Below are 55,703 nucleotides of genomic sequence, written 5' to 3' on the forward strand. Positions count from 1 at the left end.
ACGCCCGGTCTCATTCCGAACCCGGAAGCTAAGCCTTTCAGCGCCGATGGTACTGCCCGGGGGACCGGGTGGGAGAGTAGGACGCCGCCGGACACAACTCCCAGGAACGGGGTCACAGCTACGGCTGCGACCCCGTTCCTGCATTCCTGGACCTGTTGGTCCAGCCGTCGGGGCGCCGCGGTCACGGCTGGGTCCTCAGGTGGTGCGCCTCCGCGCGATGGCCACGAGGGACCGGCTGGACGTCGCTGAGCGGGTCCGCCCATGGTCCGCGGCCTCTCCCCGGTCCTGCGATCTCGGCGGTGGCGCCTCGATGCTTTTCGGGTCAGCGGTCAGGTTCGGCTGGCGCCGTTGCCTGCGGCCCGGCTTCCCCGGATGGGCCCGACCGTCACCGGTAGGCAAGCTAGAGGCCCTTCGAGCTGCGTTGCGTCACCGACACAACGCCGGGCAGCCGAACGGCCGGCGCGCGGGTGCGGCCGGCCGTCGGGTCGTGCAGGTGCAGGTGCCGGTGCAGCGCTCACGGGACAGCGCGGCGCAGGCCCAGGTAGGTGAGCGCAGCGAGCGCGACAGCGAGGACGGCCGGCAGACCGAGGGTCATGGACTCCACCGACCTCTCGGTCAGCCAGGTCCACAGATCGGTCCACTGCCGCTGCCACGTCACCAGGACCGCTGACCCCCCGGCGAGGAGGAGGACACCGATGCCGAGCGTGTACAGGCCCATGGCGCCCCACCGCTTGAACACCACGCCGATGCCCGCCCCGAGGAAGCAGGCGGCGAGCATCGGGAGGGTGAAGACGGCCACCTGCAGGACGGGGTTGCCGACGTCGACCGCACCCGGCGCCCAGAAGTCGAGGCCCACGCCCCAGCCGTTCGTTGCGTTCTCGATCGCGGTCAGCACGGTGAGCGCGACGGCGAAGACCAACGACTGGACCAGTGCCGCCAGCGCCGTCCCGAGGTAGTAGGTGCGGCGGCTCAGGCTGAGCCCGAGGGCGAAGGGGAACACCTGGGTGACCAGCTGAGCGGAGACGACCACGACGGTGATGTAGAGCGAGGCGATGCCGCCGGTGTTCGCGTCGGCGTCGGGCTGGGCGTCCAGGTCGGCCAGGCCCCAGATCGCCACGTTGATGGCGAAGGAGATGCTGACGACCATCCACGGCACGCCGAGCGAGACGAGGGGGTTCGCAGCCTGCAGACGTGCTGCGCTGACGACGCGGTTCATCGGGGAGCTCCCTGCAGGGCGTGGTGGTCGGTGGGGGCGGCCGCGCTCGGACCGGCGGACAGGCTCATCCCCACCACGAGCTGCTGGAGGGACGTGCGCTCCACGCTCAACCCGAGGTCGCCGGCATCCCGGGATGCGGTCGCCGTCCGGGTGCGGACGATCGCGCGGGACTGCCCCGCCAGCGACTCCGTGGTGAGCAGGTGGTGGGCGGACGCGAAGGTGGCGACCTGTCGGGCCGGGCCGGTCACCGTCACGGCGGAGGCGCGCAGGGTCTCCGCGTCTGCGTCGAGCAGCACGCGGCCGTGGTCGATCAGGAGCACGTGCTCGAGGAGGTCGCTGATCTCCTCGATCAGGTGCGTGGACAGCACGATCGTGCGGGGGTGCTCCGCGTAGTCGGCCAGCAGGCGGTCGTAGAACTGCTGGCGGGCGACGGCGTCGAGCCCCAGGTAGGGCTCGTCGAACAGGGTGACCGGCGCGCGGGAGGCGAGGCCCAGGACGATGCCGACGGCCGAGTTCATCCCGCGGGACAGCTTCTTGACCTGGCGCTTGCGCGGGAGGTCGAAGTCGCGCACCAGCTCGTCGGCCAGGTCGGCGTCCCAGTCGGGGTACAGCATGGCGGCGGCGTCGAGTGCGTCGCAGACCCGGAAGTGGTCGGGGTAGCGCTGGCCCTCCTTGATGAAGCACAGCCGGCTCAGGACGGCGTCGTTCTCGAACGGCTCCTGGCCCAGCACCCGCACCTGGCCGGACGTGGGCACGCGGTGGCCGGTGAGCAGCTGCATCAGCGTGGTCTTGCCGGCGCCGTTGCGCCCCAGGAGGCCGGTGATCGTGTCGGCCTGGATCTCGGTGGAGACGTCGGTCAGCGCGGTGTGGCCACGGAAGCGCATGGTGACGCCCTCGAGGGTGGCGGCGGCGGTCACGGCCGGGCCCCCCGCTCGCGCAGCATCGCGGCGATCTCGGCGATGCTGATGCCCACCTTGTCGGCCTCGGCCAGCAAGGGGGTGAGGTACTGGTCGGCGAACTCGCTGCGGCGCCGCTTGAGCAGCTGCTCGCGAGCGCCGGTGGCCACGAACATCCCGACTCCTCGTCTCTTGTAGAGGACCCCGTCGCTCACCAGCTGGTTCAGGCCCTTGGCTGCGGTGGCGGGGTTGATGCGGTGGAAGGCGGCCAGCTCGTTGGACGAGGGGGCCTGGCTCTCCTCGGCGAGGGAGCCGTCGACGATCGCGTCCTCCAGCTGGGTCGCGATCTGCCGGAAGATCGGGCCGGCGTCCTCGTTCATGCCGGTCCGGCGCGAACGAGGCGTCCCCGGCTCGCTGGTTCATTACTCATGTAATGAACCATAGGACCACGCGCGCCCCGGGTGCAAGACCCGAGCGCTGGGATCGGGGCGAGGGTGGTCAGGCGTGCTGCCCCGGCCCAGGGAGGCGGCGCCTGGGGGCGACACGACAGCGCCCCCCTCGGCCGGCGGACCGGCTGAGGGGGGCGCTGGTGGTACGGGCCGGACGTCGTCCGGCGGACTGCTACTGGCTGCGCTGCTCGCCCTCTTCCCGGGCGGCCTGGTCGAGCACCTGCGGGTCGTCGTCCACGCCGCCGGCCGGGTCGGCGTTGCCGAGCGCCGTCTCCGCCGGGAGCTGCTCGACGTGCTGCCGGGCGCGGGCCTCGAGGTCGTCGGGCTCGGTCATGGGTCCTCCTGTGACTGGTGGGGGTGCCGTCGGGCCTGCCCTACCCTGCGGCCCGGTGGAGAACCGCCGACACGGGAGGCCGATCGCCCGGCGCCGCCGGGATCAGCGGGACAGCTGGCCGCGGACCACCGAGACGCCGGAGTGCGTCGGGTCGCCGTCCAGCGGCTCGACCGAGACGTCGACCACCGGGTAGGCCACCAGGTCCAGCCCCTCGGGGAGCGGCAGCACGGTGTCGCCGGCGCGCACCGCCCCGAGCGGCACCATCCGGACGGCGTCGGGCTCGAGCAGCCACACCTCGTAGTAGCCGTCGTCGAGGGGCGGTGCGTCCAGGTCGATCTGCAGCGACCGCAGCCCGTCGGACTCCCGGACCTCGGCGCGGCCGGAGGCGGTCTGCTCGTCCAGGGGGTCCAGCGCTGCCTGCGCGACCACCGACCCGCTCCCGTCCTCGCTCGTCAGCGCCACCACCGTGCCGCCGGCGACCGCGCCGACCAGCACCGCGGCGGCCGCGGTCAGCCAGCGGTTCCGCGACCAGCCGGCGGCCCGGGGACGCAGCGGCACCACGTCGGCCGCGGGCTGCTCACCCACCGGGGCGGCACCCACCGGGGCGGCACCCGCCGGGGCGGCCCGGGGCGGCTCGGCCGAGGGGGCACCCCCGGACGCTTCGGCCACCGGGGGCGTGGCGGGTCGTGGCCGGCTGGTCGCGCCGGTCGCGGCGGCGATCGCGTCCCACACCCGGGGCGGTGGGGCCACCTCCGGGCCGGTCGCCGAGAAGGCCGGGACGGCGAGGGCGTCGACCCCCCGCTGCAACGAGGCGACCTCGGCCTGGCAGGCACCGCAGCCGGCCAGGTGGGCGGCGTCCTCGGCGGGCAGCTCCTCGTGGAGGGCGGCGAGCGCGAGCTGCTCAGGACTGCAGTGCTGCACCGTCTGCCTCCAATCGGGTGCGCAGGCGCTCCAGGGTGCGCCGGATGTGGCTCTTGACCGTGCCCAGCGGGATGCCCGTGCGGGCGGCGATCTGGGTGTGGGTCAGGTCGTCGAAGAACGCCAGCTCGATGATGGTTCGTTGCGGTTGGCCGATCTGGTTCAACTCGCCGAGCAGCAGCACCCGGTCGGCGACCACGCCGTCCACCGCGTCGGGCCGGGTGCTCGCCGGGCGGGTGCGCGCGTCGGCCGCGGCGGCCTCGGTCTGCCGTCGCTGGCGATCCCGGCGCGCCCAGGCGTCGGCGATCTTGTGCCGGCACACGCCCACCAGCCACGCCGGCAGCGGGCCCTGGGCGGGTGAGTACCGCTCCCGGCCGGTCCAGGCGGAGATGAAGGTCTGCTGGGTGACGTCCTCGGCGTCCGGGCCCGGGCCGAAGGCGCGCACGGCCATGCCGTGCACCTGGCCGGCCCACCGCTCGTAGGCCCAGGCCAGTGCCCGCTCGTCGCCGGCGCAGAACAGCCGGGCGACCTCGGCGTCGTCGGGTTCGGGGGGCGTCCGCGTGGCTCCCGCTGGTCCTCCCTCCACAGGCCGACCGTAAGGGGTCACGGTCGGTGCGCCCAGGGTGGACGCGCTCATCACACGGGTTCGGCCACCACGACGACGTTGTCGCGGTAGCTGCGGTACTCGGGCAGGAACGGACCGCCGCAGGTGACCAGCACCAGCCGGGGCTCTCCCTCGCGGGCGAACAGCCGGTCCAGTGGCAGTCCCTGCTTGGTGATCAGCTCCCGGGACGTCACCCGCCAGCGGGACGTCGTCCCGGCCTCGTCGGTGACCAGCACCTCGTCGCCGACCGCGGCCGAGCGCAGCGGCGCCAGGGCGCCGAGCCCCTGCTCGCGGTCGTCGACGTGCCCGGCGAGCACGGCGGACCCTGCTGCGCCGGGAACCGGGCCGAAGCGGTACCAGCCGACCCGGTCGACGTCGTCGGGCAGCGCCATCTGGCCGTCGGGGGCCACGCCCATCGGGTCCAGCGGCGCGTCCACGCCCCAGGCCGGCACGGTCACCCGTCTCGGCGTCGGGAGCCGTGGCACCGCGGTGGGCGCGGCGTCGCGGGTCGCGACCGCCGGCGCCGGCACCGCCGTCCCGGGAGACGACGGCGCCGGCGGGGCGGACGACAGGGCCTGGGCGACGGGTGCGCCCGCCGTCGCCGGCGGCCGGGTCAGCTCCCAGCCGACGGGCACGCCGATGGCCAGGGCCAGGCCCACGGCCACGCCGGCGACGGCGGTGCGCACGGTCCGTCGTCCTCGGGGCTGCCGGGTCAGGCCCGGCTGGTGACCAGCCGGCGGCCGGCCACGGCCGCACCGGCCAGGCCCAGCGCCGACAGGCCGACCAGCGGGAGCGGCAGGCCGTCCTCGGCCAGGCCGGCGGAGCCGCCGGGCACGCCGGACGGGCTGGAGTGCAGCCCGGTCACCGTCTGGGTGGCCAGCTCGTAGCCGGCGTCGCCGGAGCCCCAGGCGTAGACGATGGTCGAGGTGCCCTCGGCCAGGTCCAGGTCGGCCGGGCCGATCGCCACCGTGTCGGTGCCGGCGAGCACCACGTCGGCGGAGATCGTGCCGGCCGGGACCGTCAGCGTCGCCTCGTTCGGGTTGGTCAGCCCCGGGGCGACGACCTGGCCACCGGCCCGGACGTCGACCGCGGGCGCTGCGGCGGTGTGCCGGACGGTGACCCGGGCCTGCCCGGCGGGGACCGCGGAGGTGTCGTTGACGAACGGGGTCAGCGCCGGCTGGCCGGCCTCGGTCAGGTGCGCGACCACGGTGGCGTTCGCGCCGGCCGGGACCGCCACGTCCATCGCCGACAGCAGGGCCTCCCCGGACGCGTCCGCGGCGTCGGCCGGGTAGAGCGCCAGGTCGTACTCACCGGCGGGCAGCTCGAGCGGCCCGGCGAGGGTGCCCGGTGCGAAGTCGTCGATCAACCGCTCGCCGTTGGCGTAGACGTCGACCGGGGTGTCCGGGATGCCGTGCAGCACCGAGACGGTTGCGGTGTGCGAGTCGGCGAGCGCCGGGGTGGCCGCGAAGAGCAGGGCGAACGCGCCGGCGGTACCGACGGTCAGGGCGATCGGGCGGGTCTTGTCCACGGTGACGTTCCTTCCGTTGGGGAGCCTGTCACCCACCTCTTCCGCCCTCCCCGCCCCACCGGATGCAGCCGGTCGGGAGTCAGCCGAGCAGGGCGGCGGTCAGGGTGTCGAGGTCCTCGACCGTGGCGTCCACGTGCGGGGACACCCGCAGCACCGGCCCGGTGAGCTCGCGGGGCGCCCGCTCGCGGCCCGCGGCCACGGTGAGCACGCCGTGGTCGGTGCGCAGCCGGGTGGCCACCTCGCGCACGTCGACGCCGTCCGGCGGGACGAGAGTGGTGATCGCCGTCGGCTCGTCCAGCGGCTCGGCGGCCCGCCAGCCGCGCTGCCCGTCCAGTCGCTCCCGGGTCGCCCGGCCGAGCGCGGCCAGCCGGGCCCGCACCCGGTCCGGTCCGGCGGCCAGGTGCTCGCCGATGGCCAGGGTGAGCCCGACCCGGCCGGCGACGTGCGCGTCGTGCGACTCGTACGCGCGGGCGTGGTCGACGCCGGCGCGCCGGTCGTCGTAGATCGCCGGCGGCAGCACCGGGGTCAGCCGCGCGGTGATCGAGGGCCGCACGACCAGGAAGCCGACGCCGCGCGGGCCGGTGAGCCACTTGCGGCCGGTGCCGTAGACGGCGTCGGCGCCCAGGTCGCAGTCGACGTGGCCGAGCGCCTGGGCGACGTCGAGCACCAGGGGCACCCCCGCCGCCCGGCAGAGGTCCGCGATCTCCCGACCCGGCTGGACGACACCGCGGTGGCTGGCGACCAGGGTGACGTGCACGAGCGCCGGCGGGTCGTCCCGCAGCACCCGCCGGAGGCCGTCCAGGTCGGCGCGGCCCACGCCGTCGGCGGGCAGCAGCGCCGGCGTCAGCCCCGCGTCGGCGAAGACCGCCGCGTTGTGCCAGTACTCACCGGGCAGCACGCCGATCCGGGTGCCCGGGGCGAGCCGCCACCGGGAGACGAGGGTGCGCACCGACGCCGACGCGCTCTCGGTGAAGGCGACGTCGGCGGCGGCCAGGCCCACCAGCCCGGCCAGCACCGACCGCCCCTGCTGCAGCAGGCCCTCGGCGGCGGCCTCGGCGACCGCGCCGCCGATCTCCGCCTCGTGCCGGGCGTGCCGCGCGACGGCGTCGAGCACCGCGGTGCTCTGCCGGCTGCACGAGGCGCTGTCCAGGTGGGTGCCGGCGAACGCGGGGCGGGCGGCCCGCCAGGAGGCGGCGAGGTCGTCGTGCGGGAGGGTGCTCACCCGGGCGACCGTAGGGGAGCGCCCGTCGGCCAGGATGAGCCCGCTCGTCCTGGCGCGGGCACATGCACCGGCCAGGTCACGCCTAGGTCGCCGTGCGACCGGGTAGGGAGTGCCTGGACACGGCTGCCAGCACGGCGGCTCCGCGACGGCAGGACGGGGACCAGCAGGCATGGACGGGGCAGCCGGGTCCGGTCGACACCGGGCGCTGATCGCGGCCTCGGACGAGGAGCTGGTCGACGGCACGGTGGCCTTCGTGTGCGCCGGGCTGGACGCCGGTGAGCCGGTGGTGGTCGTCTGCACCGACCAGACGCTCGAGCTGGTGCAGAAGGCGCTGGCCGACCGGCCGCAGGTCGTGTGGGCCGACTGGGGCGACGTGTACGGCAACGGCCCGGCTGCGGCGATCACCGCCGTCCGCCGGCTGGGGGAGCGGCACCGCTCCCCGGGGGGCGGCGCCGTCCGCGTCGTCCTCGAGCCGTTCGCCGGCCCCGACCCGGAGACGTGGCGGGAGTGGCAGCGCTACGACGCGGTGCTGGACCACCAGCTCGTCGAGGCCGACCTGCTCGGTGACGCCCCGCTGCTGGTGATGTGCCTGGTCGACACCCGGCGGGTGCCGGCGCCGCTGGTCGACGCCGCCCGGGCCACCCACCCACTGCTCCAGGTCGACGGTGCGGAGCGGGCCAACCCCGACCACGTCGACCCGGCGCAGTACCTCACCTCGCTGCCGGTGCCGCCCGAGCCGCTGGAGTCGACCGAGCCGCTGGTGCAGGCCGACTCGGTGCGCGACCTGCGGGGGCTGCGCCGCGACCTCGCGGCGCGCGCCGCCGACGCCGGCCTGCCGCCGGGCTCGGAGCCGGCGCTGGAGGACTTCCTGCTCGCCGTCGACGAGATGACGACGAACGCGCTGCGGCACGGCCGGCCGCCGGTCGACCTGCGGCTGTGGGCCGACTCGGGGCGGCTGGTCTGCACGGTCACCGACCACGGCTCCGGCCTGCAGGACCCGTTCATCGGCTACGGCCCCGCGCACGGCGACGACCTGTCGCTGGGCGGGATGGGGCTGTGGCTGGCCCGCCAGCTCTGCGACCACGTCGACATCACGGTCACCGACGACGGGGTGCGGGTCCGGCTGACCAGCGTGCTGGCCTGAGGTGCCCGTCGTCCCCCGCGACCGGGACGAGGCCGGCCGCGCCCGCAACGCCCGGCCCCGCGACGCGCTCGGCCGGCCGCTGCCCTACGGGACCGAGGGAGAGCCGCGGGCGCCCGAGGGCGTGGTGCGCACCCCGGCGGAGACGCTGCGCGAGGCGCAGCAGCTGCTGGACGCCGGGCGCCCGTTCCACGCCCACGAGGTGCTGGAGGACGCCTGGAAGACCGGGCCGGACGACGAGCGGGACCTCTGGCGCGGGCTGGCCCAGCTCGCCGTCGGCCTGACCCACGCGGCGCGCGGCAACACCGCCGGCGCGGCCACGTTGCTGGCGCGCGGCGGCCGGTCGCTGGGCACCGCGCGCGAGACCGCCGTCCGGCACGGGGTGGACGACGAGGGGCTCGTCGCCTGGGCCGCCCGGCTGGGCGCGGCCGCTGCGGGCGGGGCGCCGCTGGACCTCGCACCCCCGCGGCTGACCCGCGCGTAGCCCGCGGACGGGTGGCTCAGCCCTGCGGGATGTCGGTCGTCACGGCCAGGTCGCGGCCGGCCTCGATGTCGGCGGTGAGGCTCTGGACCCGGGCGGTGGCCAGGGAGCACGAGTCCGAGCCGAGCAGCTGGTGCAGGGGCGCGTCGCCGGACACCGCGAGCGTGATGATCGCGGCGGCGGCCCTGGCCGGGTCGCCGAGCTGGGTGCCGGGCATCGCCAGGTGGGCGTCGGTCATCTCCCGGATCGGCTCGTAGCCCGACGTCGTCCCCGCCGGCAGGCCCAGGGAGGAGGGGCGCAGGAAGTCGGTCCGCATGTAGCCGGGCTCGACGAGGGTGACGGCGATGCCCATGCCGGCGACCTCGGCCGCCAGGGACTCGGTCATCCCCTCGAGGGCGTGCTTGCCCGCGCAGTACAGCCCCCAGCCGGGGAAGGACGTCAGGCCCAGGATCGAGCTGACGTTGACGACGTGGCCGCTGCCGGCGGCGCGGAGGACGGGGAGCGCGGCGCGCAGCACGTTCCACACCCCGAAGACCTGCACGTCGAACATCGCGCGGGCCTCGGCGTCGCTGACCTCCTCGACCGCGGCGAGGAAGCCGTACCCGGCGTTGTTCACGACGACGTCGAGCCCGCCGAACCGCTCGGTGGTGGCCTGGACGGCGCCGCGGACGGCCTGCTCGTCGGCCAGGTCGAGGGTGAGCGGGAGGAGGCGCGCGGTGTCCACCTCGCCCAGGGCGGCGGTGAGGCGCTCGGTCGACCGGGTGGTGGCGGCGACGTTGTCGCCGCGCCGGAGCAGCTGGGTCACCAGCTCGAGGCCCAGGCCGCGGGAGGTGCCGGTGACGAACCAGGTGGCCGGGCGGTCGGTCGGGTAGGGCATGAGGTGCTCCTCGGGTGCTGCCGGCGCCGAGCGGTCTCCGGCGCCGTGGGATGACCCGAGTCTCGGCACCGGCCGGGCGCGATGGTGGCCCCGAGCTGGGCCTTCGCGGCAGAGGAAGGGTCTGCCCAGGACTCGGCGACCCAGGCGGTGCGCCGCCCGTTCCTGCGACGATGGCCTGGTGGCCGACCTGAACCGGGAGCTCGCCGACTTCCTCCGCCGCGCGCGGGGCGCCATCGACCCCGCGCGTGCCGGGCTGCCCGCCGACGCGCGGGTCCGGCGGGTGCCCGGGCTGCGGCGGGAGGAGGTCGCCCTGCTGGCCGGGGTGTCGACCGACTACTACACGCGGCTGGAGCAGGGCCGTCGGATCACGCCGTCGCCCGGCGTGGTCGACGCGATCGCGCGGGCGCTCGACCTGGACGACGCCGGCCGGGCGCACCTCGGTCACCTGATCGGGCCGGCGTCCCCGGCCCGGGTGCGGCGCACCCCCGTCGTGCAGCGGGCGCGCCCGGGGCTCCACCAGTTCCTCGACGCCCTGGACCCGCGGCCGGCGCTCGTCCTGGGACGGCGGACCGACGTGCTGGCCAGCAACCGGATGGCGCGCGCACTGTTCACCGACTTCGAGCAGCTGCGACCGCGGGAGCGGAACTACGCCCGCTGGATGCTCCTCTCCGAGGAGGCGCGCGAGCTCTTCCTCGACTGGGAGGAGCAGGCGCGGGCGGCGGTGGAGAACCTCCGGCTCGCCCTCGGCGAGGACCCGGGCGATCGGGCGGCGCGCGAGCTGGTCGAGGAGCTCGCGGAGCGCAGCCCGGAGTTCCGGGCGTGGTGGGAGGGGCACCGCGTCCACCAGCGGACGTCGGGGTCCAAGCGGCTGAGGCACCCGGTCGTCGGTGAGCTGACGGTGGAGTACGAGACGCTCACCCTGCCCGGTGACCCGGGGCAGACGCTGTTCGTCTACACGGCGGGAGCAGGGACGGCATCGGGGCAGGCGCTGGACCTGCTGGCCAGCTGGACGTCCTCTCCCGGGCGCGGTGACCCGCGTGCGGAGGCGGGGCAGCGGCCCTGAGCCCGTTCCAGATTCCACGAAGCGGGATGTTGCAGCCGAAGGGTGGAAACCGACCGCTCGCAGTGCCAGGATGGCCGCTGTGACCGCCCTCACCCCTGAGCAGAGCACTGCGCCCGTCCACCGCGGGCCGGTGACGTCGGCCTCCTACTCCATCACCGTGCGGCTCACCGCCGACGGCGACCCGGCCAGCGTCGGGCGGATCGCCACCGCGGTCGGCTCCGCCGGCGGCGCGGTCACCGCGATCGACGTCGTCGAGTCCCGCCCCGACGGTCTCACCGTGGACGTGACCTGCTCGGCCGCCGACGCCCAGCACTCCGAGGAGGTGGTGGCCGCGCTCGACGCGGTGGAGAACGTGCACGTCCGCAAGGTCAGCGACCGCACCTTCCTGCTGCACCTGGGCGGCAAGCTCGAGGTCGCCTCCCGGGTGCCGCTGAAGACCCGCGACGACCTGTCGATGGCCTACACCCCCGGCGTCGCCCGGGTCTGCACGGCGCTGGCCGAGCACCCGGAGGACGTCCGCCGGCTCACCATCAAGGGCAACACCGTCGCGGTGGTCACCGACGGGTCGGCGGTGCTCGGGCTCGGGGACATCGGCCCGGGCGCCTCCATGCCGGTGATGGAGGGCAAGGCCGCGCTGTTCAAGCGGTTCGGTGACATCAACGCCTGGCCGATCGCGCTGGACACCCAGGACGTCGACGAGATCGTGCGCACCGTCGAGCTGATCGCCCCCGGCTTCGGCGGGATCAACCTGGAGGACATCTCCGCACCCCGCTGCTTCGAGATCGAGGCACGGCTGCGGGAGAAGCTCGACATCCCGGTCTTCCACGACGACCAGCACGGCACCGCGATCTGCGTGCTCGCCGCGCTGCGCAACGCCCTGCGGGTGGTGGACAAGCAGCTGACCGACGTCGCGGTCGTCGTCGCCGGCGGCGGGGCGGCCGGGACGGCGATCGTCACCCTGCTGCTGGAGGCCGGTGCCACGAACGTGCTGGTCTGGGACCGGGAGGGCATCCTCTCGCCCGACGACGAGCGGCTCTCCCCGGCCAAGCTGGACCTGGCCCGCCGCACCAACCCCGGCTGCCGGCGCGGTGAGCTGACCGACGCCCTGGTCGGCGCGGACGTCTTCATCGGGGTCAGCGCCGCCAACGTGATCCCGGTCGAGGCGCTGGCGGACATGGCCGAGCGGGCCGTGGTCTTCCCGATGGCCAACCCGACCCCGGACGTCGACCCGGTGCGGGCCCGGCAGCACGCCGCCGTCGTCGCCTCGGGCCGGTCGGACCTGCCCAACCAGATCAACAACGTGCTGGCCTTCCCCGGCGTCTTCCGCGGCCTGCTCGACGCCCGGGCCAAGGAGATCCGCCCCGGCATGCTGCTGGCCGCCGCCGACGCGCTGGCCGCGGTGGTGGGCGACGACCAGCTCAACGCCAACTACATCATCCCCAGCGTCTTCGACCCCGCCGTCGCCACCGCGGTGGCCAGCGCCGTCGAGGAGTCGGCCCGGGCCGAGCCCGGGGCCACCGCGGAGGTGCCCGGCGACGCAGACTGACCGGGTGGACGACGACCTCCCTGCCTCGTTCGACCCTGCCTCGTTCGACCCTGCCTCGTTCGACCCCGCCTCCTTCGACGCGCTCAGCGAGGACTCGCTGCGCGCGGCCGGCAGCCTGAAGTGGACCCGGTACGGCGAGGCGATCGGGGCCTTCGTCGCCGAGATGGACTTCGGGACGGCGCCGGTGGTCACCCGCGCCCTGCACGAGGCCGTCGACGCGGCGGCGTTCGGGTACCTGCCGGCGGCCACCCAGCTGGCGCTGGCCTCGGCGTGCGCGCGGTGGCAGCAGCACCGGTACGGCTGGGGCGTGCCGGCCGAGCGGGTCGCGCCGCTGGCCGACGTCGTCGCCGGGCTGCAGGTGGCCGTCGAGCACTTCACCCCGGCCGGCGCACCGGTGGTGCTGCCGACCCCGGCGTACATGCCCTTCCTCAAGGTGCCCGGGGAGCTGGGCCGGGAGGTCGTCCAGGTGCCGATGGTGCCGGGGCCGGACGGTCGGCTCGGCTACGACCTGGCCGCGCTCGACGGCGTGCTGACCCCAGGCGCGCTGCTGGTGCACGTCAACCCGCACAACCCGACCGGCCGGGTGTTCACCGAGGCCGAGCAGCTCGCGCTGGCCGAGGTGGTCGACCGCAACGGCGCCCGGGTGTTCTCCGACGAGATCCACGCCCCGCTGGTGCTGCCGGGCGCCGTCCACCGGCCCTACGCCTCGGTGTCGGAGCTCGCCGCGGGGCACACGCTCACCGCCACCTCGGCGTCCAAGGCCTGGAACCTGCCCGGGCTCAAGTGCGCGCAGCTGCTGCTGTCGAACGACGCGGACGCCGCGCGGTGGGCCGAGGTGTCCGAACGGCCCGAGCACGGCTGCTCCACGCTGGGCGCGATCGCCAACACGGTGGCGTTCACCGCGGGCGGCCCGTGGCTGGACGGCGTCCTGGGCTACCTGGACGGCAACCGCCGGCTGCTGACCGAGCTGCTCGCCGAGCGCCTCCCGCAGGTGCGGTACACCCCGCCCGAGGGCACCTACCTGGCCTGGCTGGACTGCCGGGAGCTCGGCATCGGCGAGCCGCTGGCGGAGTTCTTCCTGCGTGAGGCCGGGGTGGCCCTGGTCGACGGCCCCGAGTGCGGCGTCGCCGGCACCGGCCACGTGCGGCTCACGCTGGCCACCCCGCGTCCGGTGCTGCGCACCATCGTCGACCGGATGGCCGCCGCCATGAAGGACCCCCTTCCCCCCACCATTCGCCAGCTCACGGCGGGCCCCTGAAGGGGGCCGGAACGACCAAGCCCCCGTCCGGGGGACGACGGGGACGGCGTTCCACGTGGATCATGGGCGGGTGCCCGAGTTGCCCGAGGTGGAGGCGCTGGCGGCGTTCCTGCGGGAAAACGCCGTCGGCCGAGTGATCACGCGCGTGGACCTGGCCGGCGTCCAGGCGATCAAGACCTTCGACCCGCCGCTGTCCGCGCTGGCCGGGCTGGAGGTCACCGGTGCCTCCCGGCACGGCAAGTTCCTCGACCTCGACGTCTCCGGGCTGCACCTGGTGGTGCACCTGGCCCGGGCGGGCTGGCTGCACTGGCGGGAGAACCTGCCGACCGCCCCGCCGAAGCCGGGCAAGGGGCCGCTGGCGCTGCGGGTGCACCTGGAGCCGCGCGAGGGCGAGCTGCCCGAGGGGTTCGACCTCACCGAGCAGGGCACGCGCAAGGGGCTGGCGGTCTACGTCGTCCGGTCGCCGGCCGAGGTGCCCGGCGTCGCGCGGCTCGGCCCCGACGCCCTCGAGGTGGACACCGAGACGTTCGGGGCGCTGCTGGCCGGCCGGCACACCCAGCTCAAGGGCACCCTCACCGACCAGACGGTGCTGTCGGGCATCGGCAACGCCTACTCCGACGAGATCCTGCACGCCGCCCGGCTGTCGCCGTTCAAGATGGCCGACAAGGTCACCGACGACGAGCTGCTCCGGCTGCACACCGCGATGCGGGAGACCCTGACCGGCGCGCTGGAGCGCCAGCTCGGCCAGCGGGCGGCGACGCTCAAGGGCGAGAAGCGGGCCGGGCTGCAGGTGCACGCCCGCACCGGCCTGCCCTGCCCGGTGTGCGGGGACACCGTGCGCGAGGTGTCATTCGCCGACACGTCGCTGCAGTACTGCCCGACCTGCCAGACCGGCGGCAAGCCGCTGGCCGACCGCCGGATGTCCAAGCTGCTGCGATGAGCGCAGGATGGGCCGCATGGCCCTGGTGACGTTCGACCTCTTCAGCGCGCTGATCGACTCCCGCACCGGCGGGTCGGCGGCCTTCGACGCCCTCGCCGGCGGGCGCGGCTGGGAGGTCGCCGGCACCGACCTCTACGACGACTGGGACGCCCGCAACAAGGCCTCCCAGAAGGACGCCGCCGAGTGGGTGCCCTTCGCCGAGCACTGCCGCCGCGCGCTCGGCGACACCTACGCGGCCCGCGGGCTGGACGCCGACGCCACCGCCGACACCCTGGCGTTGCTGGAGTCGCTGCCGGACTGGCCGCTGTGGCCCGACGTCGGGCGGGCGCTGCCGCTGGTGGCCGAGCGGCACCGGGTCGGGGTGCTGTCCAACGTGGACGACGCCCTGTTCCGCCGCACCCGGGCGGCCGCGCTGGTCGACGACGACGCGGTGCTGACCAGCGAGCGGCTGCACGCGTACAAGCCGCACGCCGAGCTCTACCAGCGGGCGGCCGCCGCCGGCGTCGACGTGCACGTGCCCGCGTCGGCCCGGGACACCCGCGGCGCGCTGGAGGCCGGGCTGGCCGTCGTCCGGGTGCGCAGGCCCGGGCACCGGGTCGATCCGGAGGGCCCGCAGCCGCAGCACGAGGTCGAGGACCTGGCGGAGCTCCCCGCCGTCCTCGACGCGCTCAGCGCCGCGAGCTGAGCCGGCGGAGCGGACCGGTCCGTCGCGCCCGGGCAGCGGCCGCGGCGGCCAGGCCGGCCTCCGGGCCGGTCTCCCCGTCGCCGGCCGAGCCGACCGCCGTCCACCAGTCGCGCAGCGGGGGCGGGGAGAGCACGTCGACCCGCTCGCCCGGCTGCGGCACGACCACGGTGACCCCGCGGGCGTCCGCGGCGGTGAGCAGCCGCTGCACCGGCTCGGCCCAGCGGTGGAACGCCAGGTTGAACGTGGCCCAGTGGATCGGCACCAGCACCCGGCCGCCGAGGTCGCCGTGCGCCCGCACCGCCTCCTCCGGGTCCATGTGGATGGCGTGCCAGGCGTCGTTGTAGGCGCCGATCGGCTGCAGGGTGAGGTCGAAGGGGCCCAGCCGGGCGCCGATCCCGGCGAAGGCCGGGGTGTAGCCGGTGTCGCCGCCGAAGAACACCCGGTGCCGCGGGCCGGTGACCACCCAAGAGGACCAGAGCGTGGTGTCCCGGGAGAGGAACCGGCCGGAGAAGTGCCGCGCCTCCGTGCAGGTGAGGGTGAGCCCGGCGACCGTCGTGGCGGCGTCCCAGTCCAGCTCCACGATCCGGTCGTCGGGCACTCCCCAGCCGCGCAGGTGGGTGCCGATCCCCAGCGGGACGACGAAGGGCGCGGACTGCTCGCGCACCAGGGCCCGCACCGTCGGCAGGTCGAGGTGGTCGTAGTGGTCGTGGCTGATCAGCACCGCGTCGACCGGCGGCAGGCTCTCCACCGGCGCCGGTGGTTCGTGCAGCCGGGCCGGGCCGATCAGCGGGGACGGCGAGACCCGTTCGCCCCAGACCGGGTCGACGAGCACCCGGCGGCCGTCGACCTCGAGCAGCGCGCTGGAGTGGCCGAACCAGGTGACCGCCAGCTCGCCGGCCTGCTCGGGCAGCTCGGGGGTGACCAGCGGGATCGGGCCGCCGGGCAGCCCCTTGTGCCGGTCCTCGTGCCACTGGCGCAGCAGCCCGTCGCGGGCGTTCGCCGGGGCCAGTGCCGGGGTGGGCAGGTTGTTGTGGAACTTCCCGTCGGAGAACTGCGGCGACCCGGTCACGGTCGGGCGCAGCCGGCGCTTGCTGGCGCCCAGGGCGACGGGCAGGCCCCAGGCGGCGCGGGCGACCCAGCTCACGCCGCCCAGCAGGGCGGTGGCAGCGGTGGCGGTGGCGGCACGGCGGAGGAACGGCACGCCCCCAGCATCCCCCGACCCGCGGTGTCCGCGCTGGGCGGCGGTGCTCAGGTGGAGCTGCCCGCGCGCAGCTCGGCGGCGAACGCCTCGGCGCTGGGCGTGAGCGGCCGGTCGGGTGCCCGCACCAGGCTGATCCTGCGCTCGACCGTCGGGGTCAGCGGGACGTGCTGCAGGCCCGCGAAGGCCATCATCGGGAGCACCAGCTGGGGAACGGCGGTCACCCCGAGGGCCGCTGCCGTGAGGCCGGCGACGGCGCCCACGTTGCGGGCCTCGAGGACGGGGCCGGGGGTCGCGCCCGCCGTCCGGAGGGCCTGGTCGACCGCGCCACGGATGCTGCTGTCCGGGCCGAAGGTGATGAACGGCTCGTCGGTCAGGTCGGCCCAGCCGAGCGTGCTGCGGCCGGTGAAGCGGTGCCCCGGCGCGAAGGCGCAGCAGAGCGACAAGGGCGACACGCTGATCCTCGCCGTCCTGCCGCGGGACGCCGACGCCGCGGTCGTGCTGGAACGGGAGCTGACGCCCGAGCGGGTGGCGGCCCACTTCGCCCCGCTGGTCCGGGGGGAGGTCCGTCGGGTCGTGCAGCCGCACCTGCCGGGTCTCGTCTTCACGCTGCCCGGCGTGCTCGGCGGTGGTGTCACCGGGTCGCCCGTGCTCGACGGCCACGGCAAGGCGCTGAGCTACCACCTGCTCAGCCTGGAGGTCTGACCGCCCGGTGCGGTCCCCGGACGCAGTTGAGCTCTGCCCCACGAGCGGGGCAGAGCTCAACTGCGTGGGACCGTCGGCGAGCACGCCGGGGAGCAGCGGTCAGCCGGCGATGGCGGCCACCGGCGGGGTCTTCGCCGCCCGGCGGGCCGGCAGCACCGAGGCGAGCAGCCCGGCCACCGTGGCGACCAGCACGATCGCCAGCACCTGCAGCCACGGGATGCTGATCACCACCTCGCCGACCTCGCCGAGCGCCGAGGCCGCGCCGACCAGGCCGTAGGTGCCGCCGATCAGCACGCCGAGCACCGCGGCGACCCCGGCGACCAGCACGGCCTCCCAGGCCAGCAGCCCGCGCAGCTGGCCGCGGGTCAGGCCCAGCGCCCGCAGCAGGCCGCTCTCCTGCCGCCGCTCGACCACCGACAGGGCCAGGGTGTTGCCCACCCCGATCAGCGCGATCACCACGGCCACGCCGAGCAGCCCGGTGACCACCAGCAGCAGGACGTCGACCACCTCGTCGATCGCGGCCCGCTCGCTGGCCAGCCCGGTGACGAACGAGGTGGGCAGCGCGGTGCCCGCCAGGTCGGTGACCTCGTCGATCACCGCGGTCTGGTCGACGTCGTCGGCCAGCCGCAGCCACATCGTCTCCACCGCGGCCCCGGGCACCAGTGCCTGCAGGTCGGTGTTGCTCAGCAGTGGGCGGGTGGTGTCGCCGGCCACGACGGTCAGCGTCCGCGAGCGGTCGCCGGCGGTCAGGGTCACCGAGTCGCCCGGCCCGACGCCCCAGGTGTCGGCCTCCCAGTCGGAGAGCACGACCTCGCCGAGTTCGGGGAGCGTCACCTCGGTCGTGGAGCGCAGCACCGGCAGGGCCTGCGCCGCGTCGACGCCGTTGGCCCAGGTCTCGGTGCCGTCGGGCCCGGTGAGGTCCGCCGCGGTGAGCCCGGTGGCCGCGACCACGCCGTCCACCGCCTCCAGCTGGCCCTGCAGCGACGGGGGCACCTGCTCGCCGAAGGCCTCGACGATCACGTCGGTGGGGTAGTTGGCCGCCAGCCCCGCCTGGGCGGTCGCCCGGGTGGAGCTCGCCCCGACCACCATCGCGGTGGTCAGCGTGACGCCGATCAGCAGCGCGGTCGCGGTGGCCGCCGTCCGGCGGGGGTTGCGGGTCGCGTTGCCGGTGGCCAGCCGCGCCGGGAGCCCGCCGAACCGGCCGAGCAGCCGGCCGGCGGCCGCGACGATCGGCGGCACCGCTCGCTGGGCGAGCAGCAGCAACCCCAGCGAGCTGAGCACCCCGCCGGCCAGCGCGACCAGGATGGACGCGGAGACCACGCCCAGCACCATCAGCGCGACGCCCGGGACGGCGAGCAGCAGGCCGGTGACCAGGCGGGCGACGCCGCCTCGGGAGCGCAGTGGCGCCGGGTCGGTGGGCCGCAGCGCGGCGAGCGGGGCGACCCTCGTGGCGGCACGGGCGGGGGCCAGGGCGGCGACCAGCGTGGTGAGCGTGCCGACGGCGATGCCGACCCCGACGGCGTACAGCGGGACGGACACCCCGGCGAGCGGGATCGGTGAGTCGATGCCGGACACCACGGCCGACACGGCGGCGGAGAGGCCGATGCCGGCGAGCACGCCGATCACCGAGGCGGCCAGTCCGGTCAGCACGGCCTCGCCGAGCACGCTGCGGCGCACCTGCCCGGCGGTCGCACCGACGCAGCGCAGCAGCGCGAGGTCGCGGGTCCGCTGCGCGAGCAGCACGGCGAACGTGTTGGCGATGACCAGCCCGGCGACGAGCACGGCGATGGTGGCGAACACCAGGAGGGAGGTGGTGAGCCAGGTGGCGTCGCCGGTCAGCGCCGCGACGGACTCCTCGGCCTGCTCCGTGCCGGTGCGGACGGTGACGTCCTCACCGGACAGGGCGGCGCGCACCTCGCCGATCAGGGCGTCGGGGTCGGCGGCGGTGGTGCCGGCGATCCGCAGCTCCGTCGGCTCGGTGGCGCCCCAGGCCTGCGCCTGGTCGGCGGTGACGTAGGCCTTGCCGTAGATCCCAGCGGTCGGGTCGCCGCCCAGGTCGACCACGCCGGTCACCGTGGCGTCGGTGGTGGTCGCGGTGCCCTCGTCGTCGTAGGTGGTCACCGGGAGGACGTCACCGACCTCGGCGCCGACGCGCTCGCTCACCGCGACCTCGCCCGGCCGGACCGGCAGGGCACCGGCGGTCAGCTGCTGCCAGCGCAGCTGCGGGTCGGCGGCGACCGACTCGACCAGCAGGTACTGGGCGCCGGTGCGGCCGGGGGCGACCGCCTGCACGGAGGTCTGCCAGGTCGGGTCGACCGCCTGCACGCCGTCCAGCCCGGTGAGGGCGTCGACCTGCCCGGCCAGCCCGGTGCCGCTGTCGGAGGTGACCACCACGTCGGTGTCGACGTACTGGGCGCCGGCCGCCTCGAGCACGGTGGCCTTGGTCGTCTCGTTGAGCACCAGGGTGGCGACCACGAAGCCCACGGCGATGACGATCGCCAGGGTGGAGGCGATCAGCCGCGGCAGGTGCGCCCGGATGCTCGCCAGTGTCACTGCTCGCATGGCGTCAGGCCCCCAGTCCACGCAGCGCGTTGATGATCGAGTCGGTGGTCGGCTGGTGCACCTCGCCGGCCAGCCGGCCGTCGGCGAGCAGGACGACGCGGTCGGCGTAGGCGGCGGCCACCGGGTCGTGGGTGACCATGACGACGGTCTGCCCGGTCTCCCGCACGCTGGAGCGCAGCAGGTCCAGCACCTCGGCGCCGGCGTGGCTGTCCAGGTTGCCGGTCGGCTCGTCGGCGAAGACGACGTCCGGGCGGGGGAGCAGGGCCCGGGCCACGGCGACGCGCTGCTGCTGGCCGCCGGAGAGCTCGTGCGGGCGGTGCTGGAGGCGCTCGCGCAGGCCGAGACGGGCGATCACGGAGTCCATCCACGCGCGGTCCGGGCGCTGCCCGGCCAGCTGCATCGGCAGCAGGATGTTGTCCTGCGCGTTCAACACCGGGAGCAGGTTGAACGACTGGAAGACGAAGCCGATCCGCTCCCGGCGCAGCTTGGTCAGCTGGTCGTCGCGCAGGCTGGTCAGCTCGGTGTCGCCGAGCCAGACCTGCCCGGCGCTGGCGGCGTCCAGGCCGGCCAGGCAGTGCATGAGGGTCGACTTGCCGGAGCCGGAGGGCCCCATGATCGCGGTGAAGGCGCCGCGCTCGAAGGCGACGTCGACACCGGCCAGCGCGTGCACCGCCGTCTCGCCGGAGCCGTACGTCTTGCGCAGGTCGGTGGCGCGGACGGCGGCGGACGCGGTCGCCGCGGGCTCACCCGGGACGGTCATGACGGGGACGGACACTGCAGGCCTCCAGAGGCGGTGATCAGGACGTGATCACGTTCTCGCCCGGAGGCCTGCGCCCGCGTCGCCGCACGGGCTGGTCTGTGCGAGCGCGCCGCTGCCCCCGGGGGCTGACCTGCTGTCATCCTCCGGGAGGACGCCCGGCAGGTCGCCGAGTGACGGCGCGTCGACGCGGCGTCGTGCCCGGAGACGTCGACAGCTCCGCACTCGGCGGAGCAGACCTCGGGGGCTCAGGCGGGGGCGTCGCGGAGCAGGTCGGCGGGGGCGACCAGGCCGGTGCGGTAGGCCAGCACCACGGCCTGCACCCGGTCCCGGGACCCGGTCTTGGCCAGCACCCGCCCGACGTGGGTCTTCACCGTCGCCTCGCTGACGAACAGCTGGCCGGCGATCTCGGTGTTCGTCGCGCCGTAGGCCATCTGCACCAGCACCTCCCGCTCCCGCGGGGTCAGCTCGGCCAGCGCGCCCGGATCGGCCTGCGTCGTCCCGGAGCCGCCGGAGCCGCGCAGGATCGGGGCCACGTGCTGCAGCAGCCGGCGGGTGGAGCTGGCCGCGATGACCGAGTCGCCGGCGTGCACCGTGCGGACGGCGGCGAGCATCTCCTCCGGCGGGGCGTCCTTGAGCAGGAAGCCGCTGGCCCCGGCGCCGATCGCGGCGACCACGTACTCGTCCAGGTCGAAGGTGGTCAGCACGACCACCCGGGGCGGTTCGGGCAGCGCCGTCACCTGCTCGGTCGCGGCGATGCCGTCGGTGCCGGGCATGCGCACGTCCATCAGCACCACGTCGGCCGGCGTGCGGCGCAGCAGCTCGACCGCCGCCGCGCCGTCGCCGGCCTCACCTACGACGGTGAGGTCGGGCTGGGAGTCGATGACCATCCGGAAGCCGGCGCGCACCAGCTGCTGGTCGTCGACGAGGACGACGCGGATCGGGTCGGTGCTCATCGGGGGGAACGGTAGGGCAGGACGGCCTGGACGCCGAACCCGCCGCCGTGTCGTGGTCCGGCGGTCAGCCGTCCGCCGTGCAGCTCGGCCCGCTCCCGCATGCCCAGCAGCCCCTGGCCCTGCCCGTCGGACTCCACGATCGCGGCCGAGGCGCCGCGCCCGTCGTCCAGCACGGCCAGCTCGAGGGCGTCAGGGCGCCACTGCAGCCGCACCCAGGCCCGCCCGGCCGGGCCGGCGTGCTTGAGCACGTTGGTCAGCGACTCCTGCACGATCCGGTAGGCGGCCAGCTGCGCCCCGGCCGGCATCGGCTGCGGGCTGCCCTGCACGACCAGCTCGACGTCCAGCCCGCTGGCCCGCACGTCGGCGACCAGCTGGTCGATCGCGGCGACGTCGGGCTGAGGCGCGAACTCCTGCCCGTCGCCCTCGCGGAGCACCCCGAGCAGCTTCCGCATGTCGGTCAGCGCCTGCCGGCCGGTCGCCGAGATCGCCTCCAGTGCACCGGTCGCCGCCGCCGGGTCGGACTGGCCGGCGTAGCGGCCGCCGTCGGCCTGGGCGATGACCACCGACAGCGAGTGGGCGACGACGTCGTGCATCTCCCGGGCGATCCGGGCCCGTTCGGTGGACGCCGCCAGCCGCATCTCCTGCTCGCGCTCCAGCTCCAGCAGCCGGGCTCGCTCCTCCAGGCCGGCGACCTGCTGCAGCCGCGCCCGTCGCAGGTCGCCCAGCGCCCAGCAGGCCACCACCAGCACGCCGATGACGCCGGCGGCGAAGACGAAACCGAACCAGGTGCCCTCGCCGAAGTAGACCGCCGAGGCGAGCACGGCGCCCAGCAGCCCGATCGCCAGCCCGGCCCTGCTCGCCCGGCGAGGGGCGTAGGCGGCCAGCGCGTAGACCATCACCGGGGCGGCGATGTTCGCGGGCAGGAAGTACCCCGGGACGAGCACGAGCTCGAGCAGGCTGGCGACGACGACCACCGCGGCGGCACGGACCGGTCGGCGGCGGCGCCAGGCCAGCGGGACGATCAGCAACAGCGACAGCAGGACCGAGGTGGCGGCGGACCCGCCGGTGTCGTAGCCCGTCGCGGAGACGACCAGGAAGAACGCCGCGACCGCAGCGAGGGCGGCGTCGACACCGAAGGGGTGCTGCCGCAGCCACGACGCGGCGCGTTCCAGCAGTGGCTGGCCCGCAGCGGCGGGGAGGCGGTCCGGCTGCTCGCTCCGCACGTGGCTGCGGCGCAGCAGCCCCAGCGCCCAGGCCGCGACGACCGTCACCCCGAGGAGGGTCATCGTGGTGACGACGAAGGTGGGCGTCGGGCCCCGGTTGAACGTGGCACCGCCGAGCACCGCGCCCAGCAGCCCGGCCACCAGCCCGGCCCGGCCCGCCCAGCGGGGGCCGTGGGCCGTCAGCGCGTAGACCATCATCGGGGCCGCGACGTCGGCGAGCAGCAGCTCGGCGGGCAGCAGGACGAGCTGGAACAGGCAGACAAGCGCCACCACCGCGGCGGCGGGGACGGGGTGGCGACGCCGCCAGGCCAGCGGCGCGCACAGCGCCAGCCCCACCAGGACGGTCAGCTCCCCGCCGGCCCCGCCGTACCCGGACAGCCCCGGCACCGGGACCGTGACCAGCGCGACCAGGCAGGCCAGGACGACGTCGGCCGCGAAGGGGTGGCGCCGGGGCCCGGCCGCCACCCGTTCGAGCAGCGGCTGGTCCATGCTGCCGACCCTAGGCAGCGGGGGGCGGCACGTCGTCGTCCTGCGGGGTGAACCGCGTGTCAGCCCGCGGGATGAGCCGGTGTGGGACCCCGCGCGTCGCCGAGTGACAGCCCAGCGGGGTGACCGGCGACCGGGATCCCCGCTCAGCTGTCACTCGACGGGCTGTCGGACGGCAGTGGGAGGGTCACCTCGTGTCCACCTCGCTCGGCGCGGCGTTCTGGCGGCTCTACGCCGCCAGCGCCGCCTCCAACCTCGCCGACGGGGTCAACCGGGTCGCCCTGCCGCTGCTGGCGGCGACCCTCACCCGCGACCCGGTGCTGGTCGCCGGCCTGACCTCGCTGGCCTTCCTGCCCTGGCTGCTGTTCGCCCTGCCGGCCGGGGCGTTCGTCGACCGCACCGACCGCAAGCGGGCGATGGCCGCGGCCAACGGCGTCCGGGCGCTGGCCCTCACCGCCCTGGCGGTCACCGTGATCACCGGGACGGCGTCGCTGGCCGTGCTCTACGCCGTCGCGTTCGCCGTCGGGGTCGCCGAGACCGTGTACGACAGCGCGGCCCGGGCGATGCTGCCGCAGGTGGTCCGCCGCGACCAGCTCGACCGCGGCAACGGCCTGCTCACCACCGCCGAGGAGGCCAGCCAGGGGTTCATCGGCGCGCCGCTGGGCTCGGTGCTGTTCGCCCTGGCCGCCGCGGCCCCGCTGTTCACCACCGCGGGCGGGTTCCTGCTCGCCGCCGTCCTGGTGGTGGGCATCGCCGGCGCGCACCGGCCGGCCCGCGGCGACGGGCCGCGCACCACCATCCGCCGGGACGTCGCCGAGGGCGTGGGCTGGCTGTGGCGGCACCGGTTCCTCCGGGGCCTCACCCTGGTCTCGGCGAGCACGGCGCTCACCTCGGCGATGACCAGCGGCGTCCTGGTGCTGTACGCCCTGGACACCCTGGAGATGGGCGAGGCCGGCTACGGCCTGCTGCTCACCGCCTCCGGCGTGGGCGCGGTGGTCGGCGGGCTGGCGGCCGCCCCGCTGGCCGGCCGGATCGGCCGCACCGCCACGCTGGTGGCCTGCTCGGTGCTGGCCGCGCTGACCCTGGGCGCCATGGCGTTCACCGAGGACGCCGTGGTGGCCGGGGCGCTGTTCGCGGTCGGTACGGCGGGCGTGCTGTTCTGGAACGTGCTCACCATGTCGTTGCGCCAGGCGCTCATCCCCGAGGCGCTGTTCGGCCGGGTCCAGGGCGGCTACCGGACGCTGGTCTGGGGCGGGATCCCGCTGGGCGCGCTCGCCGGTGGGCTGCTGGCCGACGCGACCAGCGTGCCCACCGTGTTCGCCGTGGCCGGCGCCGTCCAGCTGGTGCTGGCCGGGGTGCTGTGGTGGCTGCTCGCCGCGCATCGGGACCTCTTGGCGAACGCCTTCGCCGCGGACGACGGGTCGGCCCCGGGATGAGCGTCAGCCGGGCGCGCCCGGGACGTCGACGTGCAGCAGGTGCGGGCCGCTGCCGTCGGCGGTGTAGCCGGTGTCCAGCTTGAGGTCACCGGAGGGCAGCCCCTGAGCCGTGCACCAGTCGTGCAGCCGGCCGAAGCCGTCCGCGATCTGGGCCAGCGGCCCGTCGTGGACCAGCCGCGCCCAGCGCCCCGCGGGCAGCACGACCGCCGCCATCCCGGCCGGCACCGGGGTGTCGGCGCCGGTGAGCACCCCGACCGTCTCCCGGTAGCGCCCACCCCCGAGGTGCTGGCTGGCCTCGACGTAGCCGGTGCCCCCCGGGCCCGGCAGTTCGGCGGCCCGGCCGAGCAGGGCCTGCCAGGCCATCGGCACCCGGTGGCGCAGCTCGTCGAACGGTGCCTCGACCTGCACCCCGACCACGCGCTGCGCGGGCAGGTCGGTCAGTTCCGGGGAGGTCGTCGTCACGCCGGAGGACCGTAGCGGCTCACCGCGCGACGGGCGGGACGATCGCACCGGTCCCGTGCGGTGACCGCTGCGCTCATCGGCCCATTCCTGCGAGCCCCGGCCGCAGGCGGCTCAGGCGGTGGCGCGCTGCTCCAGGGCCGCGGCCCGGTCGCGGGCCGCGCAGTCGGCGACGAGGTCGGCCAGCGTCCGGCGCAGGGCGACGCCCAGCCGGTCGGCCCGCACGTGCAGCTCGTCCCGGGGGAGCAGCGGCAGCCCGCTGCTGGCGAGGCGGGGCAGCAGCGCCAGGTCCTCGGCCAGCGAGGCCGCGGCCGACTCCACCGCGGCGGCCAGGGCGTCGGCGTCCGCGGAGCCGTCGGGCCGGTGCAGCAGCACGCGGGTGTGCACCCGGGTCGAGTCGGCGTCCTCGGGCTGCAGCAGTCGCAGCACGGTGGTCACCGCTCCCGTCGCCAGGTCCTCCACCCGCCGCAGCAGCTGGAACGGCGCGCGGTGGACGTGGGTGACCCGGCGTCCGGGCTCCTCGTGCACCCTGGTGGACCCGTGGCGGTCGTGGGTCACCTCCGGGGCCGTGGCGTCCGGCGACGCCGGGGCCACGAGCGAGCGGTGGGACGCGTCGAGGAAGGCGTCGGCCAGCAGCCCGGCCGGGGCGACGCTGCGCACCGGGGCCAACCAGGCCGACAGCGTGAGCGGGTCGGCCGGCCCGGGGACGTCGATCAGTTCCACCTGCGGCTGCGCCGGGGCGATCCAGACCACCCCCAGGTGCTCGGCCACGCCCCAGGCGGGCGGGTCGGCGTCCAGGGCGCCGCCGGGGCGGCGGTGCACCGTCCAGGTGCGGCCCAGCAGCCGGGTCTGCACGTACCCACCGGCGCGCAGCTCGCCGGTGAGCGCGACCGGGTGCCAGGCGTGCTCGAGGGCGGGGTGCAGGTTGTCCAGGACCGGTCCGTCGGGCTGCGGCAGGTCGGGCACCGGTTCCGGCGTGGGGCTGGTCGCTCGCGGCGGGCGGGACGTAGGCGTGGGGTCGGGGTCGGGGGCCAGCCACACCCAGCCGTCCCGCTCCTCCACCGCCCACGGGGTGGAGAGGTCGGCCCGGGGCGGGGGAGCGCCGACCGGCCCCAGCGACGGGATCTCCACGCAGCGGCCCTCCGCGTTGAACTGCCAGCCGTGGTAAGGGCACTGGACGCGCCCGTCCACCACGGTGGCGGCGGTCAGCGGCACGAGCCGGTGCGGGCAGCGCGCGGACAGCGCCGTCACCTCGGCCCCCGGCCGGAGCCGGAGGACGACGTAGGCCTGCCCGCCGGCGCCCACCGGCTGCGGCGTCGTCCCCACGTCGGCGGACCGGGCCACCGGGTACCAACCGGTACCGGCCTCCGCGCGGGGGTGCCGGGGCGTGCTCGGCCACGGGCTCTCGGTCCTGGAGGGGGCCATGCACCCAGTGCACCAGCTGGCCGTTTCCCCGGCGTTGCACCGGGATGGAATCCCGAGGTCCCCCGAAAGTCGGCCGCGTAACTATCGGAACACGGTCACTCGCGTTGTGAGTCCGGGCACCCTAGGGTGACCGCGATCACCCTCAGGCAACGCACAGTGAGGTGCCCCGTGACCCCACCGACCGACCGCAAGCTGCTGACACCGGAGGAGTACCGGCAAGCGCAGGACTCACCCGAGTTCACCGAGCTGCGCCGCCGGTTCCGTAGTTTCGCCGTCCCGATGACCGTGGCGTTCCTCGTCTGGTACCTGCTCTTCGTCCTGCTCTCCACCTACGCGCCGGACTTCATGGCGACCGAGGTCTTCGGCAACGTGAACCTCGGCATCCTGCTGGGGCTGGGGCAGTTCGTGAGCACCTTCCTGATCACCCAGCTGTACGTGCGGCACGCGAGCAAGAACACCGACCCCATCTCCGACGAGATGCGCACCCGTCTCGAGGCCCACGAGTTCGCCTCCCCCCGGACCGAGGAGACCCCCCGTGGCTGACCTGTTCGCCGCCGAGAGCGCGACCATCGGCGAGCCGGCGGTCAACATCTCGATCTTCGGCGCGTTCGTGCTGGTGACCCTGTTCATCACCTTCCGCGCCAGCCGGAACAACAAGAGCGCCGCCGACTACTACGCGGCCGGCCGCAACATCACCGGCACCCAGAACGGGCTGGCCATCGCCGGTGACTACCTGTCGGCGGCCTCGTTCCTGGGCATCGCCGGGGCCATCGCCATCTACGGCTACGACGGCTTCCTCTACTCGATCGGCTTCCTCGTCGCCTGGCTGGTGGCGCTGCTGCTGGTCGCCGAGCTGATGCGCAACACGGCCCGGTTCACCATGGCCGACGTGCTGGCCTTCCGGATGCGGCAGGGGCCGGTGCGCACCGCGGCGGCCATCTCCACGCTGTTCGTCTCGCTGTTCTACCTGCTGGCGCAGATGGCCGGTGCCGGCGGCCTGGTCGCCCTGCTCCTGGGGGTCAGCGGCGCCGCGGCCGAGGCCGTGGTGGTCGTCGTCGTCGGTGCGCTGATGATCTTCTACGTCCTGGTCGGCGGCATGCGCGGCACCACGTACGTGCAGATGATCAAGGCGACGCTGCTGATCGCCGGCGCGCTGGTGATGACGCTCTGGGTGCTCGCCGAGTACGGCTTCAGCCTCTCGGCGCTGCTCGGTGGCGCGGTCGCCTCGGAGGGCGGGCAGGTCCTGGAGCCCGGTGCCCAGTACGGGCTGTCGGGCACCACCCGGCTGGACTTCATCAGCCTCGCGCTGGCCCTGGTGCTCGGCACCGCCGGCCTGCCGCACGTGCTGATGCGCTTCTACACCGTGCCCACCGCCAAGGACGCCCGGAAGTCGGTGGTCTGGGCCATCTGGCTGATCGGCGCCTTCTACCTGTTCAGCCTGGTCATCGGCTACGGCGCCGGCGCCCTGGTGGGCTCCGAGGACATCCTCGCCGCCCCCGGCGGGGTCAACGCGGCGGCTCCGCTGCTGGCGTTCGAGCTCGGTGGCACGGTGCTGCTGGGCATCATCGCCGGCGTCGCCTTCGCCACGATCCTCGCGGTGGTGGCCGGCCTGACGATCACCGCGTCGGCGTCCTTCGCCCACGACGTCTACGCATCGGTGCTCAAGAAGGGCCAGGTGGCGCCCAACGCGGAGGTCCGGGTCGCCCGCATCACCGCGGTCGTCATCGGGGCGGTCTCCATCGGGCTCGGCATCCTGGCGCTGCGCGCCGGGATCAACATCGCCTTCCTGGTGGCGCTGGCCTTCGCGGTGGCGGCCTCGGCCAACCTGCCGACGATCCTCTACACGCTGTTCTGGAAGAACTTCACCACCCAGGGCGCGCTGTGGTCGATCTACGGCGGGCTCGTCGTCTGCATCGGCCTGATCGTCTTCTCGCCGGTGGTCTCGGGCACGGACACCTCACTGTTCCCGGACTTCGACATCGCCTGGTTCCCGCTGCGCAACCCGGGCCTGGTGTCCATCCCGCTGTCGTTCCTCCTCGGCTGGCTCGGCACGAAGGTCTCCAAGGAGCAGCCGGACGTCGACAAGTACGCCGAGCTCGAGGTCCGGTCGCTGACCGGCATCGGTGCGGAGAAGGCGGTCGCCCACTGACGTGGGGCAGCCGGACCCCGTAGACAGGGGGTCCGGTGCACGGCACGGCGCGAGGCCCGTCCCCCGGTGGGGCGGGCCTCGTTGCCGTCCTGCGGCCGGACGGCCGCCGGGTCAGGCGGCAGCGGTGGCCGGGGCGGCCTCCGGCACGGGACGGTCGGCGCCGACCGGCAGCGCGGTGTCGACGGTGGCCGTCGCGGTGGCGACCGCGGCGGAGGTCGACCGGTGCCGGCGGACGACGGTGCGGCTGACCAGGCCGGCGAGCACCACGCCGGCGGCGAGGGCGTGCTGGCCGGGCGTGGTCAGGGCGGTGGCGATCGCGGCGACGTAGACGACCGAGAGCAGCACGGTGGCGACCGGCAGCCGGCCGGGCAGGCGGAGCGCCGGGAGGTGCAGGTGCGGGGTGTGGCTGGACAGGTGCACGGCGGGACCTCCAGAGGTGGTCGGACGCCCGCCGGGCCGGCGTCCCAGGACCGCTGGTCAGCGGAGCCGGGGCGCCGGCACGGCGACGGCGCAGCGGGTGTGCCTCCGGTGGCGGATCACCGGGGGCGGCGACTCACTTGAGGGCGTCCTTCGCCTTCTGCAGCAGGCCCTGCATCGGCACCGGCGGGGTGCCGTAGAGGCGCGGGTCGCCCGGGGGCAGGATCGGGGCGTCGGCGGTCGCGGCGATCGGGGCGGCGCGGAGGGTGTTGTCCGTCCCGTCCAGGGCCGGGCCGTTGGCCCAGCGGCCGTTGGCGGCCTCGGCGCCGTCGGAGGCGTCGATGAAGGTGTAGGCGAACTCCGGCAGCTCCTCCTCCAGCGGGAACGCCTCGGGCACCGGGATGCCGTCCAGGCCGTCGGCCTTGAGCTCCTCCATGGCGGCCAGCCACTGCTGCTGGTGCATGTGGTCGCGGGTGAGCAGGAAGCGGAGCAGGTCCTTGACGCCCGGGTCGTCGGTCATGTTCCACAGGCGGGCGACCTGCAGCCGGCCCTGCATCTCGGCGGTGGCGTTGTAGGAGAAGTCGGCCATCAGGTTGCCGCTGGCGGTGACGTACGCGCCGGTCCAGGGGTTGCCCATGCTGTCCATGTAGGACGCGCCGCCGCCGTTGGCGATGGCGTGCTGCGGGTTGAGCTGACCGTAGCCGGCCGCGGCCTCCTTGGTGCGGTCGGCGGCGTCGGGCTTGAGCGGCATGTGGTCCAGCAGCCGGTCGATCATCGTCACGATCATCTCGACGTGGGCCAGCTCCTCGGTGCCGATGGCCAGGAGCATGTCCTTGTACTTGCCGGGCAGGCGGCAGTTCCAGCCCTGGAGCAGGTACTGGGTGGCGACGGTCATCTCGCCCCACTGGCCACCGAGCACCTCCTGCATCTTGCGGGCGAAGTCGGCGTCGGGGCCGTCGGGCTTGGCCTCGAACTGGAGTGCGTGGGTGTGCGTGAACACGGGCGTTCTCCCTCTGCGTCGTCGCTGTCGCCGCCCTCGCGGTGACAACAGACAGATGCCCCCACCGGTTGTCACCCCCGTGCCGTCCGGTGGCCCGCAGGGGCCGACCTGTCCGGCAGCTCCCGCGCAGGCCCGAGGGAACGCGCCGTCAGCGATCCGGCAGCCGCACCACCAGGGTGAAGTCGCCGCCCTCGCCCAGGCGCCAGGCCAGCCGGCCGCCCAGCTCGCGGGTCTGCCGCTGCACCGACCACAGACCCAGCCCGCTCAGGTCGACCGGCGGGGTCGGCCGGCGCAGGTGCCCCAGCACCCGGTCAGCGGGGACCCCCGGCTGGGTGAGGGCGAACTCCACCCACTCCGCGCGGCGGTCGACCCCCAGCCGCACCGGCCGGCCCTGCCCGTGGCGGTGGGCGTTCTCCAGCAGGTTGGTCAGGATGCGCTGCACCCGGGCGTCACCGACCACGACGTCCGCTGCGTCCTCCCCCACCCGCACGGTCAGCTGGGCGCCGGGCAGCCCGGAGGCGGCCACCGAGGCCTGCAGCACGTCGGCCAGGCTCCGCGCGCCCCGCCGCGCCGGCGCGCCACCCGTGGCGTCGGCGGTGCGCAGCATCGAGGCCAGGTGCTGGGCCTGGGCGCGGGCCAGCTCGAGCAGCTCGGGACGGCGGTCGTCGTCGCCGTCCAGCCGGTCGAGCACCGACTCCAGGGCGGCCAGCGGGCTGCGCATGTCGTGGCAGAGCGCGCGCACCAGGGCGTCCCCGGTGCTGACCTCCTCGGTGGCCGGGTGCGGCAGGTGGCTGCGCACGACCCGGACCAGGTCGGTGAGCAGTCCGGGCAGGGTGGCAGGGCGTGTGTCGGCAGCGAGTGTCACGGGCACCTCCGGGGTTGCGGTCGGTCAGCCACGCCGGGCGCAGCCGATCTCTGGGAGTGACGTGGAGGGACTCGACGTGGGTGCCGCTGCTGAGCACCGCCCCCCGGTGGACGTGGTGGTCATCGACGACCACCCGCTGTTCAGTCGTGGGCTGTCGCTGTTGCTGCCGCCGGAGAGCGGTGGCCGGGTGCGGGTGGTCGGCACCACCGAGGACGCGTCGGCCGGTGCGGCGCTGGTGCGCCGGCACAACGCCGACGTCGCGGTGGTGGACCTGCACATGCCCCCGCCCGGTGGCACCCGGGCGATCGCGGCCATCCGCCGGACCGAGCCGATGGTGCGGATCGTGGCGCTCTCCGGGCTGGCCGAGGCCGACGCCGCGCTGGAGGCCCTGCGGGCCGGGGCCAGCGCCTTCCTGCCGAAGACCACCAGCCCGGAAGCGCTCGTCCGCCCGTTGCTCGCCGTCCTGGACGGCTGGTCGGTGATCCCCGAGTCACTGCTGCGCCAGCTGCTGGACGACGCCGCGCCCTCCGCCGACCAGGGCATCGCCGCGCAGCTGTCCGCCGACGACCGGCGGCTGTGGAAGCTGGTGGCCGCCGGCACGAGCACCGTGGACATCGCCACCACGCTGCACGTCTCCGAGCGCACCGTGAAGCGGCTGGTGGCCAACCTGCTGCGCCAGCTGCGGGTCTCCACCCGCGTGGAGGCGGCCGCGCTGGCCGGCCGGGTCGGCCTCGAACACGGAGCGGCCGGCTCCGGGCGCTGACGGCGTGAGCGGGACATCGCCCCCCGGCTACCCGGTGCGCCCCGCCGCACCCGCGGACCGGGCGGTTCCGGAAGAACAGCGGTGGCTCGTCGCTACTGTCCGCTCATGTCCGCACGGATCGTCCTGCTCGGGGCCACCGGCCACACCGGCGGCCTGACGGCGGCCGCGCTCACCGCGCGCGGCGCCCGGCCGGTGCTCGCCGGCCGCGACCCGGACCGGCTGGCGCCGCTGGCCCGGCAGCTGGGCGGGGACGCCGGGCCGCTGGAGACCGCGACGGCCGACGTGACCGACGAGAGCTCGGTGCGGGCCCTGGTCGGTCGCGGTGACGTGCTGGTCACCACCGTCGGCCCGTTCCTGCGTCACGGGGAGGCCGCGGTCGCCGCCGCGGCGGACGCCGGTGCGGTCTACCTGGACTCGACCGGTGAGCCGCCGTTCCTGCGCCGGGTGTTCGAGGAGTTCGGGCCGCGGGCGGAGCGGAGCGGGGCGGCGCTGCTGACCGCGTTCGGGCACGACTACGCCCCGGGCGTGCTGGCCGGTGCGCTGGCGCTGGCCGAGGCCGGGGACCGCGCGCACCGGGTCGACGTCGGGTACAGCCGGGACGCCGGGCCGGGGAAGGGCTTCTCCCGCGGCACGCTGGTCTCGCTGCTGGGCGTGCTGCTCGAACCCGGGCACGCCTGGTCCGGCGGCCGGCTGGTCACCGAGCCGGCCGGGGCGCACGACTGGCGGTTCGACGTGGCCGGGCGCACCCGCCGCGGCCTGTCGGTCGGCGGCTCGGAGCACCTCACCCTGCCCGGCCTGGCGCCGTCCCTGCGCACGGTCGGGGTGTACCTGGACTGGTTCGGCCCGGTGACCGGTGTGGCGCACCGGCTGGCCCCGCTCGGCCCGCTGCTGGGCCGGGTCCCCGGTGCACCGGCCGGCCTGACGCGCGTCGCCGACCTGGTCGGCAGCCGGTTCGCCACCGCGCCGACCACCCAGGGTCCGAGCCGGACGCACGTCGTCGCCGAGGTCCGCGACGCCGCGGGGGAGCGGGTGTCCCGGGTGCGCCTGCTCGGCCCGGACCCGTACCCGATGACCGCGGACCTGCTCGCCTGGGCGGCGGTCCGGGCGGCGGAGGGCGGGGTGCGCGGTACCGGCGCGCTCGGCCCGGTGCAGGCCTTCGGCCTCGCCGAGCTCACCGCGGGTGCGGCCACCGCCGGCATCGTCCGCCCGTGAACGAGCAGGTGGCCTGCGTCGACATCGGCTCGACGTGGACCAAGGCGGCGCTGGTCGAGCTGTCCACCGGCCGCCTGGTCGAGACCCGGCAGGCCCCGACCACCCCGGACGACGTCGTCGCCGGGGTGCTCGCCGCCACCTCGGGCTGGGAGGCCCCGGTGCGGGCCTGCTCCAGCGCGGGCGGCGGGCTGCGGCTCGCGGTGGTCGGCTACGAGGAGCTGATCAGCGCCGAGGCCGGCCACCGGGCCGCGCTGTCCGCCGGCGCCCGGGTCGTGCACGTGGCGGCCGGCCGGCTGGACGACGCGGCGCTGCGGCGACTGGGCGAAGCCGCCCCGGACGTCGTCCTGCTGGTGGGCGGGACCGACGGCGGGGACGCGACGGTGCTGCGGCACAACGCCGCCGCCCTGGCCGGCCCGGCCCTGCTGCAGGGGCCCGGTGCGAGCTCGCGAGTACCGGGGGGCAGTGGGGCCCTCCCGGCCGTCCCGGTGGTGCTGGCCGGCAACGCCGACGTCCGGGAGCAGGTGGCCGGCCTGCTCGCGGACGCCGGCGTCCCGGTCACCGCGGTGGACAACGTGCTGCCCGACATCGGCCGGCTGGCGCCGGAGCCCGCCCGCGCGGCCATCCGTGACGTCTTCCTCACCCACGTCATCGGCGGGGACCGGCTGTCCACCGACCCGCGGCTGCGCACCTGGGTGCGGGCGGTGACCCCGGACGCAGTCCTCGACGGGGTCGCCGCGCTCGCCGGCCTGCGGGCGGGCACCGAGGCACCCGGCGTGCTCGTGCTCGACGTCGGCGGTGCCACCACCGACGTGCACTGCGTCCCGGCGGTCGACGCCGAGCAGACCTCGCTGCACCGCTCGGCGGTCGGGGTGCCGGCCCGGCGGCGCACCGTGGAGGGAGACCTCGGCGTGCAGTCCAGCGCCGATGCGCTCCGGGGAGCCGCCCGGGCCGAGGGCCTCGGCGTGCCGGGGGACGACCCGCTGGCGCTCGGCGAGGCGGCCGCGGTGGTGGCGCTGCGTCGCCACCTGCGGGCCGAGGCTGCGTTCGGCCCCGGCGGGGCGAGCGCGCGGGGCGTCGGGCTGGTCGTCCTGTCCGGAGGTGTCTTTCGGCACGCCGAGCCGGCCGCGGTCGAGGCGGTCGTGGCACGGCTGGCCGACGACCGCGGCGGGGCCGGGGGCGTGCTGGCCGGCACCCGCGTCGTCGTCGACGCCCGGTACGTGCTCGCCGCCGCCGGCCTGCTGGCCGACGACGCCCCGGACGCGACCGCCGGCCTGCTCGCCGGCCTGCTCTCCGGCTGAGCGGTTGGAGCGTCGGTAGGAGGTGAGGTCAGGTCAGCAGCGGTCGTCCAGGTCGCCGTCCCGACCACCGATCACGACCCTGGGCCGGCACTCCCGGCGTTGACCGGGCAGAGCTGCTCGACGCTGGGTGGGGCAGCGGGCTCCGCTGCGCCGGTCGCCGGTCGATCCGCGCCGTCAGGCTGACCACCGGCGCGACCGTCCGCGGGCCGGGTGCTCTGCTCAGCCCACCCGGATGCCCAGCTCCGCGGCCAGTCCGGCGGCCCAGCCGGTCAGCTGCCCCGGGCTGATAGTGCAGCCGCGCAGGTCGGCGACGCCGTCCAGCTGCTCGACCTCCGCACCGCGCAGGTCGACGTCCCGGTTGCGCGCCTGCCGCAGCACCAGCGAGCCCACCGTGCAGTCGACCAGCCGGAGGTCGCGCAGGTCGGCGCCGCTGGCGTCCAGCTCGCCGATCGTGCAGCCGGTGAGCTGGACGTCGACCAGGGTGGCCCTGCGCAGGTCGAGGAAGTCGACCTTCACCTCGGTCAGGCCCACCCGCGTCAGCCCGGCGCCGGAGGCGGTGATCGCCCCGAACCGGCCGCCGTCGACCACCACGTCGAGCAGCGTGGCGTCGACCAGCGACCAGGCGGGTGAGCGCGGGCCGGTGAACAGGCAGGTGGCCAGCCGTGCCCGGTCGAACGGCACGCCGGCCAGGTCGCAGTCGGTGAGCACGCACTCCAGGAACCGGGCGCCGGTCGCGTCCCCGGTCAGCGCGGGCCCGGGGAAGCGCAGCCCGTCGGCCGTGCCGCCGCCGGTCAGCTCCGGGCCGGGGGCGTCGTCCAGTGGGGGGAGCAGCGCCTCGAGGTCGGCGGCGTCGATGGGCACGGCGCCATCCTGGCCCCACCGAGGTCGATCAGCGCGATCTCCGCCGGCGCCTGTTCGCCGGCCGGGCTCCCGGCCGGGGTGCGGGCGCCGGCGTGTGCTCGGGCGCAACGGGCGGGGTGGCCGGCGGCATCCGCCGGAGCACGAACAGCTGCTGACCCAGGGTCCACAGGTTGTTCGTGGTCCAGTAGACGAGCACCCCGATCGGGAAGAAGAAGCCGGTGACCAGCAGCCCGGCCGGCATGCCGTAGAGCAGCACCTCCTGCACCGTGGCCGCCTGGCCCTCGACCGGTCCGGCGCGCCGCTGGGTCAGCTTCTGGGTCAGGAAGGAGGTCACGCACATCGCCACGATCAGCACGGTGGCGACCACCTGGACCCGGGTCTCCGAGGCGCCGGCCTGGTCGAGGACGGCCGAGCGCAGCGGCTCGCGCATCGTGAACGCGCTGGAGATCGGTGCCCCGGCGAGCGTGGCGTCGGCTGCCTGCTGGGTGAGCTGGAAGGACCAGCCGTAGAGCCCGTCCGCACCCGGGGCGAGCCGGCGGAGCACGTGCAGCAGCGCGAGGAAGACCGGGACCTGCAGCAGCGACGGCAGGCAGCCGGCCAGCGGGTTGACCCCGCGCTCCTGCTGGAGCGCCAGGACCTCGCGGCTGAGGCGCTGCGCGTCGCCGGCGTGCCGCTCCCGCAGCGCCCGGATCTCGGGCTGGAGCTCCTGCACCGCCCGCTGCGACCGCACCTGCCGCGTGAACAGCGGCACGAGCAGCAGTCGGACGGTGATGACGAGCAGGACGATGGCCAGCACCCAGGCGGGGCCGCCGGCCGGGTCGAGGAACGTGGCGAGCAGGGCGTGCCACTGCGCCAGCGTCCAGGCGATCACGGTGTACAGCCAGTCGAGCATGACGGGACCTCGAGACGGTTCGGGTGCGTCGCTGCGCGGCCGCACCGGGAGACCGGGGCGTGGCGCGACGCGAGGGGAGGGGGAGCACCCGGGCTCCGGGCGGAGCGCGGGTGGTCGAGCCGGCAGCCCCTCGGCCGACGCTGCGCGCGCCGGCTCAGCGGGTGGGCGCGGTCACCGAGGGGTCAGGCGGGCTGAGGTGCGCGCGGCAGGACCCGGCCGGGCGCGTCGGGGCTGCTCTGCCGGCGGAAGGACCCGCGGCGGCACCGCTCGTCGGCGGCCGGGGCATCGGGGGAGACGTCGACCCGCACGGCCGCCCGGCCGGCCAGCGGCGCGCGGGACAGCAGACGCGCGGCGAGCGCGAGGGCCAGGGCGGTGCTGAGCGCGGTGACCGAACCGGTCGACCCGTGCACCGGGAGCACCAGCAGCAGCGTGCTGGCGAGCAGGGCCAGCAGCAGGCTCCACCTGGCCGACTCCGCCTCCGCCCGCACGAGCTGAGTCTGTGCCTCCGGCACCCAGGAGGCAAGGACGGCGCGTGGCGGGCAGCTCAGCCGTACGGGGTGAGCGTGCCGGCCCAGGAGCCGGACGCCGTCCGGGCGAACCCGGCGGCCTCGTCGGCGGCGATGTCGCGGGCGGCGTAGCCGCCGGTGCCGGCACCGACGCAGGCCAGCACGGTGACCAGCCCGGCGCGGCGCTGCACGAACGACTGCCGCACCTGCCAGCCGACGACGGCGCGGCCCTGCAGCACGGTGTGCTCCCGCACCAGCCACCCGGAGCGCACGGCGAACGAGCGTGGCCCGGCCGCGTGCCCGAGCGCCGCGTAGCGGGCCAGCCCGAGCGGGACGCCGAGCGCCGTGAGCACCACACCGGCGACCAGCAGCGGCCACCAGCCCGCGACGACGGTGAGCACCGCACCGGCGACGAGCACCAGCAGCCCGAGCGCGGTGGCCCGGACCACGGAGCGTCGGCGGGCGGCCGGCGGGTGCGCCACCAGCGGGCCGGGGTCGTCGACCAGCCGGCCGGTCAGCGACCAGGCCTCCGCGTGCGGCCCCAGGGGGAGCAGTTGCCCGCGGCGGGCCGCATCGCCCAGGCCGGTGACCAGCGCGCTCGCCCGGGCCGCCCCGACCAGCCGCATGCCCACCCCCTGGCTCACCGTGCAGCCGCGGATCCGGTCGATCTCCAGCTCGGTGTGCCGGCGGGTCACCAGGCCGCGGACGGCGATCAGCGAGCCGCCGCGGCGGACGAGCCGGAACCCCCAGTTGACCACCGCGCTGCCGATGATCGACCCGAGGACCAGCAGCAGGAGGGCGACGGCCACGGCGCCGGCGGCCACTGCTCCGTCGGGCAGGTCGGGCCGGCCCAGCTCGGGCACGAAGCGATCGGGGATCTCGTCGAGCAGCCGGAACAGCGCGCCGATCGCGGCCAGCGGGACCGCGAGGTAGCTGCCGACCAGCGGTGCGTAGAGCAGCCAGCGCCGGTCGAAGCGGGCGATCTCCTCCTCCGGCTCCTCGGGGGCCGGCTCGACGGCACCCTCGGTCCCGGCCGTCGCGGCGTCCCCGGCGAGCACCCGGGCCCGGCGCGCCAGCAGCCGGGCGCGCAGCCGGTCGCCCTCCGCCTGGGGCACGCCGTCGACGAGCAGCTCCTCCTCCTTGCCACCCGTCGAGCCCGCGGCGGCGTCGACCCGCACCCGGACCAGGCCGAACAGCCGGTGCAGGGCCGGGGCCTCCACCTCCACGCCGCGCACCCGGTCCAGCGGCACGGTGCGCACCGACCGGGACAGCAGGCCCCGGGTGACGACCATCGCCGTCTCGGTGTCGGCGTAGCTGAACCGCCACCAGGTGACCGCCGCCCACAGCAGCGAGAGCAGGGTGACCCCGACGACGAGCGCGACCACCGTCAGCACCCCGCCGTCCAGGCCGCGGGCCGCGCCGAAGGCCAGCGCGGCCGGCACCAGCGCCCGGGCCTGCCGGAAGGTGACGGTGTGCAGCAGCAGCACCCAGGCCGACGTCCGCCGTCCGGGGGCGGTCACGTCCGCCGGGTCGGTCACGTCGCCTCGTCCCGCACCAGCTCAGCCCGGCGGGCGAGGTCGTCGGCGACCCGCCGGGCGACGTCAGCGCCCAGGTGCGGGATCCGGACGGTGCCCTGCGAGGAGGCGGTGAGCACCGCGACGGTGGCCAGGCCGAACACCTGCTGGAGCACTCCGCGGGTCACGTCGACGGTCTGGATCCGGGCGATCGGCACCAGCGTCCAGGTGCGGGTGAGCCAGCCGGTCTGGGTGTAGACCGCCTCGTCGGTGACCTCCCACCGGTGCACCCGGTACCGCAGCCGCGGCTGCACGCCGATGTCCAGCACCACGGTGAGCAGCACGAGCGCCGGCCCGCCCCAGCGCACCAGGGTCGACCACCAGCCGGCGTCCCCCGGCACGAAGACGATGAGCGCGGCGACGACGGCCGCCTCGAACAGCGCGGTGACCACGCCCTGGGCGACCCAGAGGCTGATCGCCGAGCGGGACAGCGACCAGGCGGGTTCCCGGACGGGCGCCGGTGGGGGAGCGGACATCGGGCCCATCCTGGCAGTGCCCGGCCCCTGGCGATCGGCTCCACCGGTGGGAGCGGCATGCGGATGGGACGATGGGTGCCGTGATGATGCCGATGCAGGTCCCCACCGTCCCCGCTGCCGAGGTCCCCGACGACGCTGTCGTGCTCGACGTGCGCGAGGACGACGAGTGGGCGGCCGGGCACATCGACGGCGCCACCCACATCGCGATGGGCGACGTCCCGGCCCGGCTCGGCGACGTCCCCGAGGGTGACCCGCTCTACGTCACCTGCCGCAGCGGCGGCCGCTCGGCGCGGGTCACCGCCTGGCTGAACCAGAACGGCTACGACGCGGTCAACGTCGGTGGCGGGATGGGCGAGTGGGACGCGGCCGGCCGGCCCATGGTCAGCGAGACCGGCCGCCCGCCCTACGTCGTCTGAGGAAGGACCCCGTCCTCCTCGTCCCTCGCACGCTCGGGACGAGCCTCTGGACGGGGCCGGCGGCGGGGGCCTCCGGCAGGGCCGTCAGCTGCGGACGGGGTACTCGGCGAAGCGGGTGCGCAGGTCCTTCTTGGAGAACTTGCCGACGCTGGTCTTGGGCACCTCGTCGATGAACTCCACGGCGTCCGGGAGCCACCACTTGGCCACCAGTGGCGTGATGTGGTCGAGGATCTCCTGCTCGGTCGCCTGCTCGCCGGGCTTCAGGACGACGCAGGCCAGCGGCCGCTCGTCCCACTTCGGGTGCGGGATCGCCACGACCGCGGCCTCGGCGACCGCCGGGTGGCTCATGATCGCGTTCTCCAGGTCGACCGAGGAGATCCACTCACCACCGGACTTGATGAGGTCCTTGGTGCGGTCGGCGATCCGGATGTTGCCGGCCTCGTCCATCGCGGCGACGTCGCCGGTCCGCATCCAGCCGTCCTCGGTCGAGAGCTCCACCCCGGCGTCGGGGGAGTAGTAGTCCTTCGCGCACCAGGGCCCGCGCACCTGCAGCTCGCCGGTGGCCGTGTCGTCCCAGGGCAGCCGCTCGGTGGTGCCGGCCTCGACGATCCGGGCCTCGACCCCGAACAGCGGCACGCCCTGGCGGGCCCGCCGGTCGGCCTTCGTGGCCTCGTCGGCGTCGGCCCAGCGGGCCGCGAGCGTGCCGCCGGAGGCCACCGGGTGCGTCTCGGTCATGCCCCAGGCCTGGTACAGCGGCAGGCCGACCTGCTCGCGGTAGGCCTCCGACAGCGCCTTGGGCACCGCCGACCCGCCGCAGCCGATCTTGCGCAGCCGGTGCGGCCGCCCGGCCAGGTGCGGCAGCGCCCCCTGGAAGATCGTCGGCACGCCGGCGGTGAAGGTGACGCCCTCGTCGACGATCAGGTCGGCCAGTGCCTGCGGCTGCATCACCGCGCCGGGGAAGACCATCGCCGCGCCGGCGGCCGGGGCGGCGTGGGCGATGCCCCAGGCGTTGGCGTGGAACATCGGCACGATCGGCATCGCGACGTCCTCGACGCCGATGCCGAAGCCGTTGGGGGAGACCACCGCCATGGTGTGCAGCACCGTCGAGCGGTGGGAGTAGACGACGCCCTTCGGGTTGCCCGTGGTGCCGCTCGTGTAGCACATCGAGGCCGCGGCGTTCTCGTCCGTGGTGGCGAAGTCGACCGGCTGCGCGTCGGCCAGCAGCGTCTCGTAGTCGTGCACCCGCGGGTCGTCGGGGACCTCGGCGTCGCCGCCGTCGTCCATCACCACCACGTGCCGGACGGTCGTCATCGTGTCGATCAGCGGCCACAGCAGCGGCAGCACGGTGCGGTCGACGAAGACGACCTCGTCCTCGGCGTGGTTGGCGATGTAGGTCAGCTGCTCGGGGAACAGGCGCACGTTCAGCGTGTGCAGCACCCGGCCGGTGCAGGGGGCGGCGAAGTAGAGCTCGAGGTGGCGGGCGGAGTTCCAGGCGAAGGTGCCCACCCGGCCGTCGGCGCTGATGCCGAGGGTGTCCAGCACCCCACCCAGCCGCCGGGTGCGCATCGCCCACTCGGCGTAGGTGGTGCGGACCTTGCCGCCGGGGTTGTTCGTGACGATCGGGACGTCGCCGTGGTGCTGCTCGGCGTGCCGGAAGATCGAGTCGACGGTCAGGGGGACGTCCTGCATCAGCCCGCGCATGGCCGCATGGTGCCAGTGACCCGCCTCACGTTCCACCGGATCGGTCGTCGCACCGCGGGTGGGGTGTGCGGACCCGCTGCCCCGAGCGGGCCGCCCGGCGCGCTCCGTCGTCGATGACTCAGCGTGACGACAGGGAGGCGGTGCGCGCCCGCGCCACCCCCATCGAGGGGGGTCGGGGAAGCCGTGTGCCCTGGCAGAGGCCACGTGAACGCGTCGTTACGCGACCGTGACGGTCGACTTGGCCCCCAGGGGTTGACGCACCCCCGTTGTTAGCGCTCACACTGTCTCGGCCCGCACAGAGGCGGGCCTGCGCCAACGGGCGGCAGATGTCTCGAAGGAGAGATGTGGCAGTGAACAAGAAGCTCGGGCTGACCGCCCTCGGTGCCGCACTGGCCCTCGGCCTCACGGCCTGTGGTGGCGGCGGCGCCGGCAGCAACAACGACACCGCGGACGCCGACCCGGGCGACCTCACCATCGGTGTCTCGATGCCCACCGAGACCTCCGAGCGCTGGATCGCCGACGGCGACGCCGTCCAGTCGCAGCTCGAGGAGGCCGGCTACGAGGTCGACCTGCAGTTCGCGGGCGACGACATCCCGACCCAGGGCCAGCAGGTCGACCAGATGATCACCCAGGGTGCCGACGCCCTGATCATCGCCGCGATCGACGGCACCGCCCTGAGCAGCCAGCTGCAGGCCGCGGCCGACGCCGGCATCCCGGTCATCAGCTACGACCGGCTGATCCGCGACACCGAGAACGTCGACTTCTACGTCAGCTTCGACAACTACGAGGTCGGCGTCGCGCAGGGCACCGCCCTGCTGACCGGCCTGGGTGTCACCGACGCCGAGGGCAACGCGACCGGCACCGCCGGGCCGTTCAACATCGAGCTGTTCGCCGGCTCGCTGGACGACAACAACGCCGGGTTCTTCTTCGACGGCGCCTACGACACCCTCGAGCCCTACATCGAGGACGGCACGCTGGTCGTCAAGTCGGGCCAGACGAGCATCGAGCAGGCCGCCACGCTCCGCTGGTCGCAGGAGACCGCGCAGCGCCGCATGGAGGACCTGCTCACCTCCAGCTACAGCGACGGCTCGGTCGTCAACGGCGTCCTCTCGCCCTACGACGGCATCTCGCGCGGCATCATCACCGCCCTGCAGAACGCCGGCTACGGCACCGACGCCCGGCCCATGCCGGTCATCACCGGTCAGGACGCCGAGATCGCCTCGGTCAAGCTGATCGCCGACGGTGTCCAGAACTCCACGATCTTCAAGGACACCCGCACCCTGGCGACGCAGGCCGTCGAGGCGGCTCAGGCCTTCCTCGAGGGCGAGGAGCCGGAGGCCAACGACACCGAGACGTACGACAACGGTGTCAAGGTCGTCCCGTCCTACCTGCTGCCGATCGAGACGGTCTACGCCGCGGACATCCAGTCCAAGCTGATCGACTCGGGCTACTGGACGGCCGAAGAGGTCGCCGCTGGCCAGGCGGACTGACCTCCGTCACCACAGACCCGGCCGGGCTCGGCGCAACGCTGCCGAGCCCGGCCGGTACCACCTCCTGGACCTGCCACTGGACAGGGCCGGGACAGCCCGGGGAGCCGGGCAACCGGAAACGCGGGGCCGCGTGTCGCACGCCGGCCCCCACCCATCCCGCTGAGAGGGCGAGGACGACGTAGTCCCATGGACAACATCCTGGAGATGCGCTCCATCACCAAGACCTTCCCCGGCGTCAAGGCGCTCTCGGAGGTCTCCCTCGCCGTGGCGCGCGGCGAGGTCCACGCGATCTGCGGTGAGAACGGCGCCGGCAAGTCGACGCTGATGAAGGTGCTGTCCGGGGTGTACCCCGCGGGCACCTACGACGGCGAGATCGTCTTCGACGGCGAGGTCAGCCGCTTCTCCGGGATCCGGGACAGCGAGCACGCCGGCATCGTGATCATCCACCAGGAGCTCGCCCTGGTGCCCTACCTCTCGATCGCCGAGAACATCTTCCTGGGCAACGAGCGGCGCGGCCGCAACGGCCTCATCGACTGGAACAAGGCCAACGCCGAGGCCGCGGCCCTGCTCGACTCGGTCGGCCTCCGGGAGAACCCGGTCACCCCGGTGGGCCAGCTCGGCGTCGGCAAGCAGCAGCTGGTGGAGATCGCCAAGGCGCTGTCCAAGGACGTCAAGCTGCTCATCCTGGACGAGCCGACCGCAGCGCTGAACGACACCGACTCCGAGCACCTGCTGGGCCTGCTGCGCCGCCTCAAGGAGCGCGGCATCACCTCGATCATGATCTCGCACAAGCTCAACGAGATCACCGCGATCGCCGACAACGTCACGATCATCCGGGACGGGAAGACCGTCGAGACGCTGAGCCTGCACGCCGGCGAGGTCACCCAGGACCGGATCGTCCGCGGGATGGTCGGCCGTGACCTCGACTCCTACTACCCCGAGCGCGAGTCGCACCCCGGTGCGGAGGTGCTCCGCGTCGAGGACTGGTCGGTCAAGCACCCCACCCAGGACCGGCTGGTGGTCGACGGGGCCTCCTTCTCCGTCCGCGCCGGTGAGGTCATCGGCATCGCCGGCCTCATGGGCGCCGGGCGCACCGAGCTGGCCATGAGCATCTTCGGCCGGTCCTACGGCCGGGACGTCACCGGCCGCATCTACATGCACGGCCGCGAGGTCAAGGCCCGCAGCGTCACCGAGGCGATCGACAACGGCATCGCCTACGCGACCGAGGACCGCAAGAAGTACGGCCTGAACCTCATCGAGGACATCCGCCGCAACGTCTCCGCCGCGGGCCTGACCAAGCTGGCCCGCCGCGGCTGGGTGGACGGCAACGAGGAGACCAAGGTCGCCGAGGACAGCCGGCGCAGCATGAACATCAAGGCGCCCAGCGTCTCCTCGATCGTCGGCAAGCTCTCCGGCGGCAACCAGCAGAAGGTCGTGCTGTCCAAGTGGCTGTTCACCGACCCCGACGTGCTCATCCTCGACGAGCCGACCCGGGGCATCGACGTGGGCGCCAAGTACGAGATCTACACCATCATCAACCGGCTCGTCGCTGCCGGTAAGGCCGTCGTGGTGATCTCCTCCGAGCTGCCCGAGCTGCTCGGCATCTGTGACCGCATCTACACGCTGTCGGCCGGCCGGATCACCGGCGAGCTGCCGGTGCGCGAGGCCACGCAGGAGAACCTGATGGTGCTCATGACCAAGGACAAGGAGCTCGCAGCATGACCAGGACCGTGCCTCCGTCGTCGGAGCCGGAAGCGCAGTCGGCCACCGCCCAGAAGGACGTGGCCCCCGCCATCGCGGCCGGGAGCAGCGACATCCGCGCGTTGTTCTCCCGCAACCTGCGGACCAGTGGCATCTACATCGCCTTCGTCGCGATCGTCGCCCTGTTCGCGATCCTCACCGAGGGCACCTCGCTGAGCCCCGGCAACATCACGAACATCGTCCTGCAGTACTCCTACATCCTGGTGCTGGCCATCGGCATGGTCATCGTGATCATCGCCGGCCACATCGACCTGTCGGTCGGCTCGGTGGTGGCGCTGACCGGCGCCGTCTCCGCGGTGCTGGTCATCCGGCAGGGCGTGCCCTGGTGGGTCGGCGCGCTCGCGGCGATCGCCGTCGGCCTCGTGGTCGGAGCCTGGCACGGGTTCTGGGTCGCCTACGTCGGCATCCCCGCGTTCATCGTGACGCTCGCGGGCATGCTGCTGTTCCGCGGCCTGACCCTGCAGGTGCTCGACAACATCTCGCTCTCGCCGTTCCCCAGCGAGTACCAGAAGATCGCCAGCGGCTTCTCCAACGGCCTGATCGGCGGCAACGGCTACGACGCCTTCACGCTGCTCATCGGCGGCATCGCCGTCGCCGGGTACGCCTACAGCCAGTTCCGCACCCGCCAGGCCCGCACCGCCTACAAGCAGCCGGTCGAGTCGTTCCCGCTGTTCGTGCTCAAGATCGTCGCCGTCGGCGCCGTGGTGATGGCCTTCGCCTGGCAGCTGGCCAACGCCCGCGGCCTGCCCTACGTGCTGGTCATCCTGGCCGCGCTCATCCTGATCTACGGCGTCGTCACCAAGCGGTCGGTCTTCGGTCGCCAGGTCTACGCGATCGGCGGCAACCTGTCGGCCGCGACGCTCTCCGGCGTCAAGGTCAAGGCCGTCAACTTCTGGATCTTCGTCAACATGGGCTTCCTGTCCGCCGTCGCCGGGATCATCTACTCCTCCCGGTCCAACGGTGCGCAGCCGGCCGCGGGCAACATGTTCGAGCTGGACGCGATCGCCGCCGCGTTCATCGGTGGCGCTGCCGTCACCGGTGGTGTCGGCACCGTCGTCGGCGCCATGGTCGGTGGTCTGATCATGGCCGTCATGAGCAACGGCATGCAGCTCATGGGCGTCGACCAGTCGATCCAGTCGGTGGTCAAGGGCCTGGTGCTCCTGCTCGCCGTCGCCTTCGACGTCTACAACAAGCGGCGCGCCGGCTCCTCCCGCTGACGTAGTCCGCAGGTCCACCGGTCGGGGGGCGGCATCGGGGCCGCCCCCCAGTCGAGGACGGCATCGTGGCCGTCCTCCCGAAGGGGGGAACGGTGCTGCCGGACGGATCGACGCGTCCCCTCGGCCTGTCCGACGTGGCTGCCCGCGCCGGGGTCTCGCACCAGACGGTGTCCCGGGTGGTCAACGGTCACCCGAACGTGGCGCCGAGCACCCGCGAGCGCGTGCAGCGGGCCATCGCCGAGCTCGGCTACCGGCCCAACACGGCCGCCCGTGCACTGGTCACCGGCTCGACCCGGACGTTCGGCCTGGTCACCTCGCACATCAACCAGTACGGCCCGGCGCAGACGCTGCTCGGGCTGGAGAAGGCCGCCCGTGCCGCGGGCTACTCGCTCAGCGTCGCCATCCTGGACGACGACAGCGAGATCGCGATGCGCGAGGCCGTCGACCGGTTCGTCGGCCAGTCGGTCGACGCGGTGGTGGCGCTGTCCACCTACGGTCAGGCCGTCGATGCGCTGCGCCGGTTCGACGCGCCGGTGCCGCTGATCGCCGTCCAGGTCGGCCGGGACGACGCCCGGCCCACCGTCTGGGTGGACCAGGAGGTCGGCGCGGCCCTGGCCACGCGGCACCTGCTCGACCTGGGGCACCGGACGGTGCACCACGTGACCGGGCCGGGGGACTCCCTGGAGGCCCGGGGCCGGCGGGTCGGCTGGCGCCGCGAGCTGGAGGCTGCCGGGGCACCGGTGCCGAGGTGCTGTGCGGTGACTGGTGGCCCTCGTCGGGCCACGAGGCCGGACGGGAGCTCGCCGCCCGGGCGCGTGCGGCACGCGGCACGGCCGACGAGGTCACCGCCGTGTTCGTGGCCAACGACCAGATGGCGCTGGGAGTGCTGAACGCACTGCGCGCGGAGGGGCTGTCGGTGCCCGGTGACATCAGCGTCGTCGGCTTCGACGACGTCCCCGAGTGCGCCTACTACGTGCCCCCGCTCACCACGGTGCGCCAGGACTTCGCCGAGCTGGGGCGCCGTGGCGTCCAGCTGGTGCTCGCCCGGCTGCGCGGGGAGGAGCTGGAGGCCGATCCCGTGCTGCCCGAGCTGGTGGTCCGAGCGTCCAGCGGGCCGGTCCGGGCGACCAGGAGGCCGGTCAGGATCGCGCACCCGGCGGTTTGACGGACCAGTTGTTAACGCTAACAATCACGACTCGTGCCGCGTCTCGCGGTCGACCGGACCGCTGAGACGCGCCCATCGTGGATGGGTGGGAAGGAACCCCTGACATGACGACGGACGTCGCCGGAGCGATCACCTCACGGCTCACCGCCCTGGGCATCGAGCTCGGGTCGACCCGGATCAAGGCGGTGCTGATCGGGCCGGACCACGAGCCGCTGGCCGTCGGCAGCCACGACTGGGAGAACCAGCTGGTCGACGGGCTCTGGACCTACTCGCTGGACGAGGTCTGGGCCGGTGTGCAGCAGAGCGTGGCCGCCCTGGCCGAGGACGTGCGGCGGCGGCACGGGGTCGAGCTGTCCGGGGTCGGCGCGCTCGGGGTGTCGGCGATGATGCACGGCTACCTCGCCTTCGACGCCGAGGGCGCGCTGCTCGCGCCGTTCCGGACCTGGCGGAACACCAACACCGGCCGGGCGACCGAGCGGCTGTCCGCCGAGTTCGGGGTGAACATCCCGCACCGGTGGAGCGTGGCGCACCTGTACCAGGCCGTCCTGGACGGCGAGGAGCACGTCGGCCGGATCGACCACCTGACCACCCTGGCCGGCTACGTGCACTGGCAGCTCACCGGCGAGAAGGTCCTCGGCGTCGGTGACGCCAGCGGCATGTTCCCGATCGACGCCGCCACCGGCGGCTACGACGCCACCATGCTGGCCCGCTTCGACCAGCTCGCCGCCGAGGCCGGGGCCGAGCTCGGCCTGGCCGGGCTGCTGCCCGCCGTCGCCGTCGCCGGCCAGCCCGCCGGCGCGCTCACCGAGGCCGGCGCGCGGCTGCTGGACCCGGCCGGGCGGCTGGGTGCGGGCACCCCGCTCTGCCCGCCCGAGGGCGACGCGGGCACCGGGATGGTCGCCACCAACTCGGTGGCGCCGCGCACCGGCAACGTCTCCGCCGGCACCAGCATCTTCGCCATGGTCGTGCTCGAGGGCGACCTCGCCGGTGTGCACCGCGAGCTCGACCTGGTCACCACGCCGGCCGGTGACCCGGTGGCGATGGTGCACTGCAACAACGGGGCCAGCGAGCTGGACGCCTGGGCCGGGCTGTTCGGCCAGTTCGCCCGGGCGCTGGGGGTCGAGGTCGACTCCGCGCAGGTGTTCCGCACCCTGTTCACCGCTGCGCTGGACGGCGCCGGCGACGGGGGCGGGATGCTCGCCTACAACTACCTCTCCGGTGAGCCGATCACCGACTTCGAGGAGGGCCGCCCGCTCTTCCTGCGCTCCCCGGACAGCCCGCTGGACCTGGGCAGCTTCATGCGGACGCAGCTGTTCTCCTCGCTGGCCACGCTGCGGATCGGCATGGACGTGCTGCTGCAGGCCGAGGGCGTGCGGCTGGACCGGATGTTCGCCCACGGTGGCCTGTTCAAGACCGAGGGCGTGGCGCAGCGGTTCCTGGCCGCCGCGATCGACACCCCGGTCTCGGTCGGCGACGTGGCCGCGGAGGGCGGCGCCTGGGGCATCGCCGTCCTGGCCGCCTTCGCCACCCGCCGCGCGCCGGGGCAGGACCTCGCCGACTACCTGGACACCGCCGTCTTCGCCGGCACGAGCCTGCAGACCGCCGAGCCCGACCCGGACGACGTCGCGGGCTTCGACGCCTTCATGCGCCGGTACGTCGCCGCACTGCCGGTCGAGCGGGCCGCCGTGGCGCACGTGGCCGTCGGCGACCGGCCGACCGATCCGACCCCGTCCGCCGTCACCACCGAGGAGCAGCCGGCATGACCGCCACCCCCACCCGCACCGAGCAGGGCACGTACCGCGAGCAGCGCGAGCACGTCGCCCACCTGCACTCCTACCTGACCCGGTACGAGCTGGTCACCTGGACCTCGGGCAACGTGTCCGAGCGGGTGCCCGGCGAGGACCTGTTCGTGATCAAGGGCAGCGGCGTCGAGTACGACCAGCTGACCTGGGAGGGCATCACCGTCTGCGACCTGGACGGCAACGCCGTCGACGGTGTGCGGGCCCCCTCCAGCGACACCGCGGCGCACGCCTACGTCTACCGGAACATGCCCGAGGTCAACGGCCAGGTGCACACGCACAGCACCTACGCCGCGGCCTGGGCGGCCCGGCACGAGGAGATCCCCTGCGTGCTCACCGCGATGGCCGACGAGTTCGGCGGCCCGATCCCGGTCGGGCCGTTCGCGCTGATCGGTGACGACTCCATCGGCCAGGGCATCGTCGAGACCCTGCAGGGCCACCGCTCGCCGGCCGTGCTGATGAAGAACCACGGCGTCTTCACCATCGGGCCCTCGGCCAAGGCAGCGGTCAAGGCCGCCGTCATGACCGAGGACGTCGCCCGCACCGTCCACCTCTCCCGCCAGCTGGGAGAGCCCAAGCCGATCGCGCAGGCGGACATCGACTCGCTGTACGCGCGCTACCAGAACGTCTACGGACAGCGATGAAGGAGCACCACGTGGCATTCGAAGGCCAGGAGATCTGGTTCCTCACCGGCAGCCAGGGGCTGTACGGCGAGGAGACCCTCCAGCAGGTGGCGGAGCAGTCGCAGCGGGTCGCCGAGACCCTGGACGGCGCGGACGCCGTCCCGGTGCGGGTGGTCTGGAAGCCGGTGCTCACCGACGCCGGGGCGATCCGGACGATGATGGGCGAGGCGAACGAGAGCCCGAACTGCCTCGGCGTCATCACCTGGATGCACACCTTCTCCCCGGCGAAGATGTGGATCAGCGGGCTGGACGCGCTGCGCAAGCCGCTGCTGCACCTGCACACCCAGGCCGACGCCGCCCTGCCGTGGGCGACGATCGACATGGACTTCATGAACCTCAACCAGGCCGCCCACGGCGACCGGGAGTACGGGTTCATGCTCACCCGGCTGCGCACCCCGCGCACCACGGTCTCCGGCCACGCGGGCAGCCCGCGGGTGCAGGCCCGGGTCGGCTCCTGGGCCCGCGCCGCCGCCGGTGCCGCGGCCGCCCGCGGCCTCAAGCTGGCCCGGTTCGGCGACAACATGCGCAACGTCGCCGTGACCGAGGGCGACAAGGTCGAGGCGGAGATCCGCTTCGGCATGTCGGTGAACACCTGGGGCGTCAACGACCTGGTCGCGGTGGTCGAGCGGGTGTCCGAGTCCGCCGTCGACGCGGTGGTCGCCGAGTACGGCGACCTCTACGACATGGACGCCGACCTGCGCCCCGGCGGCGACCGGCACCACAGCGTCCGCTACCAGGCCCGGGTCGAGGTCGCCCTGCGGTCGTTCCTGACCGACGGCGGCTTCGGCGCCTTCACCACGAACTTCGAGGACCTCGGCGGGCTGCGCCAGCTGCCGGGCCTCGCCGTCCAGCGGCTGATGGCCGACGGGTACGGCTTCGGCGGTGAGGGCGACTGGAAGACCTCCGCGCTGCTGCGGGTGCTCAAGGTCGCCGCCCAGGGCCTGCCCGGTGGCACCTCCTTCATGGAGGACTACACCTACGACCTGGCCTCGGAGACCCCGAAGATCCTCGGCGCGCACATGCTCGAGGTGTGCCCGACGATCGCCGGGGAGCGCCCGCGCCTGGAGGTCCACCCCCTGGGCATCGGCGGCCGCGAGGACCCGGCCCGGCTGGTGTTCTCCGCCGCCCCGGCCGCCGGCATCACGATCGGCTGGTCGGACCTGGGCGACCGGTTCCGCTGGGTGGCCAACGAGATCGACGTCGTCGAGCCCTCCGAGCCGCTGCCGAACCTCCCGGTCGCCCGGGCGGTCTGGGAGCCCCGGCCGGACTTCGAGACGGCGACCGAGGGCTGGCTCACCGCCGGCGGGCCGCACCACACGGTGCTGTCGACCCAGCTGGGTGCCGACGAGCTGACCGACCTGGCCGAGGTCTTCCAGACCGAGCTGATGCTCATCGACGCCGACACCACCCGCCGCAGCCTCGCCAAGGAGCTGCGCTGGAGCGCCGCCTACCACCGCCTCAACCAGCGCCTCTGACGAAGGGCCCCCTCGCCCCCACCACTCGCAAGCTCGTGGCGGGGCCCTGCGAGGGGGCGGACGACGCCCCGGCCAGGAACTCCTGGCCGGGGCGTCGTCGTCTCCCCGCGCGGCCATGGTGGCCGACACGGCCGTCAGGGGGTGAGGACCACCGGCAGGTCGGCCAGGCCGCGGATGACGAACTCGGGACGGCGCACGGCGGGTGCGCCCAGCTCGAGGGACGTCGTGCGGCTGAGCAGGGCGCCGAACGAGGCCTGCAGCTCGACCCGGGCCAGCGGGGCGCCGATGCAGAAGTGCACACCGGCGCCGAAGGAGATGTGCGGGTTGTCGGTGCGGCCGACGTCCAGGACGTCGGGGTCGGTGAACACCGCCGGGTCGCGGTTGGCCGCGCCCAGCAGGGCGGCGATCTTCTGCCCCCGCTCCACGGTGACCCCGCCGATCTCGACGTCCTCGGTCGCGGTGCGCTCGAACAGCTGCAGCGGCGAGTCGAAGCGCATCAGCTCCTCGATCGCGGTGGGCAGCAGCGCCGGGTCCTCCCGCAGCCGCTGCAGCTGCGCGGGGTGCTCCAGCAGTGCGAGCAGGCCGTTGCCCGACACGTTCACCGTCGCCTCGTGGCCGGCGTTGAGCAGCAGGATGCAGGTGGTGACCAGCTCGTCCTCGGTCAGCCGGTCGCCCTCGGAGTCGCGCACGGTGACCAGGTGGGTCAGCAGGTCCTCGCCCGGGGCGCGACGACGTTCGGCGGCCAGCTCGCGCAGGTAGGCGACGAACTCGGCGGCGGCCCGCTCGGCGTCGTCCTCGACGGCCGTCGTCCGGCCGTACTCGTACATCTTCACGATCGCGTTGGACCACGGCCGTAGCAGCGGCCGGTCGGACCCGGGCACCCCGAGCAGCTCGGCGATGACCGCGACCGGCAGCTCCTCGGCCATGCCGGACAGCACGTCCACCGGCGTCCGGCCCGCGGAGCGCTCCACCAGCCCGTCGACGAGGGAGTCGGCCAGTTCCTGCACCCAGGGGCGCAGCCGTTCCACGTGCCCGCGGGCGAACGCGGCGCTGATCAGGCGGCGCAGCCGGGTGTGCACCGGCGGCTCCATCTCCAGGATGGCGTTGCGGTGGATCAGGTTGAAGCTCTCGAACCGCTCGGTTGGCGCCTTGTCCGACCAGAGCCGCCCCAGCCGGCGGTCGCGCAGCACCGCGTTGGACTCGGCGTGGGTGAACGCCAGCCAGAGCCCGAGGCCCTCGTGCCACTGCACCGGCGCCACCGCCCGGGCCGCGGCGAAGGCCGGGTAGGGGTCGGCGACGACCGCGGGGTCGGTGAGGTCCAGCGGGGCAGCGGCCAGGGTCACTGGAGTGAGTCTAGTGAACGGCGACGCCGGCCCGGCCCGTCCAACGGCCGCCCGGCGTGCGCGTGCGAGGGTCGCGCCGGGGAGCCACATAGGCTGGCGGGCATGGCTCCACGCAAGCGCTCCGCCGCCGCTGTCGCCCCCGCCGCCGGGGAGGTCAACCCCAAGGCCCCCTGCCCCTGCGGGTCCGGCCGCCGGTACAAGCACTGCCACGGCTCGGGCTACGCCCAGCCGGTGCTGCGGCCCTTCGAGGGCCTGCCCGCCGAGGTCGACTGGGTCGCGCTGCGCGAGCTGGTGCCGGCCGCGACCGCCACGCTGACCACCACCGACGGCCGCTCGGTCACCCTGGCCAGCGTGCTGCCCGGCGGCACCCCGGCGCTGGTGCGCGCAAACGGGGAGATCCTGCTCGGCGTCCAGCTGGCGACCTCCTCGGACGACGTGAGCCGCGACCTGGGGACGGCGCTGGCCGCGGCGCTGGAGGCCCCGGCGGGTGCCCCGGTCGACCCGGGCCCGATCGGTGGCGCCGGTTCGGCTGGGCCCCGGCTGCAGGAGCTGCTGGACCTCTCCGCGCCCTTCAAGGTCACGGTGCACGACGACTTCGAGTTCTGGCTGGAGGGCGCCCAGGTCGACCCGGCCGCCCGGGCCGGGCTGCAGCACGCCAACGAGATGGTCATGCCCACGGTGCGGCTGGCCGGCCTCGAGGCCGCGTACTGGTGCCGGCCCAGCGACGACCGGGCGCACGTCCGGTGGGTGCGGCCGGAGCCGGAGGAGCAGCTGCTCGACGCGCTGGCCCGGCTGCGGGCCGCCGAGCAGCTGACCCTGGGGGAGGGCACCCGCTATGCCGGGGCCTTCCGCGCCCTCGGCCTGCTGGTGCCGGTGTGGGACGTGCCGGCGGAGACGCCGGGTGCGGACTGGGCCGGCCCGTCGGCCGAGCTGCAGACCCGGCTCGAGGCCGCCCTCGCGGTGACCGACCCGCTCACCGCGGACGAGCGGCGCGCCCGGGCCGGGTTGCTGTCCCGCCAGGTCACCCTGCGCTGACCGCCGCTGGGCCGGGCCGGCCCGCAGAGCTGAGGGCCGGGCCGTGGTCGCCTCCCCCCGTGCGGAGGCGACCACGACCCGGCGGTCACGCGGACGGCGTCCGGCCGGTCGCGCTCACCAGCGGCATCGGCAGCCGGCGCCCGGCCTCCAGGCGAACGGCCGAACTCGTTCCGGTGACAGTGTCCGGGGTCACGTGAGCGGCCACGCAGGCACCCCCGCCCGCGGCGGGCCTACCGTGGACCCGGCACGGCGGGCATGAGGGAGGACGAACGTGGACCACGAGCACGGCGGCATGGGGTCGATGCACATGCCGGAGCTCCCGCCGACGACCGCCCGGGTGCTCGGGCTGGACCTCGGCGCGGCCTCGCCGGTCGCCTGGCTGGCCGTGCTGCTCGCCGCCGCCTACCTGGTCGGTCTGCTCCGGCTGCGGCAGCGGGGGATCACCTGGTCACCGCTCCGGACGGCGTCCTGGCTGGCCGGCTGCGCGAGCCTGTTCTACGTGACCGCGAGCGGTCTGCAGTCCTACGGGATGGCGCTGTTCAGCCTGCACATGGTGCAGCACATGGTGCTGAGCATGATCACCCCGCTGTTCCTGCTGCTGGGTGCACCGGTGACCCTGGCGCTGCGGGTGCTGCCGGCCGCCCAGGGCCCCTCGGGCATGCCCCGGCGGCTGCTGCTGACGCTGCTGCACAGCCGGCTGAGCCAGGCGGTCGCCTCCCCGCTGTTCACCGTGCCGCTGTTCATCGCCAGCCTCTACGGCCTCTACTTCACGCCGATCTTCGACGACCTGATGTCGACGGTGCCCGGGCACACGTTCATGCTGCTCCACTTCCTGGTCACCGGGCTGCTGTTCTTCGGGCCGATCCTGGCCGTCGACCCCTGGCCGCGGCGCTCCGGGCACGGCGCCCGGATGCTCGAGCTGCTGCTCCCGGCACCGTTCCACGCGTTCTTCGGGGTCATCGTGATGATGAGCAGCTCGCTGCTGCTGACCAGCTACGCGACCCCGCCGGAGTCCTGGGGCATCGACCCGCTCTACGACCAGGGCCTGGCCGGGGGCATCGCGTGGTCCTTCGGGGAGTTCCCGACGGTCCTGGTGCTCGCGGTGGTGTTCTTCTCCTGGGTGCGGTCGGAGGAGCGGTCGAACAAGGCCGCCGACCGCGCCCGGGACCGGGCGATCGCCCGCGGGGAGAGCGGCGACGACCCGGCGCTGGTCGCCTACAACGAGCGGCTGCGCCGCATGGCGGCCCAGAACCCCTGACCGACGGCCGTCGGTGACACGGTCGCACGGGCCGGTCGGGGTACCGGAGGCCGGCGTCCGCGCCCCCTAGCCTGCTGCCGTGCCGTTCACCCTCGCCCACCCGGCGGTGGTGCTGCCGCTGCTGCGCAGCCCGCTGGTGCCCTCCGCGCTGGTCGCCGGCTCGCTGGCCCCGGACCTGCCCTACTACGTGTCGCTGCAGTGGCTCGGCGGTGACTACAACCTCACGCTGACGCACGAGCTGTCGTCCGTGCTCTGGCTGGACCCGCTCATCGGGGCGGTGCTCCTGGCCACCTTCCAAGTGCTGCTCAAGCGCCCGGTCCTCGCCCTGCTGCCGCCGCCGGCCGCCGGGCGGGCGGCACCCGCGGCCCTCGGGTTCCGCTGGCGCAGCCCGGCGGCGCTGGGCCTCATCGCCGTGTCCCTGGTCGTCGGGGCGGCGACGCACCTGGTGTGGGACGAGCTGACCCGCGCCCCGGGCGTCCCCTGGGCGCTGCGGCTGGAGGTCGCCTTCAGCGTGCTCGGCGGTGTCGCCCTGCTGTGGTGGTTGGTGCGCTGGTGGCGGGCCACGCCGCCGCAGCCGGTGCCGGACGGCGTCCTGCTGCCCCGCCGACCGCGCACCGCCCTGCCTGCGCTGATCGGCGCGGTGACGGTGCTGGCCGGAGCGGTTGCCGCAGCGCTGGAGCTGCCGGAGATCCGCGACGCCTATCAGCTGGGCGGGGCCGTCGACCGGGTCGGGGTGGCCGAGGCGGAGCTGCGGACGTTCCTGGTCGAGGCCGGCACCGCGTTCATCGCCGCGCTGCTGGTGTACGCCGTCGGCTGGCACGTGCACCGCGCCGGGACCCGCCGTCGAGCGGAGCAGGTCGCCAGGCGCTGACGTCCCCCGGCCCTGTTCGCCAACATGGCCGGGCGGGGCCGGACTGGGCGGGGACGGACGGGGCCTGGCCGGGCGGGTCAGGAGGGGCGGCGGGAGCGCGGGTGGTCGGCGGCGACGAGGGCCTCGACCAGGTCGGCGCGGGCCCGGGCGACCCGGGATCGGATGGTGCCGATCGGGCACCCGACCACCTCGGCGGCCTCGGCGTAGGGCAGCCCGATCAGCTGGGTGAGCACGAAGGCCTCCCGGCGCTCGGGCTCCAGCCGGTCCAGCACGTCCTGGGCGGCGACCGTGCCGCCCACCTCGTCGGCCGGGACGTCGCGGGCCAGGTCGGCCAGCTCGGTGTCCTCGCCGACCAGCACCAGCCCGCGCCGGGTGCGGGCGCGCAGGTGGTCGGCGCAGACCCGGCGGGCGATCGACAGCAGCCAGGTGCGCAGCGACGACCGGCCCTCGAACCGGGCGAGTGCCGGCAGGGCGCGCAGGTAGGTCTCCTGGGTGAGGTCCTCGGCCACCTGCCGGTCGGCGAGATGGGCGCACAGCCGCCACACGTCGGCCTGCGTCTCCCGGATCAGTGCGGCCTGCGCCGCGCCGTCGCCTTCGGCTGCTCGTGCCGCGAGACGTTCCAGCTGCCCCACGTCACACCCTCCGGGAACTCTGCGTCTGTCGGCGGCGACTATGCCAGCGTGAGCTGTGCAGCGTGTCGTGAGGCCGTCTCGGCCGGTCTGGACGGCGAGTCCCCGGGCCGTCCGCAGCGCTGGGTCGACGAGCACCTGGCCGGCTGCGCCGGCTGCCGTGCCTGGGCGGACGCCGCGGCCGAGGTGACCCGGCGGGCGCGGCTGACCCCGGTGGTCGCGGTGCCCGACGTCACCGCAGCGGTGCTCGGCCGGCTGCCGGCCACCGCGCCCACCCCGGCGCCGGCCACAACGGGACGGCGCCGGTGGCTGGACACCGTCGTCCGGTTCGCGCTGCTGGTCGTCGGGGCCGGTCAGCTTGCCGTGAGCCTGCCCGCGCTGAGCGGCGCCGGCACGGGGATGAGCGCGCCGGTGCACCTGGCACACGAGACCGGGGCCTGGAACCTGGGCCTCGCCGCGTGCTTCCTGGTGGTCGCCGTGCT

56 protein-coding genes and 1 rRNA gene (1 of these 57 running past the window's edge) are annotated in these 55,703 nt (G+C 74.8%); 28 read left to right on the forward strand and 29 right to left on the reverse strand.

From position 1 onward, the window contains the following. Positions 1-93: ribosomal RNA gene (gene rrf, locus ACJTNH_RS11385) — 5S ribosomal RNA — on the forward strand; the annotation flags it as partial. Positions 94-514: 421 nt separating this feature from the next. Here the strand turns inward: rrf and ACJTNH_RS11390 are convergent. From ACJTNH_RS11390 to egtE, 9 genes are all read right to left on the reverse strand, one after another. Next, on the reverse strand, positions 515-1,216 hold the full coding sequence (locus tag ACJTNH_RS11390) for a hypothetical protein (RefSeq protein ID WP_458175671.1): 702 nt from the start codon (positions 1,214-1,216) through the stop codon (positions 515-517). Further along, entirely contained in the window at positions 1,213-2,133 is a 921-nt protein-coding gene (locus ACJTNH_RS11395; protein ID WP_458175673.1) for an ABC transporter ATP-binding protein, read from the reverse strand. The genes ACJTNH_RS11390 and ACJTNH_RS11395 overlap by 4 nt, the downstream gene beginning before the upstream one ends. Further along, the gene (locus ACJTNH_RS11400; protein ID WP_458175675.1) at positions 2,130-2,492 is read right to left on the reverse strand and encodes a GntR family transcriptional regulator; all 363 of its coding nucleotides are present in this window, start codon (positions 2,490-2,492) and stop codon (positions 2,130-2,132) included. The genes ACJTNH_RS11395 and ACJTNH_RS11400 overlap by 4 nt, the downstream gene beginning before the upstream one ends. A gap of 241 nt (positions 2,493-2,733) precedes the next feature. Continuing rightward, on the reverse strand, positions 2,734-2,895 hold the full coding sequence (locus ACJTNH_RS11405; protein ID WP_458175677.1) for a hypothetical protein: 162 nt from the start codon (positions 2,893-2,895) through the stop codon (positions 2,734-2,736). A 102-nt stretch (positions 2,896-2,997) separates the two neighbouring features. Then, a complete protein-coding gene (locus ACJTNH_RS11410; RefSeq protein WP_458175679.1) occupies positions 2,998-3,816 on the reverse strand; it encodes an anti-sigma factor domain-containing protein in 819 nt (272 codons plus the stop codon). Further along, a complete protein-coding gene (locus ACJTNH_RS11415; RefSeq protein WP_458175681.1) occupies positions 3,797-4,399 on the reverse strand; it encodes an RNA polymerase sigma factor in 603 nt (200 codons plus the stop codon). The genes ACJTNH_RS11410 and ACJTNH_RS11415 overlap by 20 nt, the downstream gene beginning before the upstream one ends. A gap of 50 nt (positions 4,400-4,449) precedes the next feature. Continuing rightward, positions 4,450-5,103: a class F sortase gene (locus ACJTNH_RS11420; protein ID WP_458175683.1), complete on the reverse strand. Its 654-nt coding sequence runs from the start codon at positions 5,101-5,103 to the stop codon at positions 4,450-4,452. A gap of 26 nt (positions 5,104-5,129) precedes the next feature. Then, complete coding sequence (locus ACJTNH_RS11425) at positions 5,130-5,945, reverse strand: DUF4397 domain-containing protein (protein WP_458175685.1); 816 nt, start codon at positions 5,943-5,945, stop codon at positions 5,130-5,132. Between the two features lie 79 nt (positions 5,946-6,024). Next, positions 6,025-7,167 (reverse strand): ergothioneine biosynthesis PLP-dependent enzyme EgtE, encoded by a 1,143-nt coding sequence (gene egtE / locus ACJTNH_RS11430; RefSeq protein ID WP_458175687.1) that lies wholly within the window; start codon positions 7,165-7,167, stop codon positions 6,025-6,027. A 169-nt stretch (positions 7,168-7,336) separates the two neighbouring features. Between egtE and ACJTNH_RS11435 the strand changes: the two genes are divergently transcribed. Together ACJTNH_RS11435 and ACJTNH_RS11440 are read left to right on the forward strand one after the other, a co-directional pair. Continuing rightward, complete coding sequence (locus tag ACJTNH_RS11435; protein ID WP_458175689.1) at positions 7,337-8,311, forward strand: anti-sigma factor RsbA family regulatory protein; 975 nt, start codon at positions 7,337-7,339, stop codon at positions 8,309-8,311. A 1-nt stretch (position 8,312) separates the two neighbouring features. Further along, positions 8,313-8,792 carry a DUF309 domain-containing protein gene (locus tag ACJTNH_RS11440; RefSeq protein ID WP_458175691.1) on the forward strand — a complete coding sequence of 160 codons (480 nt, stop codon included), beginning with the start codon at positions 8,313-8,315 and terminating at the stop codon, positions 8,790-8,792. Between the two features lie 16 nt (positions 8,793-8,808). Here ACJTNH_RS11440 and ACJTNH_RS11445 read toward each other — a convergent pair whose 3' ends face one another. Then, positions 8,809-9,666, reverse strand: coding sequence for an SDR family NAD(P)-dependent oxidoreductase (locus ACJTNH_RS11445; protein ID WP_458175693.1), 858 nt, complete (start codon positions 9,664-9,666; stop codon positions 8,809-8,811). 178 nt (positions 9,667-9,844) lie between these two features. On the opposite strand from ACJTNH_RS11445, the gene ACJTNH_RS11450 reads away from it, so the two are divergent. From ACJTNH_RS11450 to ACJTNH_RS11470, 5 genes are all read left to right on the forward strand, one after another. Next, on the forward strand, positions 9,845-10,729 hold the full coding sequence (locus ACJTNH_RS11450) for a helix-turn-helix transcriptional regulator (RefSeq protein ID WP_458175695.1): 885 nt from the start codon (positions 9,845-9,847) through the stop codon (positions 10,727-10,729). 70 nt (positions 10,730-10,799) lie between these two features. Continuing rightward, on the forward strand, positions 10,800-12,275 hold the full coding sequence (locus ACJTNH_RS11455; protein ID WP_458175697.1) for a malic enzyme-like NAD(P)-binding protein: 1,476 nt from the start codon (positions 10,800-10,802) through the stop codon (positions 12,273-12,275). A gap of 4 nt (positions 12,276-12,279) precedes the next feature. Beyond that, on the forward strand, positions 12,280-13,533 hold the full coding sequence (locus tag ACJTNH_RS11460; protein ID WP_458175699.1) for a MalY/PatB family protein: 1,254 nt from the start codon (positions 12,280-12,282) through the stop codon (positions 13,531-13,533). 70 nt (positions 13,534-13,603) lie between these two features. Continuing rightward, positions 13,604-14,473 carry an Fpg/Nei family DNA glycosylase gene (locus ACJTNH_RS11465; protein ID WP_458175701.1) on the forward strand — a complete coding sequence of 290 codons (870 nt, stop codon included), beginning with the start codon at positions 13,604-13,606 and terminating at the stop codon, positions 14,471-14,473. A 16-nt stretch (positions 14,474-14,489) separates the two neighbouring features. Next, positions 14,490-15,158, forward strand: a complete 669-nt coding sequence (locus ACJTNH_RS11470; RefSeq protein WP_458175703.1) for a haloacid dehalogenase — start codon at positions 14,490-14,492, stop codon at positions 15,156-15,158. Here ACJTNH_RS11470 and ACJTNH_RS11475 read toward each other — a convergent pair. Further along, the gene (locus tag ACJTNH_RS11475; protein ID WP_458175705.1) at positions 15,142-16,359 is read right to left on the reverse strand and encodes an MBL fold metallo-hydrolase; all 1,218 of its coding nucleotides are present in this window, start codon (positions 16,357-16,359) and stop codon (positions 15,142-15,144) included. The two genes, ACJTNH_RS11470 and ACJTNH_RS11475, sit on opposite strands and share 17 nt — an antisense overlap. 47 nt (positions 16,360-16,406) lie before the next feature. After that, the gene (locus ACJTNH_RS11480; RefSeq protein WP_458175707.1) at positions 16,407-16,802 is read right to left on the reverse strand and encodes a LysR substrate-binding domain-containing protein; all 396 of its coding nucleotides are present in this window, start codon (positions 16,800-16,802) and stop codon (positions 16,407-16,409) included. Here ACJTNH_RS11480 and ACJTNH_RS11485 point away from each other — a divergent pair. Further along, positions 16,762-17,061, forward strand: coding sequence for an AtuA-related protein (locus ACJTNH_RS11485; protein WP_458175709.1), 300 nt, complete (start codon positions 16,762-16,764; stop codon positions 17,059-17,061). The two genes, ACJTNH_RS11480 and ACJTNH_RS11485, sit on opposite strands and share 41 nt — an antisense overlap. A 99-nt stretch (positions 17,062-17,160) precedes the next feature. Here ACJTNH_RS11485 and ACJTNH_RS11490 read toward each other — a convergent pair whose 3' ends face one another. The 4 genes from ACJTNH_RS11490 to ACJTNH_RS11505 all read right to left on the reverse strand — a co-directional run bounded on the left by ACJTNH_RS11490 (position 17,161) and on the right by ACJTNH_RS11505 (position 23,048). Further along, positions 17,161-19,623, reverse strand: coding sequence for an ABC transporter permease (locus ACJTNH_RS11490; RefSeq protein WP_458175711.1), 2,463 nt, complete (start codon positions 19,621-19,623; stop codon positions 17,161-17,163). A gap of 4 nt (positions 19,624-19,627) precedes the next feature. Continuing rightward, positions 19,628-20,398, reverse strand: a complete 771-nt coding sequence (locus ACJTNH_RS11495) for an ABC transporter ATP-binding protein (protein ID WP_458175713.1) — start codon at positions 20,396-20,398, stop codon at positions 19,628-19,630. Positions 20,399-20,628: 230 nt separating this feature from the next. After that, positions 20,629-21,336: a response regulator gene (locus ACJTNH_RS11500; RefSeq protein WP_458175715.1), complete on the reverse strand. Its 708-nt coding sequence runs from the start codon at positions 21,334-21,336 to the stop codon at positions 20,629-20,631. Continuing rightward, positions 21,333-23,048: a sensor histidine kinase gene (locus tag ACJTNH_RS11505; RefSeq protein ID WP_458175717.1), complete on the reverse strand. Its 1,716-nt coding sequence runs from the start codon at positions 23,046-23,048 to the stop codon at positions 21,333-21,335. Before ACJTNH_RS11505 ends, ACJTNH_RS11500 begins: the two co-directional genes overlap by 4 nt. Positions 23,049-23,239: 191 nt before the next feature. Between ACJTNH_RS11505 and ACJTNH_RS11510 the strand changes: the two genes are divergently transcribed. After that, positions 23,240-24,481 (forward strand): MFS transporter, encoded by a 1,242-nt coding sequence (locus tag ACJTNH_RS11510; protein ID WP_458175719.1) that lies wholly within the window; start codon positions 23,240-23,242, stop codon positions 24,479-24,481. Between the two features lie 3 nt (positions 24,482-24,484). On the opposite strand, the gene ACJTNH_RS11515 is transcribed toward ACJTNH_RS11510, so the two are convergent. Together ACJTNH_RS11515 and ACJTNH_RS11520 are read right to left on the reverse strand one after the other, a co-directional pair. Beyond that, positions 24,485-24,943: a GyrI-like domain-containing protein gene (locus tag ACJTNH_RS11515; protein WP_458175721.1), complete on the reverse strand. Its 459-nt coding sequence runs from the start codon at positions 24,941-24,943 to the stop codon at positions 24,485-24,487. A gap of 111 nt (positions 24,944-25,054) precedes the next feature. Then, complete coding sequence (locus ACJTNH_RS11520; RefSeq protein ID WP_458175723.1) at positions 25,055-26,365, reverse strand: Rieske 2Fe-2S domain-containing protein; 1,311 nt, start codon at positions 26,363-26,365, stop codon at positions 25,055-25,057. Positions 26,366-26,533: 168 nt separating this feature from the next. Here ACJTNH_RS11520 and ACJTNH_RS11525 point away from each other — a divergent pair, with 168 nt between their 5' ends. Together ACJTNH_RS11525 and ACJTNH_RS11530 are read left to right on the forward strand one after the other, a co-directional pair. Further along, a complete protein-coding gene (locus ACJTNH_RS11525) occupies positions 26,534-26,908 on the forward strand; it encodes a DUF485 domain-containing protein (protein ID WP_458175725.1) in 375 nt (124 codons plus the stop codon). Further along, positions 26,901-28,514, forward strand: coding sequence for a solute symporter family protein (locus tag ACJTNH_RS11530; protein ID WP_458175727.1), 1,614 nt, complete (start codon positions 26,901-26,903; stop codon positions 28,512-28,514). Before ACJTNH_RS11525 ends, ACJTNH_RS11530 begins: the two co-directional genes overlap by 8 nt. Before the next feature lie 111 nt (positions 28,515-28,625). Here the strand turns inward: ACJTNH_RS11530 and ACJTNH_RS11535 are convergent, their stop codons facing one another. The 3 genes from ACJTNH_RS11535 to ACJTNH_RS11545 form a co-directional block, all read right to left on the reverse strand. Next, positions 28,626-28,934 carry a hypothetical protein gene (locus tag ACJTNH_RS11535; protein WP_458175729.1) on the reverse strand — a complete coding sequence of 103 codons (309 nt, stop codon included), beginning with the start codon at positions 28,932-28,934 and terminating at the stop codon, positions 28,626-28,628. Between the two features lie 133 nt (positions 28,935-29,067). Further along, complete coding sequence (locus tag ACJTNH_RS11540; RefSeq protein WP_458175731.1) at positions 29,068-29,931, reverse strand: manganese catalase family protein; 864 nt, start codon at positions 29,929-29,931, stop codon at positions 29,068-29,070. Between the two features lie 148 nt (positions 29,932-30,079). After that, on the reverse strand, positions 30,080-30,796 hold the full coding sequence (locus ACJTNH_RS11545; RefSeq protein WP_458175733.1) for a sensor histidine kinase: 717 nt from the start codon (positions 30,794-30,796) through the stop codon (positions 30,080-30,082). Positions 30,797-30,872: 76 nt separating this feature from the next. Between ACJTNH_RS11545 and ACJTNH_RS11550 the strand changes: the two genes are divergently transcribed. The 3 genes from ACJTNH_RS11550 (at position 30,873) to ACJTNH_RS11560 (ending at position 34,069) form a co-directional block, all read left to right on the forward strand. Then, positions 30,873-31,559 (forward strand): response regulator, encoded by a 687-nt coding sequence (locus ACJTNH_RS11550; protein ID WP_458175735.1) that lies wholly within the window; start codon positions 30,873-30,875, stop codon positions 31,557-31,559. A 105-nt stretch (positions 31,560-31,664) separates the two neighbouring features. Then, complete coding sequence (locus ACJTNH_RS11555; RefSeq protein WP_458175737.1) at positions 31,665-32,771, forward strand: saccharopine dehydrogenase family protein; 1,107 nt, start codon at positions 31,665-31,667, stop codon at positions 32,769-32,771. Next, complete coding sequence (locus tag ACJTNH_RS11560; RefSeq protein WP_458175739.1) at positions 32,768-34,069, forward strand: glutamate mutase L; 1,302 nt, start codon at positions 32,768-32,770, stop codon at positions 34,067-34,069. The genes ACJTNH_RS11555 and ACJTNH_RS11560 overlap by 4 nt, the downstream gene beginning before the upstream one ends. 219 nt (positions 34,070-34,288) lie before the next feature. Here the strand turns inward: ACJTNH_RS11560 and ACJTNH_RS11565 are convergent, their stop codons facing one another. The 5 genes from ACJTNH_RS11565 to ACJTNH_RS11585 form a co-directional block, all read right to left on the reverse strand. Further along, positions 34,289-34,930 (reverse strand): pentapeptide repeat-containing protein, encoded by a 642-nt coding sequence (locus ACJTNH_RS11565; RefSeq protein ID WP_458175741.1) that lies wholly within the window; start codon positions 34,928-34,930, stop codon positions 34,289-34,291. 28 nt (positions 34,931-34,958) lie between these two features. Beyond that, on the reverse strand, positions 34,959-35,822 hold the full coding sequence (gene yidC, locus ACJTNH_RS11570) for a membrane protein insertase YidC (protein ID WP_458175743.1): 864 nt from the start codon (positions 35,820-35,822) through the stop codon (positions 34,959-34,961). Positions 35,823-36,004: 182 nt separating this feature from the next. Then, positions 36,005-36,310 carry a hypothetical protein gene (locus ACJTNH_RS11575; RefSeq protein WP_458175745.1) on the reverse strand — a complete coding sequence of 102 codons (306 nt, stop codon included), beginning with the start codon at positions 36,308-36,310 and terminating at the stop codon, positions 36,005-36,007. A gap of 56 nt (positions 36,311-36,366) precedes the next feature. Beyond that, entirely contained in the window at positions 36,367-37,866 is a 1,500-nt protein-coding gene (locus ACJTNH_RS11580; protein WP_458175747.1) for a PH domain-containing protein, read from the reverse strand. Further along, entirely contained in the window at positions 37,863-38,378 is a 516-nt protein-coding gene (locus tag ACJTNH_RS11585) for a PH domain-containing protein (protein WP_458175749.1), read from the reverse strand. Before ACJTNH_RS11585 ends, ACJTNH_RS11580 begins: the two co-directional genes overlap by 4 nt. A 71-nt stretch (positions 38,379-38,449) precedes the next feature. Between ACJTNH_RS11585 and ACJTNH_RS11590 the strand changes: the two genes are divergently transcribed. Next, positions 38,450-38,794, forward strand: a complete 345-nt coding sequence (locus tag ACJTNH_RS11590; RefSeq protein ID WP_458175751.1) for a rhodanese-like domain-containing protein — start codon at positions 38,450-38,452, stop codon at positions 38,792-38,794. Between the two features lie 84 nt (positions 38,795-38,878). On the opposite strand, the gene ACJTNH_RS11595 is transcribed toward ACJTNH_RS11590, so the two are convergent. Next, entirely contained in the window at positions 38,879-40,495 is a 1,617-nt protein-coding gene (locus ACJTNH_RS11595) for a long-chain fatty acid--CoA ligase (protein ID WP_458175753.1), read from the reverse strand. Positions 40,496-40,845: 350 nt separating this feature from the next. Here ACJTNH_RS11595 and chvE point away from each other — a divergent pair, with 350 nt between their 5' ends. The 8 genes from chvE (at position 40,846) to araA (ending at position 50,085) form a co-directional block, all read left to right on the forward strand. Beyond that, positions 40,846-41,985 carry a multiple monosaccharide ABC transporter substrate-binding protein gene (chvE, locus tag ACJTNH_RS11600; RefSeq protein ID WP_458175755.1) on the forward strand — a complete coding sequence of 380 codons (1,140 nt, stop codon included), beginning with the start codon at positions 40,846-40,848 and terminating at the stop codon, positions 41,983-41,985. Between the two features lie 186 nt (positions 41,986-42,171). Beyond that, entirely contained in the window at positions 42,172-43,707 is a 1,536-nt protein-coding gene (mmsA, locus tag ACJTNH_RS11605; RefSeq protein ID WP_458175757.1) for a multiple monosaccharide ABC transporter ATP-binding protein, read from the forward strand. Then, complete coding sequence (gene mmsB / locus ACJTNH_RS11610; RefSeq protein WP_458175759.1) at positions 43,704-44,963, forward strand: multiple monosaccharide ABC transporter permease; 1,260 nt, start codon at positions 43,704-43,706, stop codon at positions 44,961-44,963. Before mmsA ends, mmsB begins: the two co-directional genes overlap by 4 nt. A gap of 65 nt (positions 44,964-45,028) precedes the next feature. Then, entirely contained in the window at positions 45,029-45,853 is an 825-nt protein-coding gene (locus tag ACJTNH_RS11615) for a LacI family DNA-binding transcriptional regulator (RefSeq protein WP_458175761.1), read from the forward strand. Further along, the gene (locus ACJTNH_RS11620; RefSeq protein ID WP_458175763.1) at positions 45,814-46,128 is read left to right on the forward strand and encodes a substrate-binding domain-containing protein; all 315 of its coding nucleotides are present in this window, start codon (positions 45,814-45,816) and stop codon (positions 46,126-46,128) included. Before ACJTNH_RS11615 ends, ACJTNH_RS11620 begins: the two co-directional genes overlap by 40 nt. Positions 46,129-46,232: 104 nt before the next feature. Beyond that, complete coding sequence (locus ACJTNH_RS11625) at positions 46,233-47,891, forward strand: xylulokinase (RefSeq protein WP_458175765.1); 1,659 nt, start codon at positions 46,233-46,235, stop codon at positions 47,889-47,891. Then, positions 47,888-48,571 carry an L-ribulose-5-phosphate 4-epimerase gene (locus tag ACJTNH_RS11630; RefSeq protein ID WP_458175767.1) on the forward strand — a complete coding sequence of 228 codons (684 nt, stop codon included), beginning with the start codon at positions 47,888-47,890 and terminating at the stop codon, positions 48,569-48,571. Before ACJTNH_RS11625 ends, ACJTNH_RS11630 begins: the two co-directional genes overlap by 4 nt. Positions 48,572-48,582: 11 nt before the next feature. Next, on the forward strand, positions 48,583-50,085 hold the full coding sequence (gene araA, locus ACJTNH_RS11635) for an L-arabinose isomerase (protein ID WP_458175769.1): 1,503 nt from the start codon (positions 48,583-48,585) through the stop codon (positions 50,083-50,085). Between the two features lie 134 nt (positions 50,086-50,219). Here araA and ACJTNH_RS11640 read toward each other — a convergent pair whose 3' ends face one another. After that, positions 50,220-51,428, reverse strand: coding sequence for a cytochrome P450 (locus tag ACJTNH_RS11640; protein WP_458175771.1), 1,209 nt, complete (start codon positions 51,426-51,428; stop codon positions 50,220-50,222). A gap of 102 nt (positions 51,429-51,530) precedes the next feature. Here ACJTNH_RS11640 and ACJTNH_RS11645 point away from each other — a divergent pair, with 102 nt between their 5' ends. The 3 genes from ACJTNH_RS11645 to ACJTNH_RS11655 all read left to right on the forward strand — a co-directional run bounded on the left by ACJTNH_RS11645 (position 51,531) and on the right by ACJTNH_RS11655 (position 54,592). Further along, positions 51,531-52,463 (forward strand): DUF5926 family protein, encoded by a 933-nt coding sequence (locus ACJTNH_RS11645; RefSeq protein WP_458175773.1) that lies wholly within the window; start codon positions 51,531-51,533, stop codon positions 52,461-52,463. Between the two features lie 271 nt (positions 52,464-52,734). Continuing rightward, a complete protein-coding gene (locus ACJTNH_RS11650; RefSeq protein WP_458175775.1) occupies positions 52,735-53,721 on the forward strand; it encodes a cytochrome c oxidase assembly protein in 987 nt (328 codons plus the stop codon). Between the two features lie 79 nt (positions 53,722-53,800). Beyond that, positions 53,801-54,592, forward strand: a complete 792-nt coding sequence (locus tag ACJTNH_RS11655) for a DUF4184 family protein (RefSeq protein WP_458175777.1) — start codon at positions 53,801-53,803, stop codon at positions 54,590-54,592. A gap of 77 nt (positions 54,593-54,669) precedes the next feature. Here ACJTNH_RS11655 and ACJTNH_RS11660 read toward each other — a convergent pair whose 3' ends face one another. After that, positions 54,670-55,224, reverse strand: a complete 555-nt coding sequence (locus ACJTNH_RS11660; RefSeq protein ID WP_458175779.1) for a sigma-70 family RNA polymerase sigma factor — start codon at positions 55,222-55,224, stop codon at positions 54,670-54,672. Positions 55,225-55,272: 48 nt separating this feature from the next. Here ACJTNH_RS11660 and ACJTNH_RS11665 point away from each other — a divergent pair, with 48 nt between their 5' ends. Next, positions 55,273-55,703, forward strand: partial view of a zf-HC2 domain-containing protein gene (locus ACJTNH_RS11665; RefSeq protein ID WP_458175781.1) — the 5' portion only. The gene runs 328 nt beyond the window's last position; 431 of the gene's 759 nt are visible here — the first part of the coding sequence; the start codon lies at positions 55,273-55,275; its stop codon lies beyond the right edge, outside the window.

The organism is Modestobacter lacusdianchii (genome assembly GCF_054177765.1).

What these genes read in the sequence shown, in the direction of transcription:
- ACJTNH_RS11390 (WP_458175671.1), bottom strand. Translation starts at nt 1,216, where the DNA reads ATGAACCGCGTCGTCAGCGCAGCACGTCTGCAGGCTGCGAACCCCCTC.
- ACJTNH_RS11400 (WP_458175675.1), bottom strand. Translation starts at nt 2,492, where the DNA reads ATGAACGAGGACGCCGGCCCGATCTTCCGGCAGATCGCGACCCAGCTG.
- ACJTNH_RS11405 (WP_458175677.1), bottom strand. Translation starts at nt 2,895, where the DNA reads ATGACCGAGCCCGACGACCTCGAGGCCCGCGCCCGGCAGCACGTCGAG.
- ACJTNH_RS11435 (WP_458175689.1), top strand. Translation starts at nt 7,337, where the DNA reads ATGGACGGGGCAGCCGGGTCCGGTCGACACCGGGCGCTGATCGCGGCC.
- ACJTNH_RS11445 (WP_458175693.1), bottom strand. Translation starts at nt 9,666, where the DNA reads ATGCCCTACCCGACCGACCGCCCGGCCACCTGGTTCGTCACCGGCACC.
- ACJTNH_RS11455 (WP_458175697.1), top strand. Translation starts at nt 10,800, where the DNA reads ATGGCCGCTGTGACCGCCCTCACCCCTGAGCAGAGCACTGCGCCCGTC.
- ACJTNH_RS11470 (WP_458175703.1), top strand. Translation starts at nt 14,490, where the DNA reads ATGGCCCTGGTGACGTTCGACCTCTTCAGCGCGCTGATCGACTCCCGC.
- ACJTNH_RS11490 (WP_458175711.1), bottom strand. Translation starts at nt 19,623, where the DNA reads ATGCGAGCAGTGACACTGGCGAGCATCCGGGCGCACCTGCCGCGGCTG.
- ACJTNH_RS11500 (WP_458175715.1), bottom strand. Translation starts at nt 21,336, where the DNA reads ATGAGCACCGACCCGATCCGCGTCGTCCTCGTCGACGACCAGCAGCTG.
- ACJTNH_RS11505 (WP_458175717.1), bottom strand. Translation starts at nt 23,048, where the DNA reads ATGGACCAGCCGCTGCTCGAACGGGTGGCGGCCGGGCCCCGGCGCCAC.
- ACJTNH_RS11520 (WP_458175723.1), bottom strand. Translation starts at nt 26,365, where the DNA reads ATGGCCCCCTCCAGGACCGAGAGCCCGTGGCCGAGCACGCCCCGGCAC.
- ACJTNH_RS11555 (WP_458175737.1), top strand. Translation starts at nt 31,665, where the DNA reads ATGTCCGCACGGATCGTCCTGCTCGGGGCCACCGGCCACACCGGCGGC.
- yidC (WP_458175743.1), bottom strand. Translation starts at nt 35,822, where the DNA reads ATGCTCGACTGGCTGTACACCGTGATCGCCTGGACGCTGGCGCAGTGG.
- ACJTNH_RS11585 (WP_458175749.1), bottom strand. Translation starts at nt 38,378, where the DNA reads ATGTCCGCTCCCCCACCGGCGCCCGTCCGGGAACCCGCCTGGTCGCTG.
- ACJTNH_RS11590 (WP_458175751.1), top strand. Translation starts at nt 38,450, where the DNA reads ATGGGTGCCGTGATGATGCCGATGCAGGTCCCCACCGTCCCCGCTGCC.
- ACJTNH_RS11595 (WP_458175753.1), bottom strand. Translation starts at nt 40,495, where the DNA reads ATGCGCGGGCTGATGCAGGACGTCCCCCTGACCGTCGACTCGATCTTC.
- mmsA (WP_458175757.1), top strand. Translation starts at nt 42,172, where the DNA reads ATGGACAACATCCTGGAGATGCGCTCCATCACCAAGACCTTCCCCGGC.
- mmsB (WP_458175759.1), top strand. Translation starts at nt 43,704, where the DNA reads ATGACCAGGACCGTGCCTCCGTCGTCGGAGCCGGAAGCGCAGTCGGCC.
- ACJTNH_RS11625 (WP_458175765.1), top strand. Translation starts at nt 46,233, where the DNA reads ATGACGACGGACGTCGCCGGAGCGATCACCTCACGGCTCACCGCCCTG.
- ACJTNH_RS11630 (WP_458175767.1), top strand. Translation starts at nt 47,888, where the DNA reads ATGACCGCCACCCCCACCCGCACCGAGCAGGGCACGTACCGCGAGCAG.
- ACJTNH_RS11645 (WP_458175773.1), top strand. Translation starts at nt 51,531, where the DNA reads ATGGCTCCACGCAAGCGCTCCGCCGCCGCTGTCGCCCCCGCCGCCGGG.